The sequence below is a fragment of the Acinetobacter sp. YH12142 genome (assembly GCF_013418435.1).
GTDB lineage: Bacteria > Pseudomonadota > Gammaproteobacteria > Pseudomonadales > Moraxellaceae > Acinetobacter > Acinetobacter amyesii.
Genome location: NZ_VPCB01000022.1, coordinates 1 through 49,980, shown reverse-complemented (window position 1 = coordinate 49,980; position 49,980 = coordinate 1). Strand labels below are relative to the sequence as shown.

Genomic DNA, 49,980 nt, shown 5'->3' with positions numbered 1-49,980 from the left:
TGTGAAAGGTGTATTTGCCGCAGGTGACTGTACAACAGTACCTTACAAACAAATCATCATTGCAACAGGTGAAGGCGCGAAAGCATCATTGTCTGCTTTTGATTACATCATCCGTTCGGGTCAATAAAAGAAAGGCCAGTGTGTTTCGAGAAACACGCTGGCCGCGCTGAATGTTGTCATTAGAATATTATTTTTCTTAATATTCTCGTTTTATAGGAACTTTGGACGCTAACACCGGAGTTCCTTTTTTTGTCTGCAAAATTAGGATTCAAAAATGTCCCCACACATTTTGAATCCTATTCGTTGCCCAGCTATTTTTGTTTTACAACCTTATTTTTATACTTTCCCCAAGGTTGTTTCTCTATAAAATATAAAGCGGAGTAAGCAATTAATATACCAATCACATCACGAATTTAAGATTTAAATAAATTCAAGCCTTTAAACTTCTCCATTAACTGCTCATCTGTCTCCACATGTTCAGGATGAGGCACAATGCACTCAATCGGACAAACTGAAACACAAGTTTGGTGCTCATAGAAACCGACACATTCAGTACAACGTGCGACATCGATTTCATAAATCTTTGAGCCTTCATAAATGGCATTATTGGGACATTCAGGTAGACACATGTCACAATTGATGCATTTATCTGTAATCAACAAAGCCATAAAGTAAACTCAAGCCTGATAAGCTAAAGTTGAAGCCGAAATATCCACTGTCGAATTGGGTAAGTTACGAATCAGTAAGGCGTATCGCATATCCACATCGGCAGGTACAGGAATATCCACGATATGACCTGAACCTTTGGCATCGTCAATTAGATTACCTTTTTTATCTTTCATTTCAGTTAAAACGAAGGTGATGTTGCCTGAAGTGGTCATCAGTTCTAAAGAATCACCTACAACAAAACGGTTTTTCACTTCGATTTTAAGAGAGTCACCATTGCGTTCTAAGACTTCACCTACAAACTGTTGATGATCAAAACGTGAAGAGCCGGTTTCATAGTTTTGATATTCACTATGTACATGGCGGCGTAGAAAACCTTCGGTATAACCACGGTTCGCAAGACCTTCAAGCTGAGACATGAGAGCAGGGTCAAATGGTTTACCAGAAAGGGCATCATCGATGGCTTTACGATAAATTTGAGCGGTACGCGCACAGTAGAAATAAGACTTGGTACGGCCTTCAATTTTTAAAGAATGAATGCCCATTTTGGTTAAACGGTCAACATGCTGTACAGCACGCAAGTCTTTCGAGTTCATGAAATAAGTGCCATGTTCATCTTCTTCGGCAGCAAACATGTCTTCTTCATTGCGTTGTAATAAAACCGGCTCGCCGAATTGGTGTTGTTCTAGGGCGTGTTGCTCATCGGCATTTTTATTATTGCAGCATGATGATTCTTTAATTTGTGTGACTGGAATAACATCACCAGTTTCATCTTCAACTGCATCGTGAATTTTATAATCCCATCGGCATGCATTGGTACATGCACCTTGGTTTGCATCACGTTTATTCATATAGCCAGAAAGTAAGCAACGACCGGAGTAAGCCATACATAATGCACCATGTACGAAAACTTCAATTTCCATATCAGGTACATTGTGTTTAATTTCTTCAATTTCTTCGATTGATAATTCACGTGACAGAATGACACGTGTCAGTCCCATATTTTTCCAAAATTTAACCGTTGCCCAGTTCACCGCATTGGCTTGGACAGACAAATGAATGGACACTTCTGGAAAATGTTCACGCACCATCATGATCAGACCGGGGTCAGACATGATTAGCGCATCAGGATCCATGGCAACCACAGGCTCAAGGTCACGGATGAAATTTTTCAGTTTTGAGTTATGCGGTTGGATATTCACCACCACATAAAACTTTTTACCTAAGGCATGAGCTTCTTCAATGCCAATTTTTAAATTGTCATGGTCGAAAGCATTATTGCGCACACGTAAGCTATATCGCGGCTGACCTGCATACACGGCATCTGCGCCATAAGCAAAAGCGTAGCGCATATTTTTTAATGAGCCAGCAGGTGAGAGGAGTTCGGTTACGTGTTGAATCGTCATGTCAATAAAGGCATAAAAAATTTATGGCTTTATTGTAGTGATCTAAAAAAAGGATTCAACCAAGTATTTTAGTTGGGTTTTCAAGATATTTCGTTTTCCAAATGTTTTAAAATTTGGCAATCATTAATTTGACTGGTTTCATTACAACTAGCACGGAGCTTACTTAACTGTATTTTAAAATTTTCTAATTCTTTAATTTTTTCAGAAACTTGACGAATGTGATTATCAATTAATTCATTCACAGCATGACAGCTTTGCGTAGGGGATTGCTCAAGTTCAAGCAGGGTTTGAATCTCGGTGAGAGAAATATCGAGGTTTCGACAGCGCTTAATAAAAACCAAACGTTTGTACATTTCTTCATCATAATAGCGATAATTGTTGTCTGCGCGGAAGCTAGGTTTCAGCAGTTTTTTCTTTTCATAAAAGCGAATACTGTCAACGCTTACCCCAGCTTTGGTGGACAATTCTTTAATCAAATAATGTTTTTGTACGTTCATGCTTGACCTTGGAGTGAGTCCATAGTTTTGAATAAGAATAATACAAATCCATTGATTTTTAAATTGGAGCATATTTATGGCATGTACATGTAGTCATGAGCCAGCACCAAGCAAACCCAACAGTAAATTTCGTATTGCACTTTGGATTGCCCTAATCATTAACGCCATAATGTTTTTGGTAGAGCTGATTGGTGGGGCTTATGCACATTCTTCTGCGCTTTGGGCGGACTCGTTAGATTTCTTTGGTGATGCCGTAAATTATGGGGTTTCATTAGCCGTACTTGGCGCCAGTTTATATTGGCGTGCAACGGTTGCCTTGGTGAAAGGTTTTGTTATGGCAGCGTTTGGGATCGTGGTCATTGCCAAAGTGCTCTATGCCTATGCCAATGGGATCGCTCCTGAACCGATCACCATGGGGCTGATTGGTATTTTGGCTCTAGTTGCTAATGTCATTTGTGCATATGTTTTATATGCCTTCCGAGAAGGTGACTCCAATATGCAATCCGTTTGGCTATGTAGCCGTAATGATGCGATTGGTAATGTCGCAGTGATCTTGGCTGCAGTCGGGGTGTTTGGTACAGGCAGTCTATGGCCAGATTTGATCGTGGCCGCAATCATGGCGATCTTAGGTTTAACGGGTGGTTATCAGGTGATTCGAAAAGCACTGCAAGAGCGTAAGCAAAAAGATATTCTGAGTACCCCTTGCTCTTAAAATACTTACTCTTAAATCCACCGTTAATGGCATTCATTTTATCCATGTTTTTAACGCAGATGAATAGTCGTTAAATCGCTAGTTGAAATTAAAATAGCAGTCAGTTTTATACGAAATTTTCCTGACTGCTAATTCGATAAATCATCTGAAATCAGACTGTATTTAATAGGGTGCTGAGGTTTTATCTACAGACTCCAATTAAGTTATGCTTTACAATAGCGCGCGAAAATCATGTTTAAAAATTAGGTTTTCTACCTTGAAAGCTTTATGTTTAGGCCCCATTGGTGCATCAGGTAAATTAAATGTCGAAAAAGCAAGACATCATTAACGTTGCGCTCCAACTCTTCAATTCTTATAGCTATAACTCGATTGGTATAGATCGAATTATTGGGGAATCAGGCGTTGCTAAAATGACGTTTTATAAATATTTCCCCTCTAAAGCCAAATTAATTGAAGAATGTCTCGTGATTCGAAATCTTAATTTACAGGAATCACTTGAAGCTGCTATTGCAGAATGTGATCCAGAAGACCATCTTTCGCATATTAAAACCATTTTTGCTTGGTACGATGCTTGGTTTCATACTGCAGATTTCAATGGTTGTATGTTTCAAAAAGCAGTAGAAGAAATATCTAAAGTTTATCCTTCGTCATTACAACCTGCGATCGATTATAAAGACTGGCTCAAATCAAAACTAAGTACTGCTTTGCAAAATCTGGGCATTCAGCAAACTGAACAACTCGCTGCATTTCTGAGTAGCATTTTGGATGGCATGACCATCCAAGCCCAAATTGACCCCAACCAAGTGCATTTAGCAGAGTATTGGAAGCGAGTTGAAACCTTAATTCGTTTGGAATTGGCTGCTTAAAAATTTGTTTGTAGGCATCTAGGTTTTAAATCTAGCGACGACTTATTTGTATTGATTAACCATCAATTTTTTTCACATGACTTAAGATTCTAAGAAAATAAAAAGCGCGATTATTTGGGGTAATCGCGCTTTGCTGACAATTGTGCGTTCAAATCATTCACTTTGTTAGCTTAAGTCAATGATTTGATTTTCGAACGTTTTATACGTTTTCTCTCATTTATATTTTTACCCTCTGAATGCTAAATTCATTCGGTTTTTGCAGCAAAATAGACAGACTTGTCTGTTTTTTTGAATTATAGGGGATCTTAGGTGAATTACAAGACAGGAAAGAAAGGGTTGTGTGTTTTTTAATCTGACTTGAGTTTAAATTAATCTACTATTTTTAAAGATAATATTAAAAAATTAATCATTAAGCTCGGTGCTAATTAGACGATAAACTATTTTTACACTTGTGTGAATGACGTTGCTTGTTGGATGTAAGTGCATGGTCTAAGACCATTTGGTGAATATTTTATATGCAAGAAGTATTTAGTGAGTGGGTTCTCAGCTTTTTAGTTTTAAGTGAATTTTTGAATCGTGGATTTTACATAACGAAACATCTTCTATGGTTTTAAGCATTAAGTTTATTGATGAATTTGACTAAACTAGCAGCAAAATTATTTCCATGATTACAATTTAGAATTTTTATTATGTTAGGCAAAATATTTGCTGTATTAGAACAATTGGGTCTATCCGCCCAAAAACGTGCCATTCATGTGCAATTTTCCAACCCTGCGTTGAATGATGAGCTTTTTATTCAACGTATTGATGGGGAGCATGTCTTAAACCAAGGCGTGCAAGCGACTTTGATTTGCCTATCTACTAATGCACTTATTCCACTAAAACAATTTATTGGCGCACAAGTTGCCGTTGATCAAGTGACTGATCAGGGCGAACTCTTCCGTACTACGGGTATTATTACAGAGGCGGCTCAAGGGCAGAGTGACGGTTCACTCACCCTATATAAACTCACTTTAGAAGATGCAACTTCACTGTGGCATAAACGCCGCAACAGCCGTGTGTTTATGAACAAATCTGTTCGCGATGTTAGTGAAACAATCTTCAAAGAATGGCAAAGCAAAAGTCCGCTCTTTGCTGCCAGTCTAATGCTTGATTTAAGCGGTTTAAGCCAAAACTATGACGTTCGACCTTTCATCATGCAGTCGAATGAAAGCGATTATGACTTTTTAACGCGACTTTGGCGCAGTGAAGGCATTAACTGGCTCATCGATGAAGCACAGTTGAAAGTGCCGCATTCCTCAGCGCCAATTGAAAAACAAAAACTCCGCCTGATTGATGACAATAGCCAATATCAAGCACTCAGCCGTCGTAGTATCCGCTTTCATCGCTCTAGTGCCACAGAAAAACAAGACAGCATCACCAGCTTGATCGGTGAACGTAGCATTCAACCGACTGCGGTCCATGTGCAGCGCTGGCAAGCCGATGGACTGAGCCAAGAAGAAGGCGCAGGTTCAGTTCAAAGCAAACATCAGCATAGCCAAAGCCAAGACAATGCCAGCTTAAGTCTAGAGCAAGCATGGCATGTCAGCCCTGCATGGATGCAAGACTTAAAAGGCGAAGACCAAGCTACGGCTTCATCTAACAGCCAGATTGAAAAATTGAATCAAAACCTAACGCGCTATCACGAGCTACAATCGAAAAAATTCAATGCACAATCGACCGTGCGTGATACCCAAGTGGGTTATTGGTTTGAATTGAATGAACACCCAGAAATCGATCAACACAGTGGTGCAGACAAACAATTTTTAATCACAGAAAAAAAATTCTATAACCAAAATAACTTACCTAAAGACCTCTCTGAACAAGTCAATCAACTGATTGAACAAAGTCAGTGGAACATTAAACCCATCCATGAACAGGCCGAGCGTCAGGCCAATCAGCTCACATTACAACGCCGCAATATTGCGACGGTTCCTGAATATAACCCACTCGAACACCGTCCAAGCACCCATCCGCAACGGGCTAAAGTTGTCGGGCCAAGTGGTGAAGAAATACATGTCGATGAATGGGGACGAATCAAAGTTCGTTTCTTATTTACCCGTGGAGATGACCACAGCCATGATGGCGGTGCAGGCAGTAATGACAATGATACGGATTCTGCATGGGTAGATGTGCTTACCCCATGGGCAGGCGAAGGCTATGGTGCACGTTTCTTACCACGTATTAATGAAATCGTGGTCATCGATTTCTTTGACGGCAATATCGACCGACCATTTGTGGTGGGGCGCATACATGAAGCACAGCGCAGTCCGACCCAATTTGATAGTAAAGGTAAACTGCCAGACACCAAAAAACTGGCTGGGATTAAAAGTAAGGAAGTCCAAGGTGAGGGCTTTGGACAACTGTGCTTTGATGACACCACAGGACAAATTTCGACACAATTACAAAGTACCCATGGTGCTACCCAGCTCAACCTAGGGAACCTCAGTCATCCCAAAGAAACCTCAGAAAGTGAGGGACGAGGGGAAGGCTTTGAACTGAGAACCGACCAATGGGGTGCTATTCGAGCTGGTAAGGGATTATTGATTAGTTCTGCGAGTCAAGAAAACGCCAAAGATATACAATTAAATATAAAAGAGTTGTTAACGCAATTAAATGAATCTATAGAAAAACTCAAAAGTTTAGAAAAAAATGCTCGAGTAAGTAAGGCTTTCCAAGATGAAAACTATCAAATTAGTAATGATTTGATTGCTCAAGTAGAAAATAGTCTAGAAAAGTTTGAGCATCCTAATATTCTGCTTAGTACTCCTCAGGATTTTGTTTCTGTAAGTCAAAAAAACCAAACTCATGTTGCTAAAGAAAATATAAAAATTATATCGGGTCAACAGTTAGATATAAATTCAAATGGTGAGTTTACTGCTCATGCTGCGAAGGGATTAAGCTTTTATACTCAAGAAAAAGGTATAAATATTGTAGCGGCTCAAGGTGAAATTAAAGTTCATGCGCAAAATGATCAAATTGATCTAGCATCTCTCAAGGATTTTAAGATCATGAGTACTGAGAATTCCATTACGATTGCAGCCAAAAAAGAAATTATGCTGACTTGTGGTGGGGGATACATAAAAATAAAGACTGACGGTTCTATTGATATTAATAGTCCTGGGCTTGTTGAGGTTAGGTCTGCTCAAGCACAATTTGTCAAAGGTACACGTCATAATTTCCAGCTTCCTAATATTTCTACGAAAATATGTATTCCCTGTTTAATTGATGCCGCTCGAAAAGGTTTACCGTTTGTGTATAGGGAAATATAGGATGGACATATTACAGTTATCAAAGAAAATTAGTGGTGAAGAATCTAAATATAATTTCTTCCTGTTGATTGATGCAGCTAAAAATTATACTTATATGCGCCATTGGCTTACTTTAAACTATGATAGAAATATCAAATATATAGGTAATTTATTCGATGGAACTGTTGATGATTCTACACCATTAGAATTTTCCCCTTTATTGTTGAATTTAAATAAACTAAATAATCAAAAATTTATTAATGAACTTGTTATAGAAGAAAATTTAGGAATGTTTTCGATATTGAAAACAAATCTATCGAACCAAGAATTGATCAAACATTTTCAGCCATTCTTACAAGCAGAATTATCATCCGGCGAATTAGCATTGTTCAGATTTTATGATCCTTCAGTTATCAAATCATTAAATCGACTATTAGATAAAAAAAATTTAGATATTCTGTTAGAACCTATTGATGGTTGGTGGTATCAAGAAGTATCTGGTGATTTCAAGTTATTGGAGAGGATTTAGAATGGTTATCGAATTTACTAAAGAACAGCTTGAGGAATTTTCTGCAGATCGTGAAGAAAGTCTAGCCTTGTGGAACTGGAATCGGCTAAAAAACACTTATAGCGAACTGGCGATAAAGTATTTTAATAATAATGAAGATAGTGGACTAAAATTCCTGATTACTGCCCAAACAAAAATTCGAAAATATCTGGTAGGAATGGAAAATCATGCTGACTATGACAAATGGAGAGCGGCTTACGGAGAATTATGTTTTATTTTGAATAAAAATAATTTAGATGATGATCCATGGAATCGCAGTTTATTAATAAATAGATTATTTCCACCATTTCTTGCAATTGATATCTTAGCTGGAGTTTTACAAAGCTCTTTAAATTCTTCAGATAGTCAAAAATTCTATGAAGCATTGGAGAAAAAATCGTGGCAATAGCGGCTGATGCAGCAGATATTTTTGGTGGTTGGGGGACAACTGCTGAAAAAGCTGCTGAAAGAGCAGGAACTGCAGCTAAGGTAGGAGCAAGAGCAAATCCTATAGGCGTAATATTAACTGGAATATTCACTCCATCCCCATTAGGAGATGGAACAATTACAGGCATGCTCAATCAAAGAATTGATCTGGCTGAAGAGGATATCGATAATAGTCGTTCGGGTATAACTCAAGAGCAAAAAGATCAAGCATTGGCAGCAAGTAAAGCGAAATCTAAGGAACTTGAGAGATCTTGTAATAGTTCTAATAAGGAGTGTAAGAACGAACAGCATAGTGGTCGTATACAGGCGCAGAATGCAAATAGAATGATTGTGACTGCAACTGAAGCAGGTAGCGTTTGGACAAATCACCCTTTTCCACCGCCTCTAGTACTATGTAAGCAATATGCACTTTCCATGCGTATTGCCATGCTAAAATTAGAAGGTCATAGCAAACCAGATACTAAAATAAAAAGTCCAGTTGATTATCACAAAGGTGCAACTCAAGCCTATAAAGCAATGATCGCTTGGATGGAAGCGAAGACACCATATGGAGTTTCTGTAGGTAAACATTCTTTTAGTTTTGCAGGTCGTCATTTTACTGGTGTTATTCCACCAGATTTTGATGCTAGAAGAATGGATATAGATATTTTGAAGGGCGAAATATTAAAAGGTTAAATAATGACGAATATAGAAAAGATAGTTAATTTTTTTAAGGATCACCCAAAATTTCCATTTTTACAGTGGGATAGAGAATATGACGATTATTGTAGTATGTATCTTTGTTTAAAGAATATTTTAGAAGCATACATACCAAAAGAGCAGATTACAGCTTGGTCTGCTGCAAATGAATACTCTGATTTCAGAAGAAATCCAGATGGAGAGGTATATTATCCTTTGACAATTATTAATGATGCCATCGAAATAGTAATTCACTTAGGAATTTTAAAAGAAAATAAAGATGGTTTAGTCGATGTGAATTCATCAATTCAAATTAGTAGAGATGACAGATGGGGGGATCGTTGGGAAAATAATGCACCTGAAGATGAATGGTATAATGAAGTGGCGATTATGCTTGATCTGAACAATGCTGAGTCATTAAGAAAGACAGATTTTATCTTAAAGACAATTGTTCAAAAAAAACAAACTTATCATGATTTATTAAAGTTGAAAGATGGAACTCTATAAAAAATTAAATTAATTTTTAGTTTTGAAATATATCTTTAAATTATCGATAAGTTTCTTTTTAATAATTAGGCTATCTAGATTCAAGAGTTTGATGTGTGCTGAAATAACAGGACACTTCCACTTGGGAGATTCTAGGCAGCCAACTCGTAAAAGTCCTCTGCCATTTGATTTGGTGTCTTAAAACTCAGTCCTTTCTGGATTCTCTTCTGATTATAAAATAGCTCTATGTATTTTGTAATATCTGCTTTGGCTTCTCCCCTTGTTTTGTAGTTGCGATGGTGAACCAACTCGTTTTTGAGTATTCCTCAAAAGCTCTCAATCGGGGCATTATCGTAACAGTCTCCTTTTTTGCTCATTGAACCTTGAAATCCATATTTTTCAAGCATGTTTCGATATTCATGACTGCAATATTGGCTTCCTCTGTCTGAGTGCACAATTAGCCCATGTGATGGTTTGTGATTGCGAATTGCCATACTCAGCGCATTGCAAACTAGTTGCGCTGTCATTCGCTCACTTAAGCTTATAACCAACGACCTGTCTAGTATAAAGGTCTTTTAAAGCAGCTAAGTACAACCAACCTTCAGCTGTCCATATGTACGTAATATCACTTGACCATGCAAGATTAGGTTTGGTCATTAAAAACTCTTGTTTGAGTAAATTGTCATAGATCGCTCGATTATGATCACTGTTCGTCGTTCTTTTAAAACGCCTATGGCGCTTACAATACAGCTGATTTAGCCTTTTTATACAACGGACTGCATACTCGCTAATTGGGATGCCTTGTGACTGTAAATACCTCGTTAAGCGAATATGACCATAACTTTCTTTAGTTTCTTGATGAGCTATTTTGACTAAGATCGTCTGCTGATTTCTTTGAACAACTCTTTTGCTCATGCCTCGTTTTAACCAGTCATAAAAACTTGAAATTGAAACTTTGAGCAGTCTAGCCATCATCGTTGTTGGATAGGTGTTTTTGTTCTCTTTCATGTAATCGTACCTTACTGATGGTCCTTGGCAAAGTACGCTGCTGCTTTTTTTAGAAATTCTCTTTCCATTTCCGTAGTTTTGAGTTGCTGTTTGAGTTTCTTATTTTCTTCGAGTAGCGCAACGAGATCAGGCGAATATTGTTGTGTGCCTACTAATGTTCCAGCTTTTGCTTTGTTGTACCAATTTGAAAGGGTCTGCATTGAAATACCAAGCTGTCGAGCCGTTTCAGAGACATTTCCTTTATTTGATTCAATAGCTTTAATTGCTTCAGCTTTGAATTCCACTGTATAAATCTTTTGTTTTTTGCTCATGGTAAACTCCTAATGAGTATGTGTAGTTTACCAAGTTAAAGTCTCCGTTTTTATCAGCACTCATCAAAAGAACATTCTACTCATAAAGCTACAAGGGTTTGGACTGATAAAGACATTAGTATCGTTGTTAATAATAAATAATTGGAAATTTATTTATGATGGAATTTAAGTTTAATCGTAGACAACAATTTTTAGATGAAAGTTACTATCAATCTACAAGGAGTGAGCTTGTCAGCGCCATAGAAAGTTTTTTAAGTGAATCAAATGATGATGATGATATCGAAGCAGGATGGATAGACTCTTATTCGATAGCGTCTAGATATCAGTTTGATTTGCTTATTTTGGACTATACTGCTGGTAAACCGATTGAGTATTTACGCTTAGAATTTGATAAAGTAATTGAATTATTCAAGGAACTCTCTATAAAACAAAGAGCCTATTATAAAAATAATAATTTTAGTATTTTTGACATCGAAATTTTAGATGACTATTGTGTATATATATGGATTATCAGCCTTTGTTATTTATTAAAAAGAACCGATTTACTACCGTTGGTAGCTAACCTTGTTGATGGAGAGGATCAAGAAAATGGAGGGAAAGATTGGATTGTAGAGGAATTTTTGGCTTTTAATGACGATAACCGTTTTGATTGTTCAGATGTCCTTTTTTCAAATCCTTATTTTGAGTTATCCAATGCATTTGTGACCCAAGATAATAAAGTTTCAGTCAAGCATTTAAACAAATTCTTGAAAAAATGGTATAAAGATTTATCTGGAGCTCCATGGCATGATAGCCATAAATCAGAGGGTAGATATTATGGATATTGGGATTTTGAAGCAGCTTGCGCTGTTATTCTATTAGAAATAGAAAATGATAAAGAATTTCATGAATACCTCTATTATCCAAAAGACTTAATAGAGTTCTATCGTACGTTTAAACCTAGTAGTGCTGAAATTGACCTCCTAACTAAATATCAAAAAGTATCAATTCAAGCAGGTGAAAAATGTCCTCAATCGGGATATTGGTTCACTGTAGCTAAGGAAAACACTCGTAAATACTTTAAACAAGGGGAAATTTTCCCTGATTTTGAAAGTGATTGGGGGGATGTATATTGGCAGTTTGACGGTGAAGAATAAGTGAAAATATGCCCTTCGGGGCAGTTTTTGGGCATAAAATGGATTTAGTTAATATAAAAAGACAACAATTTCTTACACCTCAAATGTATGAAACATTAAAGGCGGAAACTCTGAACACTATTGAAACTTTTAAAGTAAATCTTACAGGTGTTGGTGATTCACTAGAAGAAAGATGGGTATACTCTTATGCTATCGTAGCAGAGAACTATTTAAATCTACTTTTATTGGAATATACAGCTGGCAATAGTTTACCTTTTATTAGAAGCCAACTTGAAATAGTTATTGACTATTATGAGCAATATGGAAGTAAATTAAGAAGTTATCATAAAAATATAAACTTACCAGTTTTTGAATTATTTACTATTGATGGCTATTGTCCATGTATTTGGTTAATCAGTTTGTGTTATTTACTCCACCGAAAGGATTTACTACCTAGAGTTGCGAAATTAATTGACGGAGAAATGAGAGAAAATGTTGCTCAAGATTGGCTAATTGAAGAGTATTTATCTTTTTCAGATGAAAATAGATATGATTGTTCAACAGTATTAGTACCAAAACCTTACTTATTATTATGTGAAGCCTTTTCAAATCAAGATAATGAAATTTCTTTAGCTTTTGTCCGTAAGTTTTTAAAGAATTGGTACAAAGATTTATCAGGTGCGCCTTGGCATGATACTCATAAATCAGAAGGTGGCTATTATGGATACTGGGCTTTTGAAGCAGCGTGCGCTGTTATTCTGTTAGAGATAGAGAATGATACTGTCTTACATGAATACTTATATTACCCTAAAGATTTGGTTGAATTTTATCACAAATTCAAGCTCAAAACTTCAGTAATAAATTTTCAATTAAAGCTGGGGAAAAATGTCCTCAACAGGGTTATTGGTTTACAGTTGCTAAAGTGAACTCACGTCAATACTTTAACTTGGGAGATGTTTTTCCTGATTTTGAAAGTGATTGGGGCGATGTGTATTGGCAGTTTGATGGTGAAGAGTAATTTATGCCTTCGGGGCTTGATAATCTTGGATCTCTAAAAAATAGAAGTATAAATTAACGAATATTTTATGAGTACAGTACAACTTTATTTAAATGAACAAGAAATAGCTGAATTGGCTCGAGATATTCCTCAGGATACTTCCATAATTTATGGAGAGGAAAAGAAAGAGTTTGGTATTTGCCCCTATATCACTTTGTACATGCATCAAGAAAATGCTGAAGATCTACTAAATAAAGTTTTAGATATTTATATTGAATTTGAAAAAACCATAATAGATAAACCTTTTCAATTAAGGTTTAGGAGTGACACTGAGGTTTGGAAAAAGGCTGATAAATGGATTAGAAGCCGAGATGAGCTTTTAGTTGAAATGCATAAAATCTTTAAAAAATATTTTGTATATTTTATAGGTGCAACATCAGCCGAGGCGGATACACAGAGTGCACGTTGGGCTTTAGAAAGTAATATTCGAGACTCAAATGAGCGCTATTCTAGTATTAAATTAACTTTTGGCGATCAATGGTATAAAACCAATAAGATGGTTTGGCACACTTTTGTTGAAAAAATTTTAAGACAACTCAATCCAATACAAGCTTATAGCGGTTATGAAATAGGTAATACTGGACAGTTTGCTTATATTTCACCTGAGTTCGAAACTGTTGAACGCACATTTTCAGATTATTTTTATGGACTCGATATTGATCATCCTGGTATGGAGTTTTCTCATGAAAATATGTTTATTGCAGAAGATCGGGATGGTTTAGGTGGCGGTATTCGTACCCCAACATGGTGCTTTTTACTTTCTCCCTACTGGCTAGAGAAACTAGGCTTGAGTGAAGAACAAATTCGTGAAAAACTGGATGATCCACGAATTGAAATTACTAAAATTATAGACCTAGAAGATTCAACAAAATACAGCTTATGGATACGTTTGGGAGAGCTTTCACTTTATCCAGTTGAAGCAGGTGTTCCTGATTTATTGGTGATGGCAAATGAACTAATTAAACCGATACGTTGTGATAACTTAAAACTGACCACTTTGGATGCGTGGTCAGATGATCCAAATCCACGTTTTGATGCCGTAAGTTCAAAGCAATGGATTGCACGATTTGATGAAGACAGCACTTGGCCTGAATTAAAACGAGTGAAAGTTGAAGTTCAAGAACCAGAAAGAATAGATATTGTTATTGCCGGTAGCCCATGTCCTCACGCAGGATATTGGTATACTTTTGCTAAAGAAAACTCACGTCAATATTTTAAACAAGGTGATATATTCCCTGATTTTGAAAGTGATTGGGGGGATGTGTACTGGCAGTTTGATGGTGAAGAATGATTTATGCCCTTCGGGGCATTATTTTTTGGAATAAATATGGAATTTAATAAGAAGATTAGGCAAGTTTTCTTAACAGAAAATATTTATGATCGTTTGTATGGGTATTTTTTTGAAATTTCTAAAAAAATTGAAAATAAAAAACAAGAATATAGTGGTATTTTGGAAGATCAAAGTCGTCTTTCACTATTCTTGGCAAGCGAAACATATCAATTTTTTTCATTAGAATATACAGCAGGTCATGATATTTCTAAAATGAGGTATTTTCTAGAAATAATAATTGAGAGATATGAAGCATATACTTTTGCTTTAAGAGAGTATGAAAATGATAATGATTGGGCACCATTTTACTTTACAGCTATAGATGAGTACGAAAGATGTATGCAGTTGATAGGACTGTGTTATCTATTACATAGAAGAGACTTATTACCACGTATTGCAGCGATGCAGGACAAAATTTACCATGAGCAAACAGAACAATTAGATACGCTGTATGAGGACTTTTTATCATTTGAGTTGATGGATAGATATGATGTAGATCAATGGTTTTTTGATAATCCATATCGCCCATTAATTTTTAGTAAATATAGAGATACTAAAAAAGAGAGTATTCAAGATATACGGAAATATTTGAAATTATGGTATCCCGCATTTGAAAGTGCTCCATGGCATGATATTCATAAATTGGATGAAAGTTTTTATTTTGGCTATTGGGCTATAGAAGCTGCTGCTTACGTTTATCTGTTAGATTTAGATGATAGCGAAATAACACATATGATTTATCCAAAAGATTTGGTTAAATTTGCCCGAGAATTTGTACCTTCTGAGAAGGATATAAGTAATCCTAGTACAAAAACTCTAAGATGCGAAGCAGGCCAAATTTGCCCTAAAACAGGTGAATGGTATAGTCCTGCGAATAACATGGAAAAACGTCATTTTAGACAGGGTGATGTTATGCCTGAGATTAAAGATAACCCTTGGGGATTAACGATTTGGTATCTGACTGAATAAGTAGATGCCATTCGGGCATTTTGGAATGGGTGGGGATATGTACTGGCAGTTTGATGGTGAAGAATAAATAAAACATGCCCTTCGTGGCATTAATTTTAGGATTAAGGATTAATATGAGTTTCTATAAATATAAAAGACAGATTTTTTTAACTGAAGACTATTATAAAAGTGCCTATGATTTTTATATAGAAGACGTTGATTTTTGGAAAGAAAGTGATGCATTTGAGGATGATGAGTATAATTGCGGCGAAAAAAGAAGATGGAATTTAATAACACATGATTATTCTTTTCTACTTTACCTTGTATACACAGCAGGAAAATCTATAGGGGAAGTTATCCCCTTATTTGAAAAAGTTATAGAAGGCTTTGAAAAACAATCTGAAGCCTTAGCTATCTTCCATAAGTCAAAAAAACCTTCTGTCATTCCAACTCAAAATGAAACGTTAAATATACTTGGTCTGGCTTTTTTATTTAATCGAAATGATTTGTTTGATCGTATACATTCATTAGTCAATGGTGAGGGTGAAAGTCATACGTGTGAAGATGAGGTTATTAATAAATTTTTTAAACTTAATGATCCTTCACATCCAACATTTAACGAAGGAAATTTATTTGCATTAGGTTATTCAAAATTATGTGATGTGATTGATAATGTGCTAGTTAAAAATAATAAAGAAACTGCTGTTAAATATTTAGATGAATACTTAGCTGATTGGTATCAAATGAATAAAAATGCACTTTGGTTTAATAGTCATCTAGAGCCTGCAGAAGAACTAAAATATTGTGGTTATTGGTCTTTTGAAGCAGCAGCTCTTGTTTATTTACTAGATTTGGATGACACTCCTCTACACAAGCATTTATTCTATCCTAAAGATATAGTTGCATGGGCTCGTAAAAATAATACTCAATCTGAAGTAACCCAAGAGAATCTAACTGTAATAAAAGTCAAAGCTGGCGAAAAATCCCCAAAAACGGGCTATTGGACAACCCCAGTACAAGTGGATTCACGCGTTCATGTGTTAAGAGGTGAAATCTTACCAACACTTTCTGAAACAGATTGGGGTGAAGTGTACTGGTATTTTAATGGTGAGGAATAAATAAAACATGCCCTTCGGGGCATTAATTTTAGGATTAATATGAATTTCGATAAATATAAAAGACAGATTTTTTTAACTGAAGATTATTATTTAAAGACTAAAGAATACAATGAAGAAGGAATACCCTTATATTTAGAAAGTGATGCATTTGAAGATGATCAATATAATTGTGGAGAAGCTTCAAGATGGCAATCTATTACATGGATCTATCATTCTTTATTATATCTTCATTATACTGCAGGAAAGCCAATAGAAGAAATATCTCCATTATTTGAAAAAGTAATAGAAGGTTATGAAAAACAAGCAGAAGCATTAGGAGTTTTTAAAGCAAGTAAAAAGCCAGTTGTTATTGGTGGTGAAGGTGGTTTTATTGCATTAAGTACAATTAGCTTAGCAGTATTGCTAAATAAAAATAATTTATTATCTACAATTAAACAATTAATCAATGGCGAGGATGGAGGAACTTTTAGTGAAGATGAAGTGATTAATAAGTTTTTAAAACTAACGGATTCTAATCATCCAGATACTGAAAGAGATGGGATATATAGTTATAATTTTTCAATATTATGCGATGTGATTGATAATGTAATAATTAAAAATAACAAAAATCATGCGATTGAACTGTTGGATGAATATTTGGCTGATTGGTATCAAATGCATAAAAATACACTTTGGTACAATAGTCATTTAAATTTAGATAATTATTCATATGTTGGTTACTGGGCTTTTGAAGCAGCAGCTCTTGTTTATTTACTAGATTTGGATGAAAGTTCTTTACATAAACATTTGTTTTATCCTAAAGATATAGTTGCATGGGCTCGTAAAAATAATACTCAATCTGAAGTAACCTAAGAGAATCTAACTGTAATAAAAGTCAAAGCTGGCGAAAAATCCCTAAAAACGGGCTATTGGACAACCCCTGCACAAGAGGATTCACGTGTTCATGTGTTAAGAGGTGAAATGTTACCAACATTTTCTGAAACAGATTGGGGTGAAGTGTACTGGTATTTTAATGGTGAGGAATAAATAAAACATGCCCTTCGGGGCATTATTTTTGGGAATCAGAATGGTTTTTGATAAAAAGAAAAGACAGTTTTATTTAACTGAGGATAATTTAATCACGTTTGCTGATCATTATAGAGAATATATTGATTATTGGTTTAATAATGTAGGGGGAAGTGGCGATAACCTTGAAGAAAAAAAGAAGTTAGCAATGAGCACTCATGCTGAGTACTCATATAATTTATTTTCGCTATTATTGACGTCAGGATATAAGATTTTAGATTTAAGATTAATTTTTGAAGATGTAATAATTGCTTATGAAAAATATACAATCGCATTTAGAGCTGCAGAAAAAATAATGATTGGGCGCCATTTTATTTTACCGCTATAGATGAGTACGAAAGATGTATGCAGTTGATAGGACTGTGTTATCTATTACACAGAAGAGACCTATTACCACGTATTGCAGCGATGCAAGACAAAATTTACCATGAGCAAACAGAACAATTAGATACGCTGTATGAGGACTTTTTATCATTTGAGTTGATGGATAGATATGATGTAGATCAATGGTTTTTTGATAATCCATATCGCCCATTAATTTTTAGTAATTATAGAGATACTAAAGAAGAGAGTATTCAGGATATACAGGAATATTTGAAATTATGGTATCCCGCATTTGAAAGTGCTCCATGGTATGACTTACATAAAATGGAAAATGGAGGTTATTTTGGCTATTGGGCTATAGAAGCTGCTGCTTACGTTTATTTGCTAGATTTAGATGATAGCGAAATAACACATATGATTTATCCAAAAGATTTGGTTAAATTTGCCCGAGAATTTGTACCTTGCGAGAAGGATATAAGTAATCCTAGTACAAAAACACTAAGATGCGAAGCAGGTCAAATTTGCCTTAAAACAGGTGAATGGTATAGTCCTGCGAATAACATGGAAAAACGTCATTTTAAACAGGGTGATGTTATGCCTGAGAGTAAAGATAACCCTTGGGGATTAACGATTTGGTATCTGACTGAATAAGTAGATGCCATTCGGGGCATTTTGGAATGGATGCGAATATATATTGGCAGTTTACTGGTGATAAATAGGATAGAGTTTCCTTTTGGTTCTTCGTTTCTAATGGATAATATTTTTAATTTTCTTTGATTATTATTTTTAATTAAATAAATTAAAACCCAATATTTTTTAAAGGATAATGATGAAAGTTTTAAAAAAGAATTTAATGCTTATTATGCTTTCAGCAATGAGTTTAATAGGGTGTAATACTCATTCAACAAAAACTTATGTGTTGACGACAACATCTTATGGTTATGATGCAAGTTATATTCCTTATATTGTTGAATTAAATGGAGAGGAGTTAGGTGGAGGGCTAGGTAGTGGAACGAAAAGATCAGCAGTGATAACAGGAGCTCAATATATTAAATGGGGAGAAGGTAATAGCTCTAAAAAGCATATTGCAACCAATGTCCCCACATTGACGAATGAAAATTTAAAAGATAAAAAATATTTAGCTGTACATATATATCCAGATGACAGTGTGGAAATTAATTTATCGAATGAATTACCTGATGCTACTGAGAAAGGTTTAGAGTGGAGAGCAAAAATTATTGATGAATTGAAGGTAAAAGAAGAAAAATAGCTGTATCAGTCATGAGTGGCATATAGATAAAAAAAAGCGCATGATGACATGCGCTTTTTAATTTACAGCTAATTATTTTTCAACGAATGCACGTTCAATCACGTAGTCGCCTAGAACGCCCATCTTAGGAGATTCTTTCAAACCGTGCTGGTCAAGTAGTGCAGCAACGTCGTCTAGGAATGCAGGTGAACCGCAAAGCATTGCGCGGTCAGTTTCAGGGTTGAAGCGTGGTAGACCGATTTTTTCGAAAAGTTGACCAGATTCAATGGCAGTAGTTACACGGCCTTGAGTATGGAATTCTTCACGAGTTACAGTAGGGTAGTAAACCAATTTTTCTTTCGCGCCTAATTCACCAAAGAATTCGTGGTTAGGAATTTCATCTAAGATTAAATCTTGATAAGCCAATTCCGAAATGAAACGAGTACCATGTACAACAATGATTTTTTCAAAACGTTCGTAAGTTTCAGGGTCACGAATCACAGAAAGGAACGGTGCAAGACCTGTACCAGAAGAAAGTAGGTATAAGTTTTTACCAGGGTTTAAGTCATCTAGAACTAAAGTGCCTGTAGGTTTTTTAGACACTAAAATTTCATCGCCAACTTTTACTTTTTGTAAAATAGACGTTAAAGGACCATCTGGAACTTTAATAGAGAAAAACTCTAATTCTTCTTCATAGTTTGCGCTTGCAATAGAATAAGCACGCATTAAAGGCTTACCATTTACTTCAAGGCCGATCATCACAAATTGACCGTTTTTAAAACGTAACGCTGTATCGCGAGTGGTTTTAAAAGAGAATAAAGTGTCATTCCAATGGTGGACGTGAGTAATCTTTTCGACGTTAAAAGCAGCCATTAAAGGTCTCAATAAAATTATCAAATTAGAACAGCTTACTATTCTAATCTAAAATCATTCTCGATAAACTGAATATATTTAATTGAACTTATCAGAAAAAGTGATTATGTCTGAGCTTAAAATGCCAATTATCGGGTATATGAAATCTCCCTACCGAGAAAAATTTGGTATTCCACGTCAGCCAAATTTGGTGCAAGTCGAATCTTATATTGAAATGGTAGAACCTTATAACGATTTATTGGCTTTTGAGGGGATTGATGATTTTAGTCATCTTTGGTTGATTTGGCAGTTTCATGAAAATAAAAATGCAGATTCGACAAAATTTCGTCCGCAAGTTCGTCCACCTCGTTTAGGTGGTAATCAAAAAATCGGGGTATTTGCGACACGAAGTATGTACCGGCCGTCACCTATGGGCTTGTCGGTTGTGCAGCTCAAAGGGGTGAAAAAAGTCGGAAAATCGGTACGAGTCTATGTGGTCGGTAGTGATTTGTTGGATGGAACACCAATTTTAGATATCAAACCGTATATTCAGTATTCAGATGCAGTGATGGGTGCACAAAGTGGTTATGCGCAGGATGAGCCAGAAAGAAAATCTGTGATTTGGTCAGAGCACGCTGAGCAACAAAAACAGGTATTTTTGAATAATGGCAATTTAACCGCGCAATTAAGGGCTGAACTTGAGCAGGTATTGAGTTTAGATCCACGTCCTGCCTATCAGCATGATGATGAACGTGTGTACGGCATGTTGTTTGGTGGATTGAATGTGAAATTTCAGGTCAGTAAACAACATGTTTTGATTGTTGAAATATCTCAATAAAAAAGGAGCTTTCAGCTCCTTTTTTATTAAATGTGTAAATTATTTATTTGCTGCAAAACTTTGTTTGATTGCGTTAAGAGCAACATCGTTATACATGCTGCAAGAGTTCTCAGCTAATTGTTTAAACTCTAAAAATTGAGTTTTTTGAGTAGGATTTGTTGAAGTATTTATCCAATTATCAATAATCTTAATTAAATCCTGCATATTGTATTCCACTCCTTTAGGAGATGGGTAAGCGTCATAGAAACGATTTTTATATTGAGCTACGCCATATTCACTCTCATCATCAGCTACGGTATAGGCTACAGTATCTTTCATGATGTATTTTTTCGCAGTAATATCTGTACTAAGATCAGCCCACCAGTCAGCTAAAAAACTTTGACTTTCACTATCTGAGGAATCTGTTAAATCTAAATACTGTTCACTATTTGATACTTTATTTAATTGTAAACAGCGAGAACCAGCGGGAAACTTAATATTTGAAATAGCTGTTAAGTATTTGAGAGCATCGTTAGAAATATAGTTGCTTGAATCAGTAATATTATTTTTTATGATCCAATAATTATAGGCATCAACTTGAGAGGCAATGATTTCACCTTCAAGATTGAAAGATTTCATTGTTGTTGTAATTTTTAGACCTGATGAATTAATAGAGGAATGAGGACTTAGCGTCCACACATTATTTGCAATGGATATATTGCCATTCAGATAGCCATACGAACTGTGTAGAGATCCTTCATCATACAAGCCATTCGCTGTGACCATAAATGAATCGCTACTTTCTGAAGTATATAGTTTACCATTATCGATAGTTGCAGTATCACTTTCGTATGACAGCACATCACTTTCACTGTCGAGTTCAAAAGTTGACCACTGTTGGAAAGCAGCATTTGGTATCGTTGGATTTTCGCTGGAGTCATTATTAGAGGTTGAGTTTCCACCGCCACCGCCGCAGGCAGTTAAGCTAAGAATAGTCATCGTATAAATTGCTAATATTTTTATTTTCATCATAAATCTTCTTATATCGTTGTTATAAAGCCCTGAGAGGCAAATTTATTATAGCTTAAATTTATGAATGTTTTCATTAATAAAAAAAATAGTATGCTTTCAGAAAACCTATGTGCAAAACTCAAATGACTCAAGCGTGCCTTTAGAATTTTTTGCTATAGTAGTTTTATGTTTGGGGAACATAGAACAATGACTTTTAATTTTGAAATTGACACTTCTTGGTGTTTAGACCAATTACAAAAAGATGGACGTATTACTGAACGCGACAAAATGCTGATTCAAACCACGCACCGTCAGCGTGAGCAGTTGAAATGGCATCCTTTACAATGGATTGCCAATTTTAATTTAGTCGATCAGAGTCATCCGCAGTCTACCTTAACACTTAATAGACTCTGTCAATGGTTGGCAGAAAAGTCAGGTGTACCGTTTTATATTATCGATCCTTTAAAAGCTGATGTGCCTGCACTGACAGCCATTATGTCGCAGGAATTTGCAGTACGAAATCGCATTTTAGCGGTGGAATTACAAAATGAGCATGTGTTGATTGCAACGGATCAACCTTATAAAAATGAATGGATTGCCAATTTAGAAAGAACGGTATTACCACGCAAGATTCAGCGTGTATTACTCAGTCCAGATCAACTACAGCGATATTTGGTTGAATATTACCAAGTGAGTCGTGCGGTCAGTAATTCGCAAAAATCATCGAGTTATGACCGTGAAAATAAAGGCGTTGAAGCGCTATTACAATTAGGTGATACACAAAATCCAGATGCCAATGATCAGCATATTGTGAAGCTTGTCGATTGGGTCTTACAGTTTGCCTTCGAACAAGGTGCAAGTGATATTCACCTCGAGCCGCGTAAAGATACAGGAAAGGTGCGTTTTCGTATCGATGGGGTATTATATACCATCTACAACATGCCCGCAAATACCCTGACAGCCGTGGTCTCGCGAATTAAGATCTTAGGTCGGATGAATGTGGCGGAAAAGCGTAAGCCGCAAGATGGACGTTTAAAAACCCGTACACCCAAAGGCCAAGAAACAGAGCTACGTTTATCGACGTTGCCAACAGCTTTTGGTGAAAAGTTGGTTATGCGTATTTTTGACCCTGAAGTCTTGGTACGTAGCTTCCAACAGCTCGGTTTTGAAGGGCGTCTGTTGGATGATTGGAAGGCCTTAACCAGTCATAGTCACGGTATTATTTTAGTGACTGGTCCGACAGGTTCAGGTAAGACCACCACGCTTTATTCATCACTCAAACAATTAGCAACTGAAGAAGTGAATGTCTGCACCATTGAAGACCCGATTGAGATGTTAGAGCCAAGCTTTAACCAAATGCAGGTGAATACAGGGATTGATCTGGGCTTTGCTGATGGTGTACGGGCTTTAATGCGTCAAGACCCTGACATTATCATGGTCGGGGAGATACGAGATCATGATACGGCAAATATGGCGATCCAAGCTGCATTAACAGGTCATTTGGTGCTTTCAACTTTACATACCAATGATGCACCATCGAGTTTGACGCGATTACATGACCTAGGTATTCAGCCTTTTTTAACCGCAGCGACCATATTAGGGGTTTTGGCACAACGTCTAGTTCGTCAACTCTGTCCACATTGTAAGCGTGAGACTTTTATCAATGAACAAGAGTGGAAACATCTGACCTTTGAATATGCGATTCAAATGCCTGATTTTGTCTACGAGGCGGTGGGCTGTGATGAATGCCGTCAAACGGGTTATAAAGGCCGTGTGGGGATTTATGAATTTATGCCGCTCAGTATTGAAACCAAACAATTGATTGGTGCCAATGCAGATTTAACCCAATTACGTACACAGGCACGTAAAGAGCATGTCGAGCCATTACGAATTGCCGGTGCGCGTAAAGTACTTGCAGGGGTAACCACTTTAGAAGAAGTCCTGCGTGTCGTGCCGCTCAACTAATGGTTCGATCAAAGTAAATAAAAACGTCTTTGCAGCTTAAGATTCGACTCATCTTGCTTTGTTTAAATAGCGCTATCGAAATAGACAAAGTAAGAGAGACCGAAGATGAAAACATTCACTCAATTGGTATGTGGTTTAGCATTTGCAGGTGTGGCATCGGTTGCAGTCGCGAATACAGCCGTTAATCAAACAGCAGTTGCACCGATGAAAACCACATCTGTGAAACATGCCTTAGGCTTAAAAGATGACAGTAAGGTTCAATTGAAAGGTTATGTTGTCAAATCGATGGGCGATGAAAAATATCAGTTCCGCGATAGCACAGGCAGCATTACAGTGGATATTGATGATGAACTTTGGCAAGGCAAAGCAATTTCAGCTAAAACACCGGTAACGCTCATTGGTGAAATCGACATTGATTACAAACCAACAAAACGCGTTGAAGTGGATGTCGATCAAGTAAAATTTTAATTTAGCCTGTCATTCAATACAGTGCTGCACTATAAAAAACCACGGCTTGCTGTGGTTTTTTTATGATTTGAGTAGATATGAGCAAAAGTTCGATACACTGAAGTCGGAACCATAGAAATAGGGTAGGTAAGATGCGAATTTTATTGGCAGAAGATGATGCATCCCAAGCAGACAGTATAAAAACATGGCTTGAAATGGATGGCTATAGTGTCGATTGGGTTGATCGCGGCGATCACGCTATTTTGGCTTTAGAACAACATCAATATGATTGCATACTTTTAGATCGTGGCTTACCAAAAGTAACTGGTGATGAAATTTTAAAACGTATCGTACAGTTGCATCCGTTTACACCAGTTTTATTCATTACTGCTCGGGACAGTATTGCAGATCGTGTTGAAGGTTTAGATCTGGGAGCCCATGATTATTTGGTGAAACCGTTTAGCTTAGAAGAGTTGTCAGCAAGGGTACGTGCCCAATTACGCTTGCATCATCAGCAGCGTGATAATTGTCTGACTTTTGGTGATTTAAGTTTAGATGTACATGCCAAAACGCTGCGTAAAAATGCGGAATTGATTACGTTGACTTCGCGTGAATATCAAATTTTGCATAAGATGATGTTGAATCCAGAGCATATTATGACGCGTAGCCAACTCGAAGAATCACTCTATGCTTGGGGCGATGAAGTTGAAAGTAATGCGATCGAAGTTTTTATTTACCAATTGCGTAAGAAGATTGGCAGTGATTACATTAAAACCTTAAGGGGTTTGGGTTATCGCATGAATCTTCCGCAACAAAGTTAAGTCTATGAGTGATAAAAAAAGCATTTCCTTACAGTCGCAACTGATTAAAACCTCACTGCTCAGTGCAATTTGGGCGGGAGCAATCTCTCTGTGTCTGATGTTGGGATTTGGTTTGTATCACATCATGAATGTACACGATGCCCTGATGGACGAAGTGGCAGATATGCTTACTGCTACTGATCTAACGCTGAAGCAAGACGAACAAATAGATGAACTGAGTGAAGAGTTTGATATGCAATATCAACTCATGCAAGGGTCGCAAGTCTTAACCACATCGGAACAACACACAGCATTTGAACATCAGCCCAATTTAAAACAGGGGCTAAATTATCAATGGAGAGACGGCGCGCTTTGGCGTAGCTATGCACTTCAGGACGATGGATTAACCGTACAAATCGTTCAACCGATGAAAACACGGCTGAGGGAAACGCTGCAAAGCGTACTAGGCTATGCAGGGATTCTGTTGATTGTCTGGTTGATCCAATGGCTATTACTGCATATTTTGATTAAACGTCAATTGAAAGTTTTACAGCTTTTTTCAAAACAAATCGCTGAAAAAAATGTAGATGACTTACAAGCCATTGTCTTACCTGAACCTGTATTACAAGAATTAGAGCCGATCCAAACACAGCTGAATTTTTTATTAAGTCGATTAGATCAAGCCTTAGAGGCGGAACAACGCTTTACATCCGATGCTTCACATGAATTACGCTCACCGCTGTCTGCGATTCAAATGCGACTTCAGGTATTAAAACGAAAATATCCCGACATTCAGCAGGATTTATTGAGCATACAGCACGATGTTAATCGAGGAACGCGCGTGTTGGAAAATCTACTGATTTTGGCACGGCTCGACCCGACGCAATCGGAGCAATTAGATAAAAAACAAGAAGACTTAGAACAGCTGAGTTTACAAGTCTTTGACGCTTTACAGCCTTTTATTGAAGAAAAACAGATCGAATTGAAGCTACAGACCCAGTCTGTACAGTTTGCTATGAACCCAGAGTTGATGTTTAGCTGTCTACGCAATTTAGTCGATAACGCTATTCGCTATAGTCCTACGCAAGGACAGGTAAAGATTGATTTAACGGTAACAGCACAGCAGGCGGTTTGGACGATTGAAAATCAAGGTGCGGGACTGACAGTCGCAGAATTGCAACGCATTGGCGAGCGATTTTACCGTGTATTGGGAACGAAGACGCAAGGTTCAGGTTTAGGTATTTCAATTGCCCAAAAAATTGTACAGTTACATCAAGGCCATTTAAATGTGGATGCATCTGAACTGGGTGGCTTAAAGGTACAACTCACTTTTCCAATCCGTTAAAAACACGATTTGCTCTAAGGAATTTAGCGAAAGAGTGTTGTGAGAGGAAGATGAGTGTTGCGATTTAAATTAAGTTTGAGTAGCTATAAAACTTAATTTAACTAAGTACAAAACTTAAAAAGCAGTAAGCGAATGGCTTACTGCTTGTGTCCACGATTATTTTTATTGCGCTGATAATTATTATTTTTATCAGAAATTATTTGGTCAAAATAAGGCGATTATTTCGTGTTAAACGTAGTCGATATTCTTCACCTGCATGCATAATGCGAATTTCACGTCCTAAAGCAAAAAGGTTGTTTGAATGTAGCATTGGCAGTGAGTGGTGTGCTTCATTGCTACGAGTAAAAAGGCTAAATGGTGCGTTCATTCCGTCGACTCCGTGGTGTATTTCTGAATGTTTTAAATGATAATCATTATCGAATAGGCCTATCAACGGTAATTTTAGGATTTTATAAAAAAGATAAATTTGCTTACACTTGGAAATCAATTGGAACAGAGTAGAGAGCAGGGAACTATGTCTAAACCGCAAATCGATGTCGCCATTGCGATTTTATTGCATCAAGACAAAGTACTGGTGGGTTGGCGTGAAGCAAAACAACATCAGGGCAATAAATATGAGTTTCCGGGTGGTAAAGTCGAGCAGGGGGAAAGTCCTGAGCAAGCTTGTCGTCGTGAAATTTTTGAAGAAGTTAGCATTGGTTTACACGACGGGCATGCTTTTGATTTTATTCAACATGAATATGATGATGTTATTGTGAAATTACATTTATTTCATGCCACCGTCCCGCATGCGTTGCTGAATGAAATCAAAAAGCCATGGGCCTGGTATTCACGTCAACAACTCATGAGCTTAAATTTTCCAAAGGCCAATCAAGCTATTTTGCAGCGCTTATATTGGCAGCAACAGATCAAAATCACCGCCGATCTACCAACACGTGAAACGCTTCAAGAGACGCTGTTGTATTATTGGCGAGTCGATGCCAGCGCAGAAAATGCAAAGGTATTAAATCAATTACCTACTGTGATTTTAAAACAACTGATAATTAATGAAGATCTATGGTCATTGCTCTCTACAGAGGTGCAAGCACATATTTCAGCATTACATCTTAAACAGCACCAATTGCTGCAAAAAAATAAAGGTGATTTACAGCTTGGGAAGCGCTATATCGCAGCTTGTCATGATCAAGTTTCTGCACTGCATGCGCAAAAAATTGGCTGTGATGCCATCTTTATGAGCCCAGTTCTGGCGACACAAAGTCATCCAGAGGCGCAAAGTATGGGATGGGCGCATTTTTCTGAGATTGCACGAAGCATTGAAATCCCTGTTTTTGCTTTAGGTGGGATGCGTCCTGAATTGTTGCCTATTTCACAGCAGCATCATGCTTATGGGGTGGCTGGTATTCGCAATTTTTAAATTAAAAACTGATGTTACGCAGTAACATCAGACGCACAGTTTGCTTCAGATAAAAGAATGATACACGGTAAGGTCATCCGCAAGTTTTTGAGACAAGACTCCTTCTAATCAAAAATGGTTTTGCGATACTTTGATTAATTTGACGCTAGTGAACGAGTTTTGTCGGTGAGGTGCATTGCACCGCAAGATGGTTTCATTGCGAAGCACGCTTCTCATTTTGCCTAATGAGAAACATTGTTTCATAAGTGTACCTCCTGCCGAAGGCTAATCCCTTTATTCAAACCCTAGATGTAAGACACCGTTGAATAGACTTAAAATTCATTTTTAATATGCGAAATTACTTTTAGGTGCGTAACATCAGTTAAAAATACGTGCTTTTAATTAAATTTGTATTTGAAAGTCGATATTTTAGACTTGAAATAACTTTTAGAAATAAACTTACTTTTAGTATGTATGGAATAAGAAAGCCTGATCTTAATTGAGATCAGGCTTTTTTACGAGGTGCTTAAAGGGCTTTAATGGCTTGTTGAGCTTTTTGAATGGTGCTGCTTTTCTTTTGCATTTGACCGGCTTTTAAAACAACATTCCAAAGCTGTTGTTTCATCGGCTTGGTTTGAGCATAGCTTAATCCACGCAGTGCCAACGATTCTGCATTCGCAGGTTGATTTTTTCGATTGGCGATCATTGCCAAATATAAAAAAGTTTCCGCAGATTGCGGTGCCAAACGCTGTGCTTGAGTTGCCGCACTTTCAGCTTCATTCCATTTTCCATTGGCATAAGCGGTTTGCGTACTTTTCATCAATTTTTTGAATGCAGGCAAGTCGCGGCCATCATCAAATTTTTGAATTTGGGTTCTCTGCTCAGGAATAACGATGCGTTGACGTTTAATTTCTGGATGGTCATATGGCGTAATAATGACCCCAGAAGAGTCATGGATATCTGCCTTTTTTTCAGGTGGAGCAGGCGGCTTTTGCTCAGGTTCGACTATGGTTTGGCAACCAGCCAAAATGATCGTCAAAACGCTCAGAATACTGAACGTTTTTAAAACTTTAATGTTTTGCAATTTAATTTGTATACTCTCCACTTGAGATGATGCGAGGTTGATCAGATGAACCCTGATCATTATCGACATCACTTTCACGAATGTAGTCACCTAAACTATCATTTTGTTCCTGAGTTGGCTGCGTCTCTTCAGTATCAACTGTGTAAGGTTCTACTTCATATTGTGTCGAACCACATGCCGTAGCCTGATTTGGAATAGAGTTACGCGACAGAGGAATATACATCGCACCTGTACAATGCTGCGCAGATAAATTACCTGAATAACGGTCTAACCAATGCCACTGTACGCTGTCTGGTTGACGTAAATTAACTGGTTTTTGACGTAACTGCTTCATGACATTGGTCCAAACAGGAAGTGCTCCTGACGAACCAGTTAAGCCTGTAACTTTGTTGTTGTCTAAACCTAACCAAACCACACTTAAGTAATTACCTGAATAACCTGCAAACCATGAGTCACGCGTATCATTGGTTGTCCCTGATTTACCTGCAAGTTTAAGTGAAGCCGGTAATGATGCATAAGCAGAACGGCCTGTCCCTGAACTCATCACTTGTTGTAAACCGTAGTTCAATATAAAGGCTGCATCAGGTGCAATAGTCGGTTGTACCGTTAAGCTATAACGATCTAATAAACGACCATTGGCATCGACCACTGAACGAATAGCTTTCACTGGATATTTGAAGCCACCGGTTGCAAAGTTTCCATAGACACTCATGACTTCCATCGGTGACATATCGATAGCGCCGAGGTAAATCGAAGGGTAGTTTGGAATATTAGACGTCACACCAAACTTTTTCAGATGGTTAATAAAAGTCGACATACCGAATTCTTGACCTAAGCGTACCGCAGAGAGGTTATAAGAGTTTGATAGGGCATCAACCATTGGTACGACACCATGTGCGCCACCACTATAGTTTTTCGGTGTCCAAGCTTTGCCATCACTTTGAATGCTGATCGGACTATCTTCGATTTGACTCGCCCAGTTATAACGGTTGGATTCTATCGCACTGAGGTAAATCACAGGTTTTAGCAATGAACCGACTTGACGTTTAGCATCCATTGTACGGTTAAAGCCGGTAAAGTCCTGCGTTGAACCCACTGCTGAAACCAATTCACCATTTTCAGGATGAGACACCAATACCGCGCCTTGTAATTCTTTTAAGCGTGCTGGATTGGCATTGCTTAAACGGGCCACAGATTCTTTAAATGCAGTTTGTACACGGGTTTGTGCAATCGGGTCCATCGCGGTGAAAATACGCAGACCTTGATTGGTCAAATCGCTTTCTTGGTATTCAGTACGCAGTTGACGACGCACGATATCCATATAGTCTGGGAAGCGAGAAGGGCCCAATGTTGGTTTTGTAATGACATTTAATGGACGTGCAGACTCAGTTTCATATTGTTCCTGAGTTAAATAGCCCATCACCACCATATTGTTCAACACAATATTACGGCGTTTAATCGCACTTTCAGGGTTTTTCCACGGATTAAATAGAGTTGGACCTTGAACCAAACCGACTAAATACGCCTGCTGAGCAATATTTAGTTCACGTAGGGGTAAACCAAAATAGAATTGTGAGGCTAAACCATAACCATTGATGGAATAGTTACCGTTTTGACCTAAGTTCACTTCGTTTAAATAAGCTTCAAGAATTTCATCTTTGTCATAGTGAAGTTCAATCAGCATGGCCATTAAGGCTTCGTTGGCCTTACGCTTAATGGTTCTCTCAGGCGATAAATAAAAATTTTTCACCAATTGCTGAGTGAGGGTCGAACCACCTTGACGTTTTCCGCCTGTGACATTACTCACAATGGCACGTGCTGTACCACGAATCGAAATACCATGATGTTGATAGAAATTGCGGTCTTCGGTAGCAATTAAAGCTTGGATTAAAGGCTTAGGCACTTTATCAAGTTTGATCAGCACACGGTCTTCATTGTGCTGAGGATAAATACCACCAATTAACATCGGCTCTAAGCGGGCAATACCACTACTTGAAGGCTTGGTTGCACTCACTTCAGTGATTTGATCTTCACCAAAGGTCACTTTAAGGACTTGTTCAGGGTCGACACTATCACCAAAGTCAAAACCACGCGTATGGATATAGGTCACATTGCCAGAAGTAACGTAACTCCCTGTTTTCGCATAGCTATCTTGAGCGTTATAGCCCAAAAGTTTCAGTTCTTGGTTGAGGTCTGCTTGGCTTACAGGCGCATTGGTATAAATTTCTAAAGGACGAGCAAATACCTTGGCTGGAATGTCCCAACGTTGACCTTCGAATTTATCCCGTACAATATTATCTAGACGAATAAGATAAATGCTGAACACGAGAAATCCGCCGATAATCAACAGCGAAAAAATCAGTGCAATTATGCCTATGCCACGTTCAGACTTCATAAATAGTGATAATACCCTGAGAAATTTTGCTAATCATGCGAAGCTTTTCAGTATTTTGCAATATTTAAACTGTTATATGTATGCAAAATATTGGAAGCTACTTCACTAAAGTCGAAACTTTAAAGTTTTTTTAAATCATTTCTGTTAGTGATATGATACCAATGAGGCGAAGCGGAGCAAAAGCGCAGGTGCAAATTTCACATAAATCATTTCGAAACATTGGGTTGATTGGTCGTCCAGACAAATCATCAGTGATCGAAACCCTATGTTTGATCCACGATCATATTTTGAGTTTGGGATTACATCCTGTATTTGATACGCAAACAGCGCAGCTGGTTCCCTACAATAATACTCAGACGGTCAGCCGTAATTTATTGGGTGAAGTTGTCGATTTGGTGATCGTTGTCGGAGGTGATGGTTCATTGCTTCATGCCGCACGTGCCTTGGTGAAATATAATACCCCTGTGATTGGGGTGAACCGTGGTCGTTTGGGCTTCCTGACCGATATCAAACCGACAGAAGTGATTTTCAAGTTAGATCAAGTGCTCAAAGGTGAGTTTCAGCTAGACCGACGTTTCTTGTTGGAAATGGAAATTCGCTCGAAAGGCGAGTCGATTTATGATGCTGTAGCTTTAAATGATATTGTGCTGCACTCGGGTAAATCGGTACACATGATCGACTTTGAACTGAATATTGATGGGCAATATGTATACCGCCAACACAGTGACGGTTTAATTGTTTCGACACCAACCGGCTCTACAGCTTATGCATTATCTGGTGGTGGTCCGATTGTCCACCCAAGTATGGATGCGATTGCCTTAGTGCCAATGCATCCACATACTTTGTCGTCACGGCCGATTGTCGTCGGCGGACAAAGCGAAATTAAAATTTTGATTCGTGAAAATCGTGTTCTACCAATGGTCAGTGCCGATGGTCAACACAGTGTATCATTGGGTGTAGGCGATAGTTTACATATCCGCAAACATCCATTTAAGCTCAACTTATTACATCCACCTGGTTATGACTTCTATATGGCATGTCGTACCAAGCTAGGCTGGAACCAAGATTTTGACTCATTAAAGCAGGATTAATTATGAATATTGAACAGATGCTTGCCGTACTCGATCCTGAAATTGTTGGTCGATTAAAAACGGCAATTGAAATTGGTAAATGGCCAAATGGCGTAGCGCTGACTCAAGAACAACGTCAAATTTGTATGCAAGCGGTGTATGCATGGGAAATTAAACATTTGCCAGAAGATGAGCGTAGTGGTTATATCGACCGTGGGACCAAAGAAGAAGATGAGCATTGCGACTCGCATGTGGAAGAACCTGAGTTCAAGCCGATTCGTTTCGTTTAATCCTTTTTCTTTTTGATTGAAAAAGCCAGCTCAATGCTGGCTTTTTATTGGCTTGATGCATGCCTAGATTTATTTCTTCATATCTGCTTATTTAAGCGTGACGATTTGCCCACATGGTTTTGGCAGTTTGCATGGCTTCATCAAAACTTGCGACTACACCCATGGTATATAGTGCGATTCCCATGGTTTCGGTGACTGCGATTTCACCATATTCATGTGTCTGCTGACCGTCCCAAACGGCTTTAAAAACGGCCAAATCAAGTTCTTCTTCGACTGGACTACGGTTGTCCGTCAGTTTAGGCAACTCATGTTCATACATTTCACCATCCTTGATGCCACAAATTAAGGTTTTTGCATCGGGGTTACGTTCGAATTCACCACCTTCACCCTTAATGACAGCACTATTTTGATAACCCAATTGGAATGCCGCACGTTGGTGTGATCCACGATAGGCTGGATGGAAAATCGCTTGCATGGTGGCTTTGGCATTAAATGGATTTATCAGACGCGCAAGGGTGTGAATTGGGGAACGTAAGCCCATGACATTGCGTAGTGAAATTAAATCACTGAGTATTGGTGAAATGACGTCGAGCGGAATATAAGCAAAATGACGTTGTATAAGCTGCTGTTCCACATCTGTATCATTTTGGCAAATAGGAAAACCCAAATACTCTAATACTTGTTCTGTATAAAGGCGGTTAATGGTATGACCTGAAGCGCCATGCATTACGACATTGTAGCCGTGTTTTGCCAGCGTTAATGCGGCCAATAAAAACCAAGGATAATGTTTGCGTTTACCTGCATAAGATGACCAATCTAAATCGACATCAAGCTTTTTAAACTTGAGCTGATCACGTGTGGCTTGGACAAAGCCTGTCAGTTCATCGACAGATTCTTCTTTTACACGCAATAACATCAAGAAAGCGCCCAATTGAACGTCTAAAACCTCATCTTTTAAGATCATGCTGAACGCTTGGTAGGCTTCATCATAAGTGAGAGAACGTGCGCCATTTTTACCTTTACCCACGATACGGACAAATTGCGCAAAAGGATGTTCAAAATCTTTGTAAATATTTCGTTTATTGTTCATGCAAATACTGGGCTTAAAATTAGGACTTAAGGATAGTTTACTTCTATAGTTGGTATTTTTCAGCCTGATAACAGGTTTAAAAAAGGATGTCTTTAGACTATCGTCTAATAAACTCGGTCTATTATTTAACCGAAATTAACATTTGTGGCAGAACAAGCCATTAAAAAACAGGTAAAATTTAACCTACTTTAGTATGTGTTTCATCTCCTGATCAATGCGCTGATTTTATATCAGGTTCTGATGTGATTATTTAATCACCATACATATTTCGTTTTTCTGTATTTGGCTAAGTCAAATACCTTTGGTGCTCTTTTGTCGAAGACAAAGGGGTTTTGGGCTGTTTATTTTTTGAAAATAGACAAAAACTGAATATTTCTTTGAAGCAGAAATATATCGTGAAGTAATGTCATGGCTAAAAAACCAATTTATAAGTCACTATATTTTCAAGTGATCGTTGCCATTATTGCGGGTGTATTGGTGGGGCATTTCTCACCAAGTGGCACACAAATTATCAATGGTACCGAGCAATACGTAAAAGGCTGGGGTGAATTGTTCTATCCACTAGGACAAGGTTTCATCAAGCTGATTAAAATGATTATTGCACCTGTGATCTTCTGTACCGTGGTGAGTGGTATTGCAGGTATGGAAAGCATGAAATCTGTGGGTAAAACAGGTGGTGTCGCTTTACTATACTTCGAAATTGTTTCGACCATCGCACTCATCATTGGTCTTGCAGTAATTAATATTGCAAAACCAGGTGTAGGCATGAACGTAGATCCAGCATCTTTAGATACTTCAGGTATTTCTAAATATGTTGAATCTGGTGCAGCACAATCTACCCAAGATTTCTTTATGAATATCATCCCAAACACCGTTGTTGGTGCGTTTGCTGAGGGTGAGATTCTTCAAGTTCTATTATTTGCCTTATTATTTGGTTTTGCATTACATAAACTTGGTGATGCAGGTAAGCCTGTATTGAAGTTTATTGATCAAATTGCACATGTATTCTTTAACATTGTAAACATGATCATGAAGCTTGCGCCAATTGGTGCCTTCGGTGCGATGGCTTATACCATTGGTAAATATGGTATCGGTAGTTTGGCGCAATTGGGTCAGTTGATCATCTGCTTCTATATTACCTGTTTGCTGTTTATTTTCCTTGTACTTGGCTCAATTGCACGTATTTGCGGTTTCAGTATCCTCAAAATGATTCGTATGATTCGCGAAGAGTTACTGATCGTACTGGGTACGTCTTCTTCTGAATCTGTACTGCCACGTATGTTGAAAAAACTCGAACTTGCTGGTGCAGAAAAATCTGTAGTGGGCCTTGTTATTCCAACAGGTTATTCATTTAACCTAGATGGTACGTCTATTTACCTGACCATGGCAGCAATCTTTATTGCACAAGCGACCAATACACCGCTTGATATTTCGCATCAGATCACGTTGTTGTTGGTTCTACTCATTTCATCTAAGGGTGCTGCGGGTGTGACGGGTTCAGGCTTTATTGTGATGGCTGCAACATTGTCTGCTGTGGGTCATATTCCTGTTGCAGGTTTGGCATTAATTCTTGGTATTGACCGTTTCATGTCAGAAGCACGTGCATTAACGAACCTTGTAGGTAACTCTTTGGCAACGATTGTGGTTGCGAAATGGGTGGGTCAATTAGACAAAGAAAAACTGGATTTTGCTTTGGCAAACCCTGAAGAAATTGACCGTCAGATGCAAGAAGAAGGCAATGCACATCATGCCTAAGGCAGATGCTGTGATGTAAAAGATGTCATTTAAAAAGGAAGCTTCGGCTTCCTTTTTTAATGCAGGACTAAAGCCAAATTTGAACGCTTTAGTTTTTGGGCATGACGGCTGTTCTAAACTGCAATAGGATGGAGTTCAACAAAACAACAAACTTAACCAAGGAAGAAACACATGCTGGCTTATGATGCAGACTTAGAATTATTTCGAGATAACTTTCGCCGTTTTATGGCAGAGCATGTCGCACCACATTATGAGCAATGGGAACGTGAAGGCATTATGCCGCGATCAGTATGGAATGCCTTGGGTGAAAATGGCTTTTTATGTGTCGATGTGCCTGAAGAATATGGCGGCTATGGCGTCCCAACGCATTATTCACTGATGCTAGTTGAAGAATCTGCGCGCGCAGGTTTTAGTGCATTATCGACAGGTATTTCATGCCATTCTGAAATTGCAGCACCGTATATTTTGCACATTGGTTCAGAAGAACAAAAACAACATTGGTTGCCGAAAATGGTCACGGGTGAAGTGGTCGGTGCCATTGGTATGACGGAGCCGGGTGCAGGTTCAGACTTACAGTCTATGCGCAGTAGTGCAATTTTGCAGGGCGATCATTATCTACTCAATGGCTCGAAAACCTTTATCTCAAATGGTCAACATGCAGACCTAGTGGTATTGGCGGCGAAAACTGATCCACAAGCACGTGCTAAAGGCGTGTCATTACTTTTAGTCGATACCCATTTGGATGGATTTAAGAAAGGTACCAACCTCGACAAAATTGGTCTGCATGCGCAAGACACTTCAGAGTTGTTTTATGACAACGTCAAAGTGCCAAAAGAGCAACTTTTGGGTCAAGCTGGACAAGGCTTTGCTTACTTGATGCAAGAGTTACCGCGTGAACGTACCGCAATTGCCTCGACTGCAATTGGTGCGATTCGCGGTTCCATTGATGTGGCAACGCAGTATGTTAAAGAGCGACAAGCGTTCGGACAGGCGATCGGACAGTTCCAAAATACTCGTTTTGTCTTGGCACAGGCTAAGATTGACGAATTGGCTACAGCGGCATTTTATAATCAAAATGTTGAACTTTATATGCAAGGCAAACTTGATGTTGAAACTGCAGCAGCACTCAAGAGCTTTTCTACCGATATGCAAATGAAAGTGGCCCATAATCTACTTCAATTATTTGGTGGCTATGGTTATATGACCGAATATCCAATTTCACGTTTCTTTGTCGATGCACGTATTCAGCAAATCTACGGTGGCACCAATGAAATTATGAAAGAAATCGTGGCACGAAGTATTTTAGGTCGATAAACAATTTATCAGGCTGAAATTAAAATAGCGAAGTGAAGACTTCGCTATTTTTTTTAGGATGTATTTCTATAGAGACGATGTATTTCTATAGATTTGCTTATTTGAATTAGATTGTGTGTTTAATTTTGCGTGAATATTTTGAAACCTATGATAATGACGGTTGCCCCAAAACTTGCAAACAGACTTCAATAAATTCAGGTGTATCTAAAGTACTGCGAGACGATATATATAGGTTATTATCATTCACAACCGATTGATCCGACACCACCACACCTGCGTTTAACAAAGCGGATTTAAGTGTTTCAGATTGGGCGAAATGGCGACCTTGTATGACACCAGCTTCTAGTAACAACTGTGGACCATGGCAACTGCTCAAGATCGGCTTTTGGCTATCTGCAAAATTACGTACAAAATAGATAAAACGGTCATCTAAAGCGAGTTTCTCTGGGGAATAACCGCCGGGAATAAATAAGGCATCAAAATCATGCACAGAGGCATCGTCGATACTTTGGTCAATGGTGATCTGGGAACGGCGTTTAATGCCGTAAACGATTTTTCCAACCTGATCTTCGATATTGATAATGCTGTGCCGAGCGGCTCGAAAGGCCTCCACAGGCTCAAGATACTCAATATCTTCAAAATCGTAGGTCACTAACACTGCAATTTTCTTGTGCATACTTGTACCTATGGGGCTGTTATTTTTTTTTCTGATATTTAGACTACAAAGCAATGATAAGAATTACCTGTGTCTTTTGTAATAAATGCGTCAATGACTGTAAACACTAGATGAAAGTGCCTATTAAGTCACTGAAAAAACGATCAATGACCAAGTGTTTATATAGATCATCTTTAAGTTTCAAATTATTTCTATGCCATGAAAACCAAGTTTTGAAATTTTTATTTTGCTTCAAGTATTGAGAGCAAAATTTAAAACTGAAATGACCAATGAAACAAATTGATTGATGGGCTTATACAAGGAGATGGATCTGAGGCAAATTTGGAGGAAAAGAGAAGGGCTATTTATTGTGCTGCTCAAGATGAATGATCAATAAAGCCGTCAAAAGGTAAGATTTGCCTTAATTATGGCTTTACCTATCAGTTTGGCTGTTTTGGCTCTTAAGTTAAGCTGATGAAGCTTTAATCAACTGTATGTTTTTAAGGCTGAAACCATCAAAGTCGTATTGCGCAACATTTGAAAGCTAACTATTGTTATACTGTTTGCAAAATTTTTTTGAAGGGCGACATAACAATGATCAACGATGATCAAAACACTCCGACTTCTCTGGACTTAGCTCAAATTCGTGAAGATATCGACTCTGTTGATATGCAGATTCAACAACTTATCAACCGTCGTGCGAAACTAGCTGAAGCTGTGGCAAAAGCAAAATTTGCTGCAGAAGAGAATCCATTGTTTTATCGTCCTGAACGTGAAGCGCAAGTTTTACGTAAAGTTATGGATCGTAACGAAGGCCCATTGTCTGATGTGACAATGGCACGTTTATTCCGTGAGATCATGTCGGCTTGTTTAGCTCTTGAAGCACCGCAAAGTATTGCGTTCTTAGGTCCAGTCGGAACTTATACGCATTCGGCTGTTTTAAAACATTTCGGTCAAGACGCTGTTGTTCGCCCTCTTCCAACGATTGATGAAGTATTCCGCGAAGTAGAAGCAGGCAGTGCGCACTATGGTTTAGTGCCTGTTGAAAACTCATCTGAAGGGGTAGTGAACCATACTTTAGATTGCTTTAAATCTTCACATCTCAATGTTATTGGTGAAGTGGAACTGCGTATTCATCACCAATTCCTTGTGTCTGAAAATACACGAAAAGACAGCATTAAACAGATTTATGCACATCAACAAACTTTGGCGCAATGCCGTGGTTGGTTAGATGCACATTATCCGGGTGTAGAACGTGTTGCACTCAGTTCAAATGCAGAAGCTGCACGCCGTATTCGTAATGAATGGCACTCTGCGGCAATTGCCTCTGAAGTTGCTGCGAACATCTATAACCTCGAGATTTTGCATAGCAATATTGAAGACAATCCTGAAAACACCACACGTTTCTTGGTGATTGGTCGTGAAAAAGTGCCACCATCTGGCAATGATAAAACTTCATTGTTGATTTCTGCGCATGACCGTGCGGGGGCATTACTTGAAATTCTTGCACCGTTTGCCAAGCATAATATTAGCTTAACAAGTATCGAAACACGTCCTGCATTACCAGAAAAATGGGCTTATGTATTCTTTGTGGACTTGGAAGGTCATGTTGAGCAAGAAAACGTGAAAGCGGCAATTGAAGAAATTCGTCCGTTAGTAAAAGAAATTCGTGTATTGGGTTCATATCCGATTGCTGTTCTTTAAGATCACAACTGTGATCAATTCCATCAGGAGTTGATCACCTTCATCATTTGAAAAAACTGGAAGTGTAAAATGACGTTTGTCCCAGCCAATGAAGGCATTGCAAAGCTAAAGCCTTACCAACCAGGTAAACCAATTAGTGAACTTGAGCGTGAGTTGGGTATTACAGATATCGTAAAACTCGCATCAAATGAAAACCCATTGGGTTGTTCTGACAAAGTGAAAGAAGCGGTTGCTGCTGAACTTGCAGAAATTGGTCGATATCCGGATGGTGGCGGTTTTATTTTGAAAGACCAAGTTGAAAAACAATTTGGTATTGCACATGACCGTATTACGTTGGGTAATGGTTCAAACGATCTTCTAGAAATTTTTGCTCGTGCTTTTGTTTCAGAGCAAGACTCGGTTGTGTATAGTCAACACGCATTTGCTGTGTATGGTCTGGTGACACAAGCCATTAATGCTGAAGCGATTGAAGTGCCTGCAAAAGGTTTTTCACATGACCTAGATGCAATGGCTGCGGCAATTAAAGACAATACTAAATTGATTTTTATTGCGAACCCAAATAATCCAACAGGTACATGGTTTGAAGAAGCTGAATTTGAAGCGTTCATGCAAAAAGTACCTGCAAATGTGATCGTGGTTTTAGATGAAGCTTATGTGGAATATTTCCCAGAAAACTTCAACAGCTTAAAATTCTTAGATCAATACGCAAACTTAATCGTTAGCCGTACCATGTCAAAATGTTATGGCTTGGCTGCGTTACGTGTTGGTTTTGCCTTGGCTTCAGTTGAAGTGACGGATTTCCTTAATCGTATTCGTCAACCCTTTAACGTAAACCATCTTGCAATGGTGGCTGCTGTTGCTGCACTCAAAGATGAAGCGTTTATTGAAAAATCACGTGTAGTCAATAAAGCAGGTATGGCGCAACTTGAGTCAGGATTTGATGCTCTAGGTTTAGCATATGTGCCTTCACGTGCGAACTTCATTTTAGTAAATGTAAAAGCTGATCCTGCACAGACTTTCAATGCTTTATTAAAAGAAGGTGTGATTGTTCGTCCAGTTGGTATCCCAGAGCATTTACGTGTATCAATTGGGACTGAAGCTGAAAATGCTAAATTCTTAGCAGCCTTGGCTAAAGTTTTGGGCTTAGAGGCTAAAGCTTAAGTCATGTCTGTGCCACTATTTGAAAAAGTTGCTTTTATTGGGCTTGGGCTGATTGGCTCAAGCCTAGCTCGCGTCATGATTGCTGAAGGTTTAGCTAAGGAAATTGTGGCGTCTACGCGTTCACAAAAAACTTTAGAAGATGCAAAAGCTTTAGGGCTTATTCAGCAGGGTTATAGCGATCCTGCTGAAGCGGTCAAAGGTGCAGATCTCGTTGTCTTGGCTTTGCCTGTACGTGCGACACAAAAAGTCCTTGAAGCGATCAAGCCTTATCTAACCGAACAGACGATTATTACCGATGTTGGGAGTACCAAAGGCAATGTCGTTGATGCAGCGAAAGCAGTCTATGGTGAGCAATTACCTGCTGGTTTTGTACCGGGGCATCCGATTGCTGGGGCTGAACTAACAGGTGTGCATGCCGGTAAGGTAGATTTATTTGCTAATCACAAAGTGATTTTGACACCATTACCTAGCAGTGCAGATTGGGCTGTAGAGAAACTGATTCAATTGTGGCAAGCTGCCAAAGCGGAAGTGATTTGCATGGATGTGGAAAAACACGACGAAGTGTTGGCCCATACCAGTCATCTTCCGCATTTGATGGCATTTAACTTGGTTGAGCAACTTGCGAACCGAGAAGACAATTTAGATATTTTCCGTTATGCCGCTGGCGGTTTTCGTGATTTCTCACGCATTGCTGCAAGCGACCCACATATGTGGCATGACATCTTTTTTGCCAATAAAAAGGCAATTTTAAAAGCGGTAGATGGCTTTGAAAAACAATTGGCTATTCTTCGCAAACTGATTGAAGATGAAAACTCACAAGCGTTGATGGGACTGTTGGGGCATGCACAAGCGGCACGTCAACATTTCAATCACATGCTCGCAAAGAAACCACTGATGGAGAAAAATAAAGTGACGACACAGCAATTCAAAATTTTACCGGGTCCAAAGCAATTCCAAGGTAAATTTACTGTGCCAGGTGATAAATCTGTGTCACATCGCTCTATCATGTTTGGTGCTATTGCAGAAGGCACAACGCATGTCACTGGTTTTCTAGAAGGTGAAGATGCCTTGGCAACTCTCCAAGCATTCCGCGATATGGGTGTGAGTATTGAAGGCCCTAAAAACGGCGAAGTTACCATTCATGGTGTAGGCATGCATGGTTTAAAAGCACCTGCAGGCGCTTTGTATATGGGTAACTCAGGCACTTCAATGCGTTTGCTTTCAGGCATGTTGTCGGCACAGAAGTTTGATTCGGTGATGACGGGTGATGCGTCATTATCAAAACGTCCAATGGAACGTATTGCCAAACCATTACGTGAAATGGGTGCGCAAATTCAAACTACAGGTGAGCGTGGTACGCCGCCCGTGTCTATTTCCGGAAGTCAAAACCTGAAAGGTATTCATTACGACTTACCAATGGCATCTGCACAAGTAAAATCCGGTATTTTGTTGGCTGGTCTTTGGGCGGAAGGTGAAACTGTTGTCACTGAGCCGGAACCAACACGTGACCATTCAGAGCGTATGCTTCGTGCATTTGGTTATGACGTGAAAACAGAAGGCAACCGCATTTCACTTCAAGGTGGCGGCAAGTTAGTCGGTACAGACATTCAAGTACCCTCTGACATTTCATCTGCAGCATTCTTTATGGTGGGTGCAGCGATTACTGAAGGTTCAGATGTCACACTCGAAGCGGTTGGCATTAATCCAACACGTACAGGTGTGATCGAAATTTTAAAACAGATGGGTGCTGACCTGACTGTTGAAAATGAGCGTATCGCTGGTGGTGAGCCGATTGCAGATATTCGTATTCGTGGTTCACGTACACTCAAAGGCATTCATATGCCAGAAGATCAAGTGCCATTGGCGATTGATGAATTTCCAGCACTGTTTATTGCAGCGGCATGTGCAGAAGGTCAAACCATTTTGACCGGTGCAGCTGAACTTCGAGTGAAAGAGTCGGATCGTATTCAAGTGATGGCAGATGGCCTAAAAATTATGGGTATTGACTGCACGCCTACTGATGACGGCATCATTATTGAAGGTCAAGGTAAAACGGGCGAGTGGGGTGCAATCTTCACAGGTGGTCAAATTGAGTCACATCATGACCACCGTATTGCAATGAGCTTCTCAATGGCAGGTTTACGTACTTCGGGTGAAATTAATATCGTGGGTACAGAAACCGTTGCGACCAGCTTCCCGACATTTACAGAGCTAGCCACTCAGGCCGGTTTAACGATTGCCGTAAGTGAATAAATAATTCACCAAAATTGTATATTTATTCAACAACAGCCAAGCAAATGCTTGGCTGTTTGGTTTTAATTGCTTATGCTAAAACCATACAACAAGAATGTCTTTGGATAGATACATGAGAAAACTACAATTCACCGCGCATAGCGAGTCAAATCGAGTTGAAAGCAGTGCTGATACGCAAACTCAGGTTGCTGAATTATTGGCAAATAAATTAGAGCGTTATGGCTTTCAAACGTTATCGCAAAGTGGTGATCAGATTGCAGTCAGTGTCGATCAGCATGAATTGCCGCTTTCAGTGACATGTCAGGGGCAGGATGAATCAGGTCGTTTAGTCTGTGAAATTACCTCTTATCCAGATGAAGACCAAGATTGGTTAGATCGTATTACTGAGCAAAGTTTATTGAACCAATTGGCTCAAGCAGTCGAAAACAGTTTAAAAGAAGAAGAGTCATATAGTGAGTTTCAATGGAAACAAATGACAAAATGATCTGAAAAATTGAATTAAAAATCATCCATAAAAAAGCAGCATAGCGCTGCTTTTTTGTTTTTAACAGAATGTATTGAACAAGGTTATAGACATTCAATATTGATTGGATTAATGGTTCGATTGCTCTTTTTCACATAGTCACACATTTTTTCTGACTCTTGTTCATTGAGTCCCCAAAACACAATCACACCACGTTGATCAGTCAATTTGCTATCGCTAAGATAAATATAATGGGTGTCATGATAGTTTTTATCGAGCATATCTTTATATTTTTGATCGGTAAAAGATGAACAAGACGAAATTTCAGCTTCTTTACACACCGAGTCACTCGAACAGCGTTGCTTAAAGGTTGAAATCATATTCATGGTGTCTGTGCTGTTGAGCTGGGCTTCACACACTTGGCTATTGGGAAAGTCGTAGACCATCTTTAAGCTAAAATCACGACCATCGACATTCATCTTGTATGACGCTGTCAAATAGGCTTTGGGACCATCGTTCGCAGCAACCGTAGATGCTGGCAAATTTGTCGTTGTGGATGGGGTTGAATTAAAATAATAGACCAAAGCTGCAATGCCTAGACTTAAAATCACAGCAACAATATATTTCATTTTTCCCTCTAAATTTTATCTTAATTTTTCTCGGTATTATTTCTATAGTTGATTATTTAAACAAGTAAATTATTGGTTTTTAGATAAAAAAATGTTGCGTAATAAAAATTAAACTAGCGACGAATTAGGTCATTACATGTTGAATAGATAATGATGGCCAATGCACTAAAAAGATGGATAAATCGAAGTGCTGTAGGTGAATTTATCTGAAATATTGGTGGGGAATAGAGCGGTCACTAGGCAAAAAAATGAGCCAGTTAAGCTGACTCATTTTTGGTATTGTTTATACTAAAAAGCGTGAAATCGCGATACGAAGCTGTTTTAGATAACCCGTAAAAAAGTGGTTTGCACCGGGTAAAACCGTGATTAAATGGCGCTGCGGTTTGGCCCACTGAATCAAGTCAGATAACAGTGTGACATTATCTTCTTCACCGTGAATAAATAAAATATCACCCTTAATATGCGGCGTCACATAGTGACGTACACCTGCAACTGTTGTAGTTGGTAGTCCGCATAAAATAGTCTGTACAGGCTGTAATTCTACAGGCAATAGGGCATAGCATTTAGTCATGACATTTGCACCAAAACTAAAACCGCCTGCATAAAATGGCAAGTTTGGGTGTTGGCTACGAGCAAATTCAATGACTTGCATGGTATCTTTGGTTTCACCATTGCCTTCGTCATGTATTCCTGCACTTTGGCCAGAGCCGCGGAAACTTGGGCGATAGACAACATAGCCACGTTCTAAGAACATTTGCGCTAAAAGCACAGGGACTTTGTGCTGTGGTGTGCCACCTTGCAATGGGTGAGGGTGTGTAACTACCGCGAATCCTTTCACTTCACCCTGTGGATAATCAACAAAAATTTCAAGTTGACCCATCGGCCCTTGAATGAACATTTGTTCTGACATAATGACTAAAATGTGAAAGCGGGAGAGTCTATAGTTTACAGATTATGTTTATCAAAAACACAGATTGGATTTGAAAATACTCTACTGTTATAGTTTGTTTAATTAAAAATTAATCAGGATGTTTATGCTCGCTTTAATTTCTCCAGCAAAAACTTTAGATTACGAAACCGCTTTACCGACTGAAAAATTCACTCAACCACGGCTATTAGATCATTCTGAAGAATTAATCTCAGTCGCACGTAAATTGTCGGCAAGTGAAATTTCAAGCTTGATGAGTGTCAGTGAGAAAATTGCGACTTTAAATGTTGAGCGCTTCCGAGATTGGCAGCCTGATTTTGATTTTGCCAATGCACGTCAAGCAATCTTTGCCTTTAAAGGTGATGTATATACCGGTTTAGATGCTTATAAACTTACAAACTCAGACCTTGAATATGCACAAACCCATTTGCGTATGCTCTCGGGTCTCTATGGTTTATTGCGTCCGCTTGATTTAATGATGCCATATCGTTTAGAGATGGGGACCAAGCTGCAAAATCCACGTGGACATAACCTATACGAGTTTTGGGACAATACCATCACCAATCTCATCAATGACGATTTGGAAAAAGCGGGCTCTGAACTTTTGGTCAACATCGCTTCAGATGAATATTATAAGTCGGTCAAAGAATCAAAAGTTAAAGCCGAAATCATCAAGCCAGTTTTTCTCGATCAAAAGAACGGCAAATATAAAGTCATCAGCTTCTATGCCAAAAAAGCACGTGGCCTAATGGCGCGATATTTGTTGGAAAATAAAATTGAACGTATTGAAGATATCAAGTCGTTCAATACCGATGGTTATTATTTCGATGCTGAGAGTAGCTTAAAGGGCGAATTGGTCTTTAAGCGAAATGAACAACAAGCCGCTTAATTTTAAAATTGAAAAACTTAGACTGAAAAGAATATGAATAGCCGCTGATTAGAAGTCAGCGGCTTTTTTATCTTCTTCACTCGAGATGTAATGGTGGGCCTGTGAAATTGATCGTGCTTTAAATTTCGTATATGAAATGATCTATGATTTGAAGCTTTTTACGGAAAAGGATTCGAAAAATCATTCAGCGATTATCTTGTCTATCAGTCTAAAATATATTACAAAATTAACATTGATCGAACAAATAGCTTATTAAATGACTTAATAAGATATAAAATTGTGAAATACGTCACTTTTTTGTTTAAATTTTTTGTTATTATAGCCAAATATTTAAACATGAATAAAATTTTGTTATGAAAAAAATACTGATACCAATTTTTATACTCAGCATTGTGTTTTTAGGGTTTAGTGTTTATAAGAATGCAGAGTTAAAGCGACAGCAAGAAATTAATCAGGTGTTCAATGATGATTTGAGCGCATCACCTTATATGCGCTAAAAAAAATCAATCTTGCTGCTTTTGCATTGAGCTCAAGCATGGTCTTGAAGTGTTCGTTTAAATATTGATATTTTATTTTTATATATAATAATTTGAAACTTTATAAAGAAAACAATGTCTTAAATTTACTAAATTGAAAAGCGATGAAAATGTGGAAACATTAAAAAATCAATGTGTTATAATTTGCCGAAATTAATTTGATCAGTATTTATTGATATTAAATACGAATTAAATGACATAAATAGAGGAGCTGCATAGGTTTATGCAGCTTTTTTGTTTGCAAATTTCAACATTTGTACCGTGTTGTATGTTGTTGAAAATAGGATTTTTTAAAGCCTACAATCTGCCGAATTGGCATATTCGTTGCTTAGGCATACACAAAATTAATGATGAATACATGACATGATTAATTTTGTGGAATGCTTATATGCATAAAGTTTACTTCATAGGGGCTAGGTCATGACGACTCCTAATCCATCTTCCGAGAACATGCTTGAACGTCTGTTTAAACTGAGCGAAAACAAAACCAGTTTCAAAACAGAAGTCATTGCAGGTGTAACTACTTTCTTGACAATGTGTTACATCATTATTGTCAATCCAATGATTTTGTCCGAAACGGGTATGGATCATGGCGCTGTTTTTGTCGCAACCTGTCTAGCAGCAGCCATTGGCTGTTTGGTGATGGGTCTTGTTGCTAACTATCCAATTGCCTTAGCACCCGGTATGGGCTTAAACGCTTACTTTACCTATTCTGTATGTTTGGGTATGGGCGTGGAATGGCAAACTGCTTTAGCAGCTGTATTTGTCTCTGGCCTTGTTTTTATCGCTATCAGCATGTTCAAAATCCGTGAAGCGATTGTTAATGCGATTCCAATGTCGCTTAAACTGGCGATCGGTGGCGGTATTGGTTTATTCCTTGCCCTAATTGCGTTGAAAAATGCAGGCATTATTGTTGATAATCCAGCAACTTTAGTGAGTTTGGGTGATCTAAAACAACCTTCAGTTTTGTTGGCTTTACTTGGCTTCTTGATGGTTGTGGTTATGCATCACTTCAAAGTACGTGGTGCAATCATCATCAGTATCTTGGTGATTACTGCAATTGCAACCCTGCTGGGTTTCAACGAATTTAAAGGTGTTGTAGGCGCGATTCCTTCAATCACTCCAACATTCATGCAAATGGACTTTGAAGGTCTATTCACAGCAAGTTTGATTGGCGTGATCTTTGTATTCTTCTTGGTCGATTTGTTTGACTCTACAGGTACATTGGTCGGTGTATCACACCGTGCAGGCTTATTAAAAGACGGTAAATTACCACGTTTGAAGAAAGCATTATTTGCAGACTCATCTGCAATTGTTGCGGGTGCGGCATTGGGTACGTCTTCGACTACGCCTTATATTGAATCATCAGCAGGTGTTGCTGCCGGTGGTCGTACAGGTTTAACTGCAGTTGTGGTTGCTGTATTGTTTATTTTGGCATTGTTCTTAGCACCACTTGCTCAGTCTGTACCAGGTTTTGCAACTGCTCCAGCATTATTGTTTGTTGGTGTGTTGATGATTCAAGGTATCGTTCATATTGAGTGGGATGATATTACTGAAGCAGTTCCTGCATTTTTAACAATTGTATTTATGCCGTTTACCTATTCAATTGCAGACGGTATTGCAATGGGCTTCATTAGCTATGCATTGGTTAAATTGCTTACAGGTAAGGCGAAAACTGTACCGTATATGGTCTGGATTATTGCTGCACTTTGGGCATTAAAATTTGCTGCATTTGGCGGTTAATACTGTCAAATAGCGAAAGGGTGTAAACTCAGTTTGCACCCTTTTTTTATTTTTATGAGGATAAAAGATGGATCAACTTGAGCTGATTCGCGCTTTGCCAAAAGCAGAGCTACATGTGCATATTGAAGGGACATTTGAGCCTGAACTCATGTTTGCAATTGCCCAACGCAACAATATTGCAATCCCTTATCAGTCAGTCGAAGAATTAAAAGAAGCGTATAACTTTCATAATTTACAGTCTTTTTTAGACATTTATTATGCAGGTGCAAATGTACTGATTCATGAGCAAGATTTTTATGATTTAGCATGGGCATACTTTGAAAAATGTGCAGAAGATCATGTGGTTCATACTGAAATGTTCTTCGACCCACAAACTCATACAGACCGTGGGGTTGCTTTTGAAACGGTTTTGAATGGCTTACAACGCGCTTGTGATGATGCTAAAACGAAACTGGGTATTAGCTCACATCTGATTATGTGCTTCTTGCGTCATTTATCTGAAGATGCAGCATTTGCAACATTAGAACAAGCTTTACCATATAAAGATCAAATTATTGGTGTCGGTTTAGATTCGAGTGAAGTGGGTCATCCACCATCAAAATTCGAACGTGTTTTTGCCAAAGCACGTGAAGCAGGTTTTCTTATCGTTGCGCATGCAGGGGAAGAAGGTCCAGCAGAATACGTATGGGAAGCCTTGGATTTGCTGAAAGTAAATCGTGTTGACCATGGTGTACGTTCAGAAGAAGATCCTGCTTTGATGCAACGTTTAATTGCAGAAAAAATGCCATTAACCGTTTGCCCGCTAAGCAATTTAAAGCTCTGTGTGGTCAATAATATGGCTGATCATAATATTCGCCGACTATTGCAACAAGGTGTGCATGTGACCGTCAATTCAGATGATCCATCTTATTTTGGTGGCTATATGAATGATAACTTTATTGCGATCACCGAAGCTCTTGATCTAAGCAATGCAGAGTTAAAGCAACTGGCAATTAACTCTTTTGAAGCATCATTTATTTCAGATGCGGAAAAACAAACTTGGATTAAAAAGATTGAAGCGTTGAATTAATAATCAGCGTATAATCTCAGGCAGTGAATATTCACTGCCTTTTTTATGTTTAAATCATGCTTTTATCTCATTCAAATCGCTCTATATTTGCCTCATCGATTACATTTTTAGCCGCAGTATTGATTTCATCCGCTGCTAGTGCAGATAAATCAAGTTTAAGTCAGCGTATGCTAAAGCCTGTGATTGAATATCAATGCTCGCAAGAATTAAATACTTCTAAAATTTGGAAAGGTGCTGCGTTGTTTATGAGTGCTCAACAGAAAAAAGACAATCAAGCTGCGATTTGTCAGTGCGTGAGTGAGCATGCTATGGATGATATCGGTGCGAAAGATCTGATGACTGCTGCAGTGAATGAAACTGAAAAGAATAAACTGATTTCTAAAGCGGTTTTGAATAGTATGCGCGGCTGTGCTCAGCAAGTGCTGAATTAAAAGATGATGCTCACAATAAAAGCCACATGATGTGGCTTTTATTTTGTCTTTATTAGGGTTTTGGTTGTCGTGTCATGCTTTTGAGCACATGGTCTTTATCAATAAAATGATGTTTCAATGCTGCCAAAATATGACCCACTAAGAGCAATCCTGCTGCCCAAGAAATCCAAATATGTAATGGTTTCACGATGGCTAATAATTCAGAATTATCTTGTACCAAACGTGGTATTTCAAACAAATACAATACGGGAGCAGGGTGACCTGCATTCCAGCTAAATAAGCAACCTGTAATCGGTAAAGCCAGTAGTACAAAATACAGTGCTAAATGACCCAAATGTGCCAAGGTTTTCATGCCGGATGACATACTGTCAGGTAATTCAGGTGTGGGGTGGGTATAGCGCCAAAAGATTCGTATCACCACCAAAAAAATAATCGTAGTCGCAATATTTTTATGGAGGGTAATGACTTGTCCTTTAAAGCTGCCATCGACGTCATAACTCAGAAAATTGCCACTATAAAAGCCAATTAACCATGCCACGATGAATATGATCGCCATCAGCCAATGTAAGACCTGAGCTGTTCGAGTGTAGTATTGTGTGTTATTGCTCATGTTGATTATTTAAGCGTTCAATCTTATGCAGATTCTAGGGTCTGTTGACATTTGTTGATTAAAAAAATAGCGAGATAGTAAAATTAAATCGCCAAACCCAATTTTACACTCGCTATGCCTCGAACAATGCTAAATGATCAACACTGGTCCAAGTTACTTGC

General features: G+C 38.3%; 47 protein-coding genes and 2 pseudogenes. 35 read left to right on the top strand and 14 right to left on the bottom strand.

The features are described from left to right. A pseudogene (locus FTU77_RS14400) lies at positions 1–127 on the top strand (pyridine nucleotide-disulfide oxidoreductase); the annotation flags it as partial. Between the two features lie 286 nt (positions 128–413). Here FTU77_RS14400 and FTU77_RS14395 read toward each other — a convergent pair. The 3 genes from FTU77_RS14395 to FTU77_RS14385 all read right to left on the bottom strand — a co-directional run bounded on the left by FTU77_RS14395 (position 414) and on the right by FTU77_RS14385 (position 2,569). Continuing rightward, complete coding sequence (locus FTU77_RS14395; protein ID WP_180056093.1) at positions 414–668, bottom strand: YfhL family 4Fe-4S dicluster ferredoxin; 255 nt, start codon at positions 666–668, stop codon at positions 414–416. Positions 669–677: 9 nt separating this feature from the next. Then, complete coding sequence (gene yegQ / locus FTU77_RS14390) at positions 678–2,072, bottom strand: tRNA 5-hydroxyuridine modification protein YegQ (RefSeq protein ID WP_180004215.1); 1,395 nt, start codon at positions 2,070–2,072, stop codon at positions 678–680. An 80-nt stretch (positions 2,073–2,152) separates the two neighbouring features. Next, positions 2,153–2,569, bottom strand: a complete 417-nt coding sequence (locus tag FTU77_RS14385; protein ID WP_180004216.1) for a Cd(II)/Pb(II)-responsive transcriptional regulator — start codon at positions 2,567–2,569, stop codon at positions 2,153–2,155. A gap of 76 nt (positions 2,570–2,645) precedes the next feature. On the opposite strand from FTU77_RS14385, the gene FTU77_RS14380 reads away from it, so the two are divergent. The 7 genes from FTU77_RS14380 to FTU77_RS14350 all read left to right on the top strand — a co-directional run bounded on the left by FTU77_RS14380 (position 2,646) and on the right by FTU77_RS14350 (position 9,616). Next, positions 2,646–3,281 carry a cation transporter gene (locus FTU77_RS14380; protein WP_180004217.1) on the top strand — a complete coding sequence of 212 codons (636 nt, stop codon included), beginning with the start codon at positions 2,646–2,648 and terminating at the stop codon, positions 3,279–3,281. 302 nt (positions 3,282–3,583) lie between these two features. Further along, positions 3,584–4,147 carry a TetR/AcrR family transcriptional regulator gene (locus tag FTU77_RS14375; RefSeq protein ID WP_180056092.1) on the top strand — a complete coding sequence of 188 codons (564 nt, stop codon included), beginning with the start codon at positions 3,584–3,586 and terminating at the stop codon, positions 4,145–4,147. A gap of 689 nt (positions 4,148–4,836) precedes the next feature. Continuing rightward, a complete protein-coding gene (locus FTU77_RS14370; RefSeq protein ID WP_180056091.1) occupies positions 4,837–7,458 on the top strand; it encodes a type VI secretion system Vgr family protein in 2,622 nt (873 codons plus the stop codon). Between the two features lies 1 nt (position 7,459). Further along, positions 7,460–7,966: a DUF4123 domain-containing protein gene (locus tag FTU77_RS14365; protein ID WP_180056090.1), complete on the top strand. Its 507-nt coding sequence runs from the start codon at positions 7,460–7,462 to the stop codon at positions 7,964–7,966. A gap of 1 nt (position 7,967) precedes the next feature. Beyond that, a complete protein-coding gene (locus FTU77_RS14360) occupies positions 7,968–8,393 on the top strand; it encodes a hypothetical protein (protein ID WP_111885352.1) in 426 nt (141 codons plus the stop codon). After that, on the top strand, positions 8,384–9,106 hold the full coding sequence (locus FTU77_RS14355) for a hypothetical protein (protein WP_180056089.1): 723 nt from the start codon (positions 8,384–8,386) through the stop codon (positions 9,104–9,106). Before FTU77_RS14360 ends, FTU77_RS14355 begins: the two co-directional genes overlap by 10 nt. Positions 9,107–9,109: 3 nt before the next feature. Next, a complete protein-coding gene (locus FTU77_RS14350) occupies positions 9,110–9,616 on the top strand; it encodes a hypothetical protein (RefSeq protein WP_111885350.1) in 507 nt (168 codons plus the stop codon). Between the two features lie 131 nt (positions 9,617–9,747). On the opposite strand, the pseudogene FTU77_RS14345 reads toward FTU77_RS14350, so the two are convergent. After that, positions 9,748–10,914: pseudogene (locus FTU77_RS14345) on the bottom strand (IS3 family transposase). A 155-nt stretch (positions 10,915–11,069) separates the two neighbouring features. Between FTU77_RS14345 and FTU77_RS14340 the strand changes: the two are divergent. The 9 genes from FTU77_RS14340 to FTU77_RS14300 all read left to right on the top strand — a co-directional run bounded on the left by FTU77_RS14340 (position 11,070) and on the right by FTU77_RS14300 (position 19,141). Next, positions 11,070–12,050, top strand: coding sequence for a PoNe immunity protein domain-containing protein (locus tag FTU77_RS14340; RefSeq protein ID WP_180056088.1), 981 nt, complete (start codon positions 11,070–11,072; stop codon positions 12,048–12,050). A 38-nt stretch (positions 12,051–12,088) separates the two neighbouring features. Further along, positions 12,089–12,955, top strand: coding sequence for a PoNe immunity protein domain-containing protein (locus FTU77_RS14335; protein WP_306669907.1), 867 nt, complete (start codon positions 12,089–12,091; stop codon positions 12,953–12,955). A gap of 159 nt (positions 12,956–13,114) precedes the next feature. Continuing rightward, on the top strand, positions 13,115–14,377 hold the full coding sequence (locus FTU77_RS14330) for a type VI immunity family protein (protein WP_180056087.1): 1,263 nt from the start codon (positions 13,115–13,117) through the stop codon (positions 14,375–14,377). A 36-nt stretch (positions 14,378–14,413) separates the two neighbouring features. Further along, positions 14,414–15,385, top strand: a complete 972-nt coding sequence (locus tag FTU77_RS14325) for a PoNe immunity protein domain-containing protein (RefSeq protein ID WP_180056086.1) — start codon at positions 14,414–14,416, stop codon at positions 15,383–15,385. Positions 15,386–15,498: 113 nt separating this feature from the next. Beyond that, a complete protein-coding gene (locus tag FTU77_RS14320; protein ID WP_180056085.1) occupies positions 15,499–16,482 on the top strand; it encodes a PoNe immunity protein domain-containing protein in 984 nt (327 codons plus the stop codon). Between the two features lie 39 nt (positions 16,483–16,521). After that, positions 16,522–17,334 (top strand): PoNi-like cognate immunity protein, encoded by an 813-nt coding sequence (locus tag FTU77_RS14315; RefSeq protein ID WP_257222275.1) that lies wholly within the window; start codon positions 16,522–16,524, stop codon positions 17,332–17,334. Positions 17,335–17,515: 181 nt separating this feature from the next. Further along, positions 17,516–17,875: a hypothetical protein gene (locus FTU77_RS14310; protein WP_180056084.1), complete on the top strand. Its 360-nt coding sequence runs from the start codon at positions 17,516–17,518 to the stop codon at positions 17,873–17,875. Positions 17,876–17,955: 80 nt separating this feature from the next. Next, positions 17,956–18,522, top strand: a complete 567-nt coding sequence (locus FTU77_RS14305) for a PoNe immunity protein domain-containing protein (protein ID WP_180056083.1) — start codon at positions 17,956–17,958, stop codon at positions 18,520–18,522. 178 nt (positions 18,523–18,700) lie between these two features. After that, positions 18,701–19,141: a hypothetical protein gene (locus FTU77_RS14300; protein ID WP_180056095.1), complete on the top strand. Its 441-nt coding sequence runs from the start codon at positions 18,701–18,703 to the stop codon at positions 19,139–19,141. 72 nt (positions 19,142–19,213) lie between these two features. On the opposite strand, the gene FTU77_RS14295 is transcribed toward FTU77_RS14300, so the two are convergent. Then, entirely contained in the window at positions 19,214–19,993 is a 780-nt protein-coding gene (locus tag FTU77_RS14295) for a ferredoxin--NADP reductase (RefSeq protein ID WP_078189109.1), read from the bottom strand. Between the two features lie 106 nt (positions 19,994–20,099). Between FTU77_RS14295 and tsaA the strand changes: the two genes are divergently transcribed. Further along, positions 20,100–20,810: a tRNA (N6-threonylcarbamoyladenosine(37)-N6)-methyltransferase TrmO gene (gene tsaA, locus FTU77_RS14290; RefSeq protein ID WP_180056082.1), complete on the top strand. Its 711-nt coding sequence runs from the start codon at positions 20,100–20,102 to the stop codon at positions 20,808–20,810. A 39-nt stretch (positions 20,811–20,849) separates the two neighbouring features. Here tsaA and FTU77_RS14285 read toward each other — a convergent pair whose 3' ends face one another. Then, complete coding sequence (locus FTU77_RS14285; RefSeq protein ID WP_180056081.1) at positions 20,850–21,821, bottom strand: hypothetical protein; 972 nt, start codon at positions 21,819–21,821, stop codon at positions 20,850–20,852. A gap of 186 nt (positions 21,822–22,007) precedes the next feature. Between FTU77_RS14285 and FTU77_RS14280 the strand changes: the two genes are divergently transcribed. The 4 genes from FTU77_RS14280 to FTU77_RS14265 all read left to right on the top strand — a co-directional run bounded on the left by FTU77_RS14280 (position 22,008) and on the right by FTU77_RS14265 (position 26,357). After that, complete coding sequence (locus FTU77_RS14280; RefSeq protein WP_180056080.1) at positions 22,008–23,765, top strand: GspE/PulE family protein; 1,758 nt, start codon at positions 22,008–22,010, stop codon at positions 23,763–23,765. Positions 23,766–23,870: 105 nt separating this feature from the next. Continuing rightward, on the top strand, positions 23,871–24,233 hold the full coding sequence (locus FTU77_RS14275; protein WP_168379331.1) for a NirD/YgiW/YdeI family stress tolerance protein: 363 nt from the start codon (positions 23,871–23,873) through the stop codon (positions 24,231–24,233). 131 nt (positions 24,234–24,364) lie between these two features. Beyond that, positions 24,365–25,033 carry a response regulator transcription factor gene (locus tag FTU77_RS14270; RefSeq protein ID WP_180020831.1) on the top strand — a complete coding sequence of 223 codons (669 nt, stop codon included), beginning with the start codon at positions 24,365–24,367 and terminating at the stop codon, positions 25,031–25,033. Positions 25,034–25,037: 4 nt separating this feature from the next. Then, on the top strand, positions 25,038–26,357 hold the full coding sequence (locus tag FTU77_RS14265) for a HAMP domain-containing sensor histidine kinase (RefSeq protein ID WP_180056079.1): 1,320 nt from the start codon (positions 25,038–25,040) through the stop codon (positions 26,355–26,357). A 196-nt stretch (positions 26,358–26,553) separates the two neighbouring features. Here FTU77_RS14265 and hemP read toward each other — a convergent pair whose 3' ends face one another. Then, on the bottom strand, positions 26,554–26,724 hold the full coding sequence (gene hemP / locus FTU77_RS14260; RefSeq protein WP_078189103.1) for a hemin uptake protein HemP: 171 nt from the start codon (positions 26,722–26,724) through the stop codon (positions 26,554–26,556). A gap of 147 nt (positions 26,725–26,871) precedes the next feature. Here hemP and FTU77_RS14255 point away from each other — a divergent pair, with 147 nt between their 5' ends. Continuing rightward, positions 26,872–27,771 (top strand): NUDIX domain-containing protein, encoded by a 900-nt coding sequence (locus FTU77_RS14255; protein WP_180056078.1) that lies wholly within the window; start codon positions 26,872–26,874, stop codon positions 27,769–27,771. 505 nt (positions 27,772–28,276) lie between these two features. Here the strand turns inward: FTU77_RS14255 and FTU77_RS14250 are convergent. Both FTU77_RS14250 and mrcB read right to left on the bottom strand, forming a co-directional pair. Next, on the bottom strand, positions 28,277–28,798 hold the full coding sequence (locus FTU77_RS14250; protein ID WP_257223645.1) for a tetratricopeptide repeat protein: 522 nt from the start codon (positions 28,796–28,798) through the stop codon (positions 28,277–28,279). A 37-nt stretch (positions 28,799–28,835) separates the two neighbouring features. Next, positions 28,836–31,229, bottom strand: coding sequence for a penicillin-binding protein 1B (mrcB, locus tag FTU77_RS14245; RefSeq protein ID WP_180020839.1), 2,394 nt, complete (start codon positions 31,227–31,229; stop codon positions 28,836–28,838). Positions 31,230–31,381: 152 nt separating this feature from the next. Between mrcB and FTU77_RS14240 the strand changes: the two genes are divergently transcribed. Continuing rightward, a complete protein-coding gene (locus FTU77_RS14240; protein ID WP_078189100.1) occupies positions 31,382–32,320 on the top strand; it encodes an NAD(+) kinase in 939 nt (312 codons plus the stop codon). Between the two features lie 2 nt (positions 32,321–32,322). Continuing rightward, on the top strand, positions 32,323–32,589 hold the full coding sequence (locus FTU77_RS14235) for a YeaC family protein (protein ID WP_078189099.1): 267 nt from the start codon (positions 32,323–32,325) through the stop codon (positions 32,587–32,589). Between the two features lie 91 nt (positions 32,590–32,680). Here FTU77_RS14235 and FTU77_RS14230 read toward each other — a convergent pair whose 3' ends face one another. Further along, entirely contained in the window at positions 32,681–33,679 is a 999-nt protein-coding gene (locus FTU77_RS14230) for a glycosyl transferase family protein (protein WP_180056077.1), read from the bottom strand. Positions 33,680–34,087: 408 nt separating this feature from the next. Between FTU77_RS14230 and FTU77_RS14225 the strand changes: the two genes are divergently transcribed. Further along, complete coding sequence (locus FTU77_RS14225; protein WP_180009487.1) at positions 34,088–35,434, top strand: dicarboxylate/amino acid:cation symporter; 1,347 nt, start codon at positions 34,088–34,090, stop codon at positions 35,432–35,434. A gap of 171 nt (positions 35,435–35,605) precedes the next feature. Next, positions 35,606–36,748: an acyl-CoA dehydrogenase family protein gene (locus FTU77_RS14220; RefSeq protein WP_078189096.1), complete on the top strand. Its 1,143-nt coding sequence runs from the start codon at positions 35,606–35,608 to the stop codon at positions 36,746–36,748. Positions 36,749–36,893: 145 nt separating this feature from the next. Here FTU77_RS14220 and FTU77_RS14215 read toward each other — a convergent pair whose 3' ends face one another. Then, a complete protein-coding gene (locus FTU77_RS14215; protein WP_078189095.1) occupies positions 36,894–37,424 on the bottom strand; it encodes a DJ-1/PfpI family protein in 531 nt (176 codons plus the stop codon). Positions 37,425–37,997: 573 nt separating this feature from the next. Here FTU77_RS14215 and pheA point away from each other — a divergent pair. The 4 genes from pheA (at position 37,998) to FTU77_RS14195 (ending at position 43,005) form a co-directional block, all read left to right on the top strand. After that, a complete protein-coding gene (gene pheA, locus FTU77_RS14210; protein ID WP_180027224.1) occupies positions 37,998–39,107 on the top strand; it encodes a prephenate dehydratase in 1,110 nt (369 codons plus the stop codon). A gap of 69 nt (positions 39,108–39,176) precedes the next feature. After that, a complete protein-coding gene (gene hisC / locus FTU77_RS14205) occupies positions 39,177–40,268 on the top strand; it encodes a histidinol-phosphate transaminase (RefSeq protein WP_078189092.1) in 1,092 nt (363 codons plus the stop codon). Between the two features lie 3 nt (positions 40,269–40,271). Beyond that, positions 40,272–42,521 carry a bifunctional prephenate dehydrogenase/3-phosphoshikimate 1-carboxyvinyltransferase gene (locus FTU77_RS14200; RefSeq protein ID WP_180056076.1) on the top strand — a complete coding sequence of 750 codons (2,250 nt, stop codon included), beginning with the start codon at positions 40,272–40,274 and terminating at the stop codon, positions 42,519–42,521. A gap of 112 nt (positions 42,522–42,633) precedes the next feature. Beyond that, positions 42,634–43,005 carry a hypothetical protein gene (locus tag FTU77_RS14195; protein ID WP_078189090.1) on the top strand — a complete coding sequence of 124 codons (372 nt, stop codon included), beginning with the start codon at positions 42,634–42,636 and terminating at the stop codon, positions 43,003–43,005. A gap of 83 nt (positions 43,006–43,088) precedes the next feature. Here FTU77_RS14195 and FTU77_RS14190 read toward each other — a convergent pair whose 3' ends face one another. Together FTU77_RS14190 and FTU77_RS14185 are read right to left on the bottom strand one after the other, a co-directional pair. Further along, complete coding sequence (locus FTU77_RS14190; protein ID WP_180020849.1) at positions 43,089–43,613, bottom strand: hypothetical protein; 525 nt, start codon at positions 43,611–43,613, stop codon at positions 43,089–43,091. 283 nt (positions 43,614–43,896) lie between these two features. Then, positions 43,897–44,523, bottom strand: a complete 627-nt coding sequence (locus FTU77_RS14185; RefSeq protein ID WP_180056075.1) for an alpha/beta hydrolase — start codon at positions 44,521–44,523, stop codon at positions 43,897–43,899. A gap of 124 nt (positions 44,524–44,647) precedes the next feature. Here FTU77_RS14185 and yaaA point away from each other — a divergent pair, with 124 nt between their 5' ends. The 4 genes from yaaA (at position 44,648) to FTU77_RS14165 (ending at position 49,209) form a co-directional block, all read left to right on the top strand. Beyond that, positions 44,648–45,430, top strand: coding sequence for a peroxide stress protein YaaA (yaaA, locus tag FTU77_RS14180; RefSeq protein ID WP_180056074.1), 783 nt, complete (start codon positions 44,648–44,650; stop codon positions 45,428–45,430). A 956-nt stretch (positions 45,431–46,386) separates the two neighbouring features. After that, positions 46,387–47,709, top strand: a complete 1,323-nt coding sequence (locus FTU77_RS14175) for an NCS2 family permease (protein ID WP_180056073.1) — start codon at positions 46,387–46,389, stop codon at positions 47,707–47,709. Positions 47,710–47,776: 67 nt separating this feature from the next. Continuing rightward, entirely contained in the window at positions 47,777–48,778 is a 1,002-nt protein-coding gene (locus tag FTU77_RS14170; RefSeq protein ID WP_180056072.1) for an adenosine deaminase, read from the top strand. 56 nt (positions 48,779–48,834) lie between these two features. Next, complete coding sequence (locus FTU77_RS14165; protein WP_180027218.1) at positions 48,835–49,209, top strand: hypothetical protein; 375 nt, start codon at positions 48,835–48,837, stop codon at positions 49,207–49,209. 52 nt (positions 49,210–49,261) lie between these two features. Here the strand turns inward: FTU77_RS14165 and FTU77_RS14160 are convergent, their stop codons facing one another. Continuing rightward, complete coding sequence (locus tag FTU77_RS14160) at positions 49,262–49,819, bottom strand: cytochrome b (RefSeq protein ID WP_180056071.1); 558 nt, start codon at positions 49,817–49,819, stop codon at positions 49,262–49,264. Positions 49,820–49,980 lie beyond the last annotated feature (161 nt).

Bases quoted from the DNA above. Each gene is read 5' to 3' on its own strand.
- FTU77_RS14395 (WP_180056093.1), bottom strand. From the start codon at position 668: ATGGCTTTGTTGATTACAGATAAATGCATCAATTGTGACATGTGTCTA.
- yegQ (WP_180004215.1), bottom strand. From the start codon at position 2,072: ATGACGATTCAACACGTAACCGAACTCCTCTCACCTGCTGGCTCATTA.
- FTU77_RS14385 (WP_180004216.1), bottom strand. From the start codon at position 2,569: ATGAACGTACAAAAACATTATTTGATTAAAGAATTGTCCACCAAAGCT.
- FTU77_RS14380 (WP_180004217.1), top strand. From the start codon at position 2,646: ATGGCATGTACATGTAGTCATGAGCCAGCACCAAGCAAACCCAACAGT.
- FTU77_RS14375 (WP_180056092.1), top strand. From the start codon at position 3,584: ATGTCGAAAAAGCAAGACATCATTAACGTTGCGCTCCAACTCTTCAAT.
- FTU77_RS14370 (WP_180056091.1), top strand. From the start codon at position 4,837: ATGTTAGGCAAAATATTTGCTGTATTAGAACAATTGGGTCTATCCGCC.
- FTU77_RS14365 (WP_180056090.1), top strand. From the start codon at position 7,460: ATGGACATATTACAGTTATCAAAGAAAATTAGTGGTGAAGAATCTAAA.
- FTU77_RS14360 (WP_111885352.1), top strand. From the start codon at position 7,968: ATGGTTATCGAATTTACTAAAGAACAGCTTGAGGAATTTTCTGCAGAT.
- FTU77_RS14350 (WP_111885350.1), top strand. From the start codon at position 9,110: ATGACGAATATAGAAAAGATAGTTAATTTTTTTAAGGATCACCCAAAA.
- FTU77_RS14340 (WP_180056088.1), top strand. From the start codon at position 11,070: ATGATGGAATTTAAGTTTAATCGTAGACAACAATTTTTAGATGAAAGT.
- FTU77_RS14335 (WP_306669907.1), top strand. From the start codon at position 12,089: ATGGATTTAGTTAATATAAAAAGACAACAATTTCTTACACCTCAAATG.
- FTU77_RS14330 (WP_180056087.1), top strand. From the start codon at position 13,115: ATGAGTACAGTACAACTTTATTTAAATGAACAAGAAATAGCTGAATTG.
- FTU77_RS14325 (WP_180056086.1), top strand. From the start codon at position 14,414: ATGGAATTTAATAAGAAGATTAGGCAAGTTTTCTTAACAGAAAATATT.
- FTU77_RS14320 (WP_180056085.1), top strand. From the start codon at position 15,499: ATGAGTTTCTATAAATATAAAAGACAGATTTTTTTAACTGAAGACTAT.
- FTU77_RS14315 (WP_257222275.1), top strand. From the start codon at position 16,522: ATGAATTTCGATAAATATAAAAGACAGATTTTTTTAACTGAAGATTAT.
- FTU77_RS14310 (WP_180056084.1), top strand. From the start codon at position 17,516: ATGCCCTTCGGGGCATTATTTTTGGGAATCAGAATGGTTTTTGATAAA.
- FTU77_RS14305 (WP_180056083.1), top strand. From the start codon at position 17,956: ATGCAAGACAAAATTTACCATGAGCAAACAGAACAATTAGATACGCTG.
- FTU77_RS14300 (WP_180056095.1), top strand. From the start codon at position 18,701: ATGAAAGTTTTAAAAAAGAATTTAATGCTTATTATGCTTTCAGCAATG.
- FTU77_RS14295 (WP_078189109.1), bottom strand. From the start codon at position 19,993: ATGGCTGCTTTTAACGTCGAAAAGATTACTCACGTCCACCATTGGAAT.
- tsaA (WP_180056082.1), top strand. From the start codon at position 20,100: ATGTCTGAGCTTAAAATGCCAATTATCGGGTATATGAAATCTCCCTAC.
- FTU77_RS14285 (WP_180056081.1), bottom strand. From the start codon at position 21,821: ATGATGAAAATAAAAATATTAGCAATTTATACGATGACTATTCTTAGC.
- FTU77_RS14280 (WP_180056080.1), top strand. From the start codon at position 22,008: ATGACTTTTAATTTTGAAATTGACACTTCTTGGTGTTTAGACCAATTA.
- FTU77_RS14275 (WP_168379331.1), top strand. From the start codon at position 23,871: ATGAAAACATTCACTCAATTGGTATGTGGTTTAGCATTTGCAGGTGTG.
- FTU77_RS14270 (WP_180020831.1), top strand. From the start codon at position 24,365: ATGCGAATTTTATTGGCAGAAGATGATGCATCCCAAGCAGACAGTATA.
- FTU77_RS14265 (WP_180056079.1), top strand. From the start codon at position 25,038: ATGAGTGATAAAAAAAGCATTTCCTTACAGTCGCAACTGATTAAAACC.
- hemP (WP_078189103.1), bottom strand. From the start codon at position 26,724: ATGAACGCACCATTTAGCCTTTTTACTCGTAGCAATGAAGCACACCAC.
- FTU77_RS14255 (WP_180056078.1), top strand. From the start codon at position 26,872: ATGTCTAAACCGCAAATCGATGTCGCCATTGCGATTTTATTGCATCAA.
- mrcB (WP_180020839.1), bottom strand. From the start codon at position 31,229: ATGAAGTCTGAACGTGGCATAGGCATAATTGCACTGATTTTTTCGCTG.
- FTU77_RS14240 (WP_078189100.1), top strand. From the start codon at position 31,382: ATGATACCAATGAGGCGAAGCGGAGCAAAAGCGCAGGTGCAAATTTCA.
- FTU77_RS14235 (WP_078189099.1), top strand. From the start codon at position 32,323: ATGAATATTGAACAGATGCTTGCCGTACTCGATCCTGAAATTGTTGGT.
- FTU77_RS14230 (WP_180056077.1), bottom strand. From the start codon at position 33,679: ATGAACAATAAACGAAATATTTACAAAGATTTTGAACATCCTTTTGCG.
- FTU77_RS14225 (WP_180009487.1), top strand. From the start codon at position 34,088: ATGGCTAAAAAACCAATTTATAAGTCACTATATTTTCAAGTGATCGTT.
- FTU77_RS14220 (WP_078189096.1), top strand. From the start codon at position 35,606: ATGCTGGCTTATGATGCAGACTTAGAATTATTTCGAGATAACTTTCGC.
- FTU77_RS14215 (WP_078189095.1), bottom strand. From the start codon at position 37,424: ATGCACAAGAAAATTGCAGTGTTAGTGACCTACGATTTTGAAGATATT.
- pheA (WP_180027224.1), top strand. From the start codon at position 37,998: ATGATCAACGATGATCAAAACACTCCGACTTCTCTGGACTTAGCTCAA.
- hisC (WP_078189092.1), top strand. From the start codon at position 39,177: ATGACGTTTGTCCCAGCCAATGAAGGCATTGCAAAGCTAAAGCCTTAC.
- FTU77_RS14200 (WP_180056076.1), top strand. From the start codon at position 40,272: ATGTCTGTGCCACTATTTGAAAAAGTTGCTTTTATTGGGCTTGGGCTG.
- FTU77_RS14195 (WP_078189090.1), top strand. From the start codon at position 42,634: ATGAGAAAACTACAATTCACCGCGCATAGCGAGTCAAATCGAGTTGAA.
- FTU77_RS14190 (WP_180020849.1), bottom strand. From the start codon at position 43,613: ATGAAATATATTGTTGCTGTGATTTTAAGTCTAGGCATTGCAGCTTTG.
- FTU77_RS14185 (WP_180056075.1), bottom strand. From the start codon at position 44,523: ATGTCAGAACAAATGTTCATTCAAGGGCCGATGGGTCAACTTGAAATT.
- yaaA (WP_180056074.1), top strand. From the start codon at position 44,648: ATGCTCGCTTTAATTTCTCCAGCAAAAACTTTAGATTACGAAACCGCT.
- FTU77_RS14175 (WP_180056073.1), top strand. From the start codon at position 46,387: ATGACGACTCCTAATCCATCTTCCGAGAACATGCTTGAACGTCTGTTT.
- FTU77_RS14170 (WP_180056072.1), top strand. From the start codon at position 47,777: ATGGATCAACTTGAGCTGATTCGCGCTTTGCCAAAAGCAGAGCTACAT.
- FTU77_RS14165 (WP_180027218.1), top strand. From the start codon at position 48,835: ATGCTTTTATCTCATTCAAATCGCTCTATATTTGCCTCATCGATTACA.
- FTU77_RS14160 (WP_180056071.1), bottom strand. From the start codon at position 49,819: ATGAGCAATAACACACAATACTACACTCGAACAGCTCAGGTCTTACAT.